Genomic DNA, 57,671 nt, shown 5'->3' on the forward strand with positions numbered 1-57,671 from the left:
ATCAAAGATTTCTGCCACCTTGAGAGAGGTTTCATGATAGTCCCAATTTTCATCGGTGTTGATTTGGTAACCAACAGTCGGTGCAATTTCAGACAGCTCCTCGTAGAGGTCTTCCTGCTCGCCTGTCATAAGGATTAAATCAGGTTTTAACTCAGCAATCTTATCCAAATCTGGATTACCCTGCCAACCAACTGAAACCACTTTAGCATCCTTGTATTGTTTCTTAAAGAGGGTTGAAAATTCTTGACTATCAGCTTGACCAGTTGTCGCTCCTACTGGAGTAATATCCAGAGGATCTAAGATTTCGCCATAGAGGTTGTCGAGGATAACGATATGTTTTGGAGCTTTTTTCAACTCTGTCGTACCAAAATCATGGACAATCGTTTTCTCCTTAAAAGTCTGACTTGCTTTATTTGACTCTGCATTATGTCTAGACGTCATGTCTGGCAAGTAATACAGTAAAAGACCAGAAATGATGGCCAGAATAGCTAATAAATAAAGAAGATTTATTTTTTTCATGGCAACTCCTCGGTAAAATCGGATTAAATCGTTACTTTAAAGTTATCTTAAAACTTCTTTAATGTCAATCACTTACTGATTTGTTCAAGCCTATATTTTTGATTCTTTTGTTTTAACCATTAAAACAATCCTTCATTAGGATTGTTCAGCCCTAATAACAACCTTTTAGTTATCTGAACTGTGTTATAATGATAGATAACATTGGAGGGAAATTATGTTAGATCAGCTTTCATTTAAGGGACAATGGCGACAGTACCAACAGCGTGTTCTCGATAAAGCCGAAAGCTTTATGGAGGATGGTAAGATTCACTTGGTGGCTGCTCCTGGTTCTGGAAAAACAACCTTGGGAATTGAATTTATTCGACGTTTTGGTAAGCCAACTTTAATTTTAGTTCCAACAGTTACCATCCGTCAACAATGGGTAGATCGGATTAAACAAGCTTTTTTAAGTGATGCTAACCAAGCAGAGCAGATTATTTCACAGGATTTAAAAAATCCAAAAGTAATTACGGTTGCGACCTATCAGGCACTGCACAGTGCTATGAACCAAGTCGTGGGCAATAGTCTTATTGAAGACACAGATGATGAGGCTCAACAAGAGCATTTCGATTTTCAAGATTTCGATATTCGAAAAACCTTTGAGGACCTAGATTTAGGGACTCTTTGTTTGGATGAGTGCCATCATTTAAGAAACGAATGGTGGAAGAGTTTAGAGATTTTTCGTAAATCCTTTCCTAAAATTAAGATGATTTCCTTGACAGCAACACCCCCATACGAGGGAGAACCTGCACTTTGGGAACGTTATATTAGCATGTGTGGTGAGATTGATGAAGAAATTACAGTGCCTGAACTGGTTAAGGAAGGGACGCTCTGTCCTCACCAAGACTATGTCTACTTCGCCTTTCCAACAAAGGAAGAACGTGCACAATTGGACCGGTTTGAAAAGCAGAAACTTAACTTTCTAACTAAACTGTCTTCAGATATAAACTTTTCGAACACTATTCAGTCTAGTCCAGCACTAAGTGGCCAAATTGACGATGATGACCTATTGGCTAATCCTAAATATCTTTCTGCTATCCTGATTTTCTTACGGTCTAAAGAATTGCCTTTTCCTCAACGTTTTCAAGAACTTCTCGCTGCAAAAGCCTTGCCAACTTTTACGCTTGATTGGTTTGAAATCTTGCTTAATGGCATTATTTTTCAGGTTCCAAATTGGTTTGGATTTACTGAGGAAGCCTTTAACCAATTGAAAAGTGATTTGAAAGCAAACGGTCTTATCGAAAGAAATCAAGTTAAACTTATCCGGAATAAGAAACAAGATGTCCTGCTTAATCAATCATTGGGAAAACTCAATGCTGTTAGAGATATTTTTAAGGCAGAATATCAAGCTCTAGGAAATAATCTCCGTCAACTTGTTTTGACAGACTTTATACGTAAGGATTTTCAAATTCATTTAGGTGATAACAATGCTCAATTTACCCAATTAGGTGTCCTCTCTTACTTTGAATCTATTCGTAGAGAATTGATTGAACAGTCTTGGACGGTGCCTGTGGCTGTATTGACAGGAAGTTTAGTGGTTATTCCAACTTCAGCTAAAGAACATCTAGAGCGACTCATTCCTAATTCTCGTTTATCCTATGATGTTATTGGACAGTTGAGCCAAGAGGACTATCTTAAGGTCAGTATTTCTGGTTCCTATCATGATTTGGTTACTGCCCTTACCCAGCTTTTCCAAGAAGGACATATCCAGGTGGTTATTGGGACAAAGTCCTTGTTAGGCGAAGGTTGGGATGCACCTTGTGTTAACTCACTTATTTTAGCTAGTTTTGTTGGAAGTTTCATGCTAAGCAATCAGATGCGAGGTCGTGCCATCCGTGTTTGGCCTGACAATCCTAATAAAACAAGTAATATCTGGCATTTGGTTTCTATTAATTTATCACCAAAGAAATGGATTGAGATTCAAAATGCCGAAGAAAAATATGACGAGACATTAGAGCTACAATTGTATGGACTTAGTCCTGACCTAGACTTGTTAGAAAGGCGTATGACACAGTTTCTAGGTCTCCATTATCAAGAGCCCACTATCGAATCAGGCATTGATCGCCTTGACCTCAATCAAATAACTTTTAGTCAAAAGGGTCTAGAAAAACTTAATCAAAATGCCATTACACTTTCTCAAAAACGTCAGGAGCTTAAGGACCGTTGGCAACAAGCTCTCCCACTATATGAAGATATGGAAGTGGTCAACCAAGTTGAGATCGACAAACAATTTCTACCGTTGGCATACCTTAATGATTGGATGAAGGCCTTTCTTATTTTCCAAGCCTTTGCTGCCACTTATTTTATCATTGATGTAACAAAATACTTTATTGTTGGAAAGCCGTTTGTTCATAGTCTACCGATACTTCTACTTGCTCTTCTTCTACTGGCTGTCTTCTGGGGAAGATATTTTATCTACAGGAGTCCTTATAAACGGTTAGAAACATTTGGTAAAGCTATCCATCAAGCCCTGCTGGATTCAGGTCAGATTGAGACTAAAGAATCTGCTCCTAGAGTGGTAAAAGTCAGTAAACAAGCGATTTATAACGCCATCTATCTCAAGGGTGCTAGCATGAGGGAAAAAGAAATCTTTGCTCAGACTATGACTGAATTTTTCGCTCCTATCGAAAATCAACGCTATATCTTAAAGGCTTGTCACAAAGTGAAGGACCAAACTGAATTTTTTGCCGTTCCAAGTATGTTTGAAAAGCGAAAGGCAGATGCAGAGTCTTTCCTCCGACATATACAAAAAAGCCTAGGAAAATATGATCTTATTTATACGCGAAGTGTTCAAGGACGTCCTATTCTCCTAGAAGCCCGCATCAAGGCACTTGGAAATAAGCAAGAACGAACAGTTACACATAAAAAAGTCATGTCAACTTTAGAATGATAAATAGCCCTAACCACTTTAACCGTTTTTATCATGATATAATAAACCAAGGACACTATATTGGAGAATTCTATGACACTCACACACATTTTTTTTCGACCTTGATGGGACTCTCGTTGATAGTTCTGAGGGAATCCACAATGGTTTTGTTCAAACCTTTGAAAGACTAGGCCTCCCTGTTCCTAGTGATCAGAAAATTCGTACCTTTATGGGACCACCTCTCGAAGTAACCTTTAAAGAAGAGATTAGTGAAGAAGGTGCTGACCAAGCTGTCAAAATTTATCGTGACTATTATGAGACTAAAGGGCAATTGGAGGCTCAGCTCTATGATGGCATAAAAGAAATCCTTCAACAACTTAGTCAAGCTTCTAGCAAGAGAATCTTTATTACAACTTCAAAAAATGAACCTATCGCTCTGGAGATGTGCCAACACCTTGGAATTACTGAATATTTTGATGGCATTTATGGATCTACTCCTAGTGCCTTTCATAAGGCTGATGTCTTGCAGCGTGCCATTACTGAAAATCAAGCACCTAAAGACCAGTCGGTCATTGTTGGTGATACCAAGTTCGACTTGATTGGTGGAAAAACGGTTGGCATCAAAACAATAGCGGTGACCTGGGGATTTGGGAAAAACGAAACCCTTTTGGCAGAAAATCCTGATTTTATAGCTGATACCACCCAAGAATTTTGTGATATTTTGAAATAATAATTTAAATCTAAAAAGAGCACGATTATATAGTCATGCTCTTTTTCTATTGAATTAGGATTACATCTGGACAATGATATCCAGACAAAGCTCTAAAGCCTTATCAAAAGCCTCTGAACCCCAATCTCGTTGATTGTAATTCTCTATATCTGCAAGGGAATCTGCAGTAAAGAGAAGTAAGCCCCAAATAGCTCCACGAAATTGAGCAACTGCTGCTAGTGCGGCACATTCCATCTCTACAACACTACAGCCCTCTTCAATACGATAGGAAATCTTGTCCGATGTCTCCCTATAAAAGCCATCTGTCGACCAGGTCATGACCTCTTCATAGGGGATTTTCTTTTGCTTTAAAGTTTTCTCAATGGCTACAAGAGCTTTTTCATTCATGTCTATATAGCGAGATGGCGCAACATAGTGGTAACTTGCACCTTCATCTCGCAAAGCTCTCGTCGGAATCAAAAAAACATTCTCTGGCATGTCTACCAAGACGCCACAAGTTCCAGTTGATATGATTTGCTTTACGCCATAACCAATTAGCCAATCAAGAAATTGTGCAGCTGCAGCTGATCCAACTGGAGCTTGAGCTAAGCAAATCTCCTCCCCGTTGTAAGTCATGACATAAACAGGATAGGTTTTGGTTGCAGAGACAAATTCACCAACTTTTTCAGCGCCAACAGAAGTCGCATAGCGATCGACTTCTTCCTCTAAAAAGCCGTAAACACACCTAGGCGGCAAGTCCAAACCTAAATCCTCATGGGTCGGCATAATCACAGCCTGAGGATTGTCATCAAACTCTAAAATTGGGATTTCATGTTTGTGTATCATCTGTTACCTCCTAAGTTTTAAGAATTATTATATCAAAAAATGCAAACTGATTATATGATTTCATAAAATCTTTTAGCTTATAATCAAGGAAAATAGATGATTAAATCATAACACCTAAAAAAAGGCATGAATCTGTTTTAGTCAGAAATATGTCTTTTTTGTGTTCTATTCAAGAAAGATTATTTCAATCAGCTTTTATTGTCTCACGAAAACCTCTGATGTTAAGTACCTATTCACGATACTCTGAAATAACCTCTCCTAGCTACTTTTTAAAAGGCTCGTGAGTAGGAGGATTCTTAAAAATAACAAGTAAATAGAATTTATAACTTGTTTTTATCTATTTCTATCTTTGATCTTCATCTTCTAATACTAGATTCTCATCCTCATAAAAAACGACTTTCCCATCTTTTACTTTAAAATTGTAATCGATTGAATCATGATCCCCATCCTTGGTATTAGAATAAAAGAAATTATATTTACCATTCGGAAGATCACTAGCATCTAACTTTTTAGCCACATCTTTCATATCTTGTTCTTTGACTGATGCATTACCATCAATAAAAATAGTCATATAAACCAACTCTTGATCTATCAAGGTTTGGTATGGAATTTGATAGTAACCTGCAAAGTCCTTCTTACCTTCCTTAAGATTTTCTGAAGCAATTGTATCTAGTATTTTCTCCTTTTCATCATGACTGAAGTTAGGTAGAAAACTAAAAAAGTTAATAGGAATACCGAGTTTTTGTTTCTTCAATTGTTTTTCAATATTCTTCTCAACTTTTTGGACAGATTTCTGCTCCAAAAAAGATTCCTTATAGTGTAAAAATTTAATACTTTCATAAGAATCAGGTGAGCTGTCTTCATGAATAGCCCGATTATTCTCTTCCAATTTTATCGTTTGGCCATCGTAGGTTTCCTCAGAATAGGTATAAGATACATGATAAGTTGGTATTTCTAAGGCTGTCCAATATAAGTCAGTGATGGTAACTTTACCATGAAGACCCACTTTATTACAATCTTCGATGATGATTCGCTTAATTTTTATGTAATCACTAGGCATCATCACCTTGCAACCCGTCAAAGCTAAAACTGATAATAGTAAGGGAACCAAGAGTAGAATGCGATAGATTTTCTTTTTCATAGTGCTACCTCCATTATGTAACCAACTAAAGAAAGATTAGTGACTGGTAAAATCCATTTTCTGAATATCTGTATAACATTACTAAATTAATGTAAACGATTACATTCTTCATCTTTATTTTAACACCCTTTTCAAGAAAAGTCAGGTAAAATAGGATTCCTACTTTCCCTTCTTTTTTCTGCCTATCCGACCATTGTCATCTCCATCGCAACTGTGATGACCATTAGCAATGGAAGTTTATTTTACGTATTTTTATATGACCCAAACCAAGAAATTTTCAAGTCCGGATTTGGATTTATATTAAAAAAATTCTAGTAGATGATTTCTACTAGAATTTTTGTTAGTCAAACACAATAATGGACTTAATAGACTTACGTTCATCCATATCTTTATAAGCCTGATTAATCTCATCCAAGCTGTAGCTATTAGTAAAGACACGACCCGGATTAATATCACCGTCAAGAACTGCTTTTAACAAAACTTGTTTATCATAAGTAGTAACTGAGGCTGCTCCACCCGCCACAGAAATATTTTGGGCAAAGGTTGAACCAAGGGCACGGTTATTGTAGTGAGGCACACCGACAAATCCCATGCGCCCGCCATTATGGAGAACACCGAGAGCTTGGTCGACGGCTGCTTCAGTACCCACACATTCGAGAGCTGCATCTGCTCCACCACCGAGAATTTCTCGCACCTTGGCAATGCCTTCTTCACCACGTTCAGCTACGACTGCTGTCGCGCCTGACTCCAAGGCCATTTGTTGACGGTCTTCGTGGCGACTCATAAGGACAATTTGAGAAGCTCCACGCATCTTAGCTGCAATCACGGCACATTGACCAACAGCACCATCCCCGATAACGACCACCTTATCACCCTTTTGCACATTAGCCACACGCGCTGCATGGTAACCGGTCGGCATGACATCAGCAAGTGTCAAAAGTGACTTAAGCATGCCTTCGCTGTAATCTGATGGTTGACCTGGAATTTTCACAAGTGCCCAATTGGCAAAGTGGAAACGGATATACTCAGCCTGGACACCACCTGACCAGTTGGTCCCGATATGGCGGTCACAAGTCCCATCATACCCTGCACGGCAGGCATCACACTCCCCACAACCATGAGTGAAAGGCGCGATAACAAAGTCACCTGGTTTTACAGTAGTGACATCCTCACCAACTTCTTCGACGATTCCGATAGCCTCATGACCGCTATTACTATGTCCTTCTTCGATTTCAGGATTACGGTAACTCCAGAGGTCGGAACCACAAACGCAGGTACGGACAATGCGGATAATAGCATCATCTGGAGCCTCAATTTGCGGTCGATCAATATCTGCTAGACCAACCTGGCCAGCTTTGGTGTAAACTGCTGATTTCATATGTTTACCTCTTTTTCTTTAGTTACTGTTAGTATACACTTTTAATTAAGCTCTGGCTCAAATCAAGCCCTCCAAATTACTTTCAAACAATAGCAACTAATGATATTTTTTCCCATACTTCTTTTCTAGCATTTTCTTGACCAGGAAAGGCATTTTGACATTTTCGCGGCCTTTCTTGGCAATTAACTTCTTCACAAAATCTGGCATTTGGATATCATTCTCTTCTTCCAAAATCTGACTCGTACTTGATGGAGCTTCTAACTCATCAAAGGTCTCCAGCTGAGGTTGATAGTCACTATAGTCACCGTCTATATGAGACTGAATTGTCGAAAGAAGTGCCTTGATTAAACGAGGATCGCTATTTGGCATAGGAGGTCTATGATAGGCTACACCTAGCTCTTGGCAAAGCTCCTTACATTCCACATCATTATCAAAAAGAACCTCAATATGCTCACTAATAAAGGCAATCGGAACAAAAATATAGTGGTTCGGGTGTTCACTCTCATCTCGCAGATATTCTAAAACATCTGGTTTAATCCAAGGAATACCTATATCACTCTCACTCTGCCAAGTATTGGTGTACTGCTCCTCTTCAAGCCCTAAAATCTCCGCAATCAAGCGACTATTGTCATAAATCTGATCGATATAAGGGTCACCAAAATCTAGTGCCAAAACTGGGACACTGTGGGCTGAAAAAATCACCTTATAACTGTCGTCTCCAATCTGATCTAAAATCTTTCGGATTTCATCAGCCCAATAGTGAAGTAGAGAAGGTTCGCGGTACCAGTCCTTGATAATTTGGAACTTAATTTGATCACTTTCTAAAAATTTTTCATAGCCCATGACTGAATAGTATGAATAATGGGGCTCTAGAATCAAACACAAACATTCTTCAATTCCGTCATTCTCCATCTCTTTAATCGCATCTATGATGAAAGGTCGGGAAAATTTATTGGCAAAGTAAACCGTCACTTGTTCTCCAAGAGCGGAAGCAACCAAGTCAACTTCTTTCTTTGTTATCCTTTGGAGCGGCGTTCCACCGATTCGTAGGTAATGGTCATATAAGGTCTGAATTTCATGTGGTTCGGGACGAACTCCACGTCGTATATTTGTGAAAAATTCTGCTACTCCTTCATAGGTAATCTCTTCTGGGGACCCAAAAGTCATCATCAATACAGCTCTTTTACTCATAATTACTCCTTGTTCCACGTTTGTTCTATTTTATCATGAAAAGGCTTACTTTAGTTAACTTAGTATCAAAAAAACTCCTAGAGACAAACTCTAAGAGTTTAAATAACGTTTCTTAATGATGGTGACCATGTCCTTGATTTTGACCCACTTCCAACTCCTCAATATTACGTTTATGGGCTCGGTGGGTTGCTAAGTCTTCATCAACCTCAATGGTAACGTTTTGAAAGCCACAATCTTTGAGCAAGGTACGAATCGCTTCTTTACAAACCTCCATGTGGTTGACATGCTCTAGACAAACATGGACAATGGCGTTCTTTTCCAAACCATCCATGGTCCAAAGATTGAGCTGATTGATACTAGCCACATGGTCCAACTGCTCCAAATCACTCTTAACTTGCTGGATATCCACTCCTTCTGGCACAGCATCGAGAAAAATCTTGAGCGTGCTCCAAAAACGTGGAATAGCTTTTGACAGAATAAAGATGGAAATAGCAAGAGATAAGAGCGGATCCAGAATATACCAATCGGTAAATCGGAGAACAATGGCCATTAAGATGACAGCCACCCAACCTAAGGTATCTTCCAGAAAGTGCAGGCTGAGAATAGATTCATTCTTGGTTTTCCCTTTGCGAACGACCAGACTCGCTAGCACATTGATGCTGACGGCTATGATTCCAAGCCAGAGAATGCCCTCATCGTTGACAGGTTGTGGGTGAAAGAGTTTCGTTATATTTTCCAAAATCACCAGAACGGACCCTGTCATGAGAATCACAGCTGTTACCATGGCCCCTAAAAGGCTAAAGCGCTTGTAGCCCAAGGTATAGTGGCTGTCTTCTTCACGATTGGAAATACTCTCCAAAAAGGCGGAGATCCCAATAGCAATCGCATCTCCCAAATCATGGACGGAATCAGCAAGAACTGCACTGGACCCAAAAATTCCTCCTGCAATAAACTCAAAAATGGCATATCCTAAATTCAAGAAAAAAGCCAGCCAGACCGCATGTTTTGTCTTCATAATCCTATTTCCTTTGTTATAATAGATTCATGAACATCATGTTCATTATCATTATCTAACATTCACAACAGAAAGGATAGGGGCAAACCGTTTAGGGTGTACGTTACTGAACAGTTTGTTCAAAGTGTCCATATGACTGCTCAGGATCGTCGTATTACTAAGACTCGAAAAGCCATCTATAATGCTTTTTTACAACTACTCAATCAAAAGGACTACGAGGCCATCACGGTTCAGGAAATCATAGACCTTGCTGATGTGGGGCGCTCGACCTTTTACAGCCATTACGAGAGTAAGGAGTTACTACTGGATGAACTCTGTCAAAAGCTCTTTCACCATCTCTTTGAGCGTGCTGAACACCTCTCACCACAAGACTATCTGGCTCATATCTTTCAGCATTTCAAGAAAAATCAAGATCATGTGACCAGTCTCTTGCTCTCTAAAAACGATTATTTTATACGGCAACTGCGAAAAGAACTAGAACACGATGTCTACCCAATGGTAGCCGACGAACTCATCCAATCGTACCCTAACATTCCTCACTCCTATCTCAAACACCTAGTCGTCAGCCATTTCATCGAAACCCTCAGCTGGTGGTTGAAAAAAGGCAAGTCCTACACCGAACAAGAAGTGATCCAATTTTATTTGGAGATTTTAAAAGTGGGGTCGAACTAGAAGGGAGTATTTTCAATGACCAGCGTGCAATTTTACTTTCTATTTCCATCACTCTTCATGCTTCACGAACTGGAAGAAATCGTTTGGACGCCATCCTTTATCAAAAAAATATCAATCCAGTATCCAAACAATCGAATCCTATCTTATTACACTCCTTTTGCTTTCAATGCCATTGTCTTGGAGCAATTTCTGATCCTAATGACGTCGCTATATCTTAGTTACCAGTTTAACAACTATAGCATTTACGCAAGCATCATAATCGCTTATATCTACCATGTCTTAGGACATTTGATTCAGACAGTCGTTATTCGAAAATATGTGCCTGGGTTGTTAACGGGCATTTTAACAAGTTTGTTTGCTCTTTGCAATCTCAAAAATGAATTTCCAATGAAACTTTATAGTTACTCTCTTTTTACCTTATTGGTTATTATTTTAAATCTTGTAGTATCATTTATGATTCTTCATAAAATCAGTCATAAAAAATAGTACTCAGGCAATCATATCATAGAAAGGAAACGTCTATGTCACTTTATCTCATCTTTAGCATCATCACAGTATTTTTAGCCCTTGCTTTTGTCCTGCTTCATCTTGTTGCTGCACTATCAGCTATTCTAAAAGGCAAAAAAAAGCTTAGGAATCGGATTTATTATAGTTGGTGCCATTGCTTGTATCTCAGCCCTTCTTCTTGTTATGGTTAATCGTACCTTGGCGTTTTATATATGGCTATTTGCTAGCTCGATAATTTGCGGGGGCGCTCTCATGAATGGTCTAAATAACCAAAAATTCAACAAATCACACCATCAAATACGTTTTATTATTGACTTAATCATCACTATTTTGCTATATGTTTGGCTGTATCTATTCCAATAATATGTGAGTCTCATTTCTACAGAGACTATACAAAAAGACTTAGAGTCCAAATCTAGGTCTTTTTAAGGATTTAGGTAAACGTACATTACTATCTTTATTCTAAATGTGATAAGCATCGTCACTAGCTTCTACATAAGAGAAATAAACTCAAAAAGAGGACCCTTCTGGATCCTCTTATTAATTGATAAACATAAGTACTAAGCTTTCTTAGCTGCCTTGCTCCATTGGTACCAACCAACCAAACTGTTGATGAGGTAAATGAAGTATTTCCCTTGAATTTGAAGGCTTTCTCCCCACCAGAGGTAGATAGAGAAAACATTAGTAGCTGCCCAGAAAATCCATTGCTCACGATAAACAGCTGTCATCAAGAGCTGACCGACTCCATTAGTCGCATCGGTAATAGAATCACGATAAGGACGATTAGCTCCAATTGACTGGTAAATAAGACCAAAGGCTAACCACCAAAGCACACTAATTGATAGGTACTTGGTCCATCCAACCGTATCCAATTTACGGGCAACAAATTCTTGTTGTTCTTTTTTGAATTGCGCTTGATAGATCCATACTAAAAGACCAATCGGCTGCATGGCTGTGAAGTAAAGTGTTGTCAAAACCTCACCGTAAAAGCCTTTTTGAAGGGCAAGCACCAAATAAATGACGGAATTGATCAAACCAAAGAGATAGTTACTGGCACGACCTTCAGATACGAAAATCACACAGATAATACCTGTTAGGCTACAGATCATCCCAGTCCAGTCCACTATGCGACCCTCGTAAAAGAGCTCCAACCACAGTGGGAAACTTCCTAAGAGTAGGAGGTAAATCCAGGCTCGAAGACTACGATTAGCAAAAAGGTCATCCCAGATAGCCTTTAGACTACCTGCTAACCCTAGCTTCTTCATCCCATTAACCATACGACGATAACCACCAGACATCTCATCAAGTGTCATTTGGATCTTAGCAAGTCTCTTTTGGATATAAGTATTCATTTTGTCTCCTTTTGTTTTTAAAGAGCCGTGTCAGGAATGACTTTCGGACGCAACGCTCTATAGAATAGTTATTAGAACCATATAGTCACTTTACCATACCATCCGTAGTCGACATGAGTTAATATAGTAAAATTACTATTTTTAAAAGTTCATAGTCTTATCATACGCTTATTTTCTAAATTGTCAAGTCTTTTCTGAAAATTCTTTAAAAAATGTTGTGAAATTTAAAATGCCTAGCTGAGCTAGACATCTTTCGACTGGGATTTTGTTTTCATTACTGTCACTAATACTTCTACGTTTTCGTAATCGACAGAAATTTAGTCCATGACATAAATTTCTCCACGACTATATAGGGCAGCCTTTCCTGCAAGGTAAATCCTATCACCCTCTATACGACAAAGGAGGATGCCACTCCTTTCAGAGGCTTGGTAAGCCCTAAATTCTGCTTGTGCCAACTTATTAGCCCACAAAGGAATGACATGACAGTGTCCTGATCCACAGACTGGATCTTCCTTGACTGATAATTTTGGAGCGAAACTTCGTGTCACAGTATCATACTTGCTTCCTTTGGCAGTGATATTCAGGAGAAGCCCATCTAAAGCTTTTACTTTATCAAAATCTGGATTTGCATTAATGACCTCATTTTCATGAGGTAAGACACATACTAGATCTCTTCCAAGCCATGCTTCAAGCGGACGGACACCGATTGCTTCTTCCATCTCACTTGTGACTGCAACCTGTTGCGTGGAGTATGCTGGAAAATTCAGCTCATAGTACTCACCTTTTTTGGTAACCAAAAGTTCCCCACTCTGTGTTGCAAAAGTTAGACTTTCAGCATTCTTTTCAAAAAATCTAAAAAGAACAAAAGCCGTTGCCAAGGTTGCATGGCCGCACAGATCGATTTCCCCACCTGGAGTAAACCAACGTAATTCGTAGTAATCATCATTTTTAACCGTAAAAGCTGTCTCAGAAAGATTATTTTCTTTAGCAATATTCTGTAAAGTATCATCTGACAACCATTTATCAAGAAGACAAACAGCCGCCGGGTTCCCTTTAAAAACAGTATCTGTAAAAGCATCGACGATAAATTGTGGGATGGTATATTGATTCATTGAAACGTTCAGCTCCTTAAATTGTTAACCTTGTTTTAAAACTACAAGTGAATGTAGAAAATTTAGTAAAAAATCAAATTAAATTATTTCTTGTCCATCTCCACCTTATCCCTTAAACCACTCCATTCCTGGAGAATCCAGTATAATTTTGGTCAATTGTTGGGGGCTTTCTTGAGTCCCATTGATAATCCAGTCGACGATAAGGCCTGTCAAACCAGAAACATACATGGTAATAGCATAGCGCTCTGGCATTTGATAAGCTGCCACAATGACTGGTCGAGAACGTGGCGTTGACTCAATCATACCCAAAATAAAAGAACGAATGTTATCTGCAAAACGAAAGCTTGGATTTTTTGCAATTTCAACAAAAAAAGCACTGTTCTCTTGAAAATGAGACAAGATGGCTTCTAAGGCTTCTTTGGGATAAAAGGTTTCTTTCCTTAAAATCATACGAACCGTCGTTATGGTTTCTTCTTTTAATTGCTCTAAAAAATCCTGTTTATCTAGGTAGTGCAGATAAAATGTCGAGCGGTTAACACCCGCTTTTTTGGTTAACTGACTAATCGTAATATCCTCTAAGTTTCTTGTCGCTAAAAGCTGAATGAAGGCTTCTTTAATATCTGACTTAGTTGTCGTTTGTCTCTGCTGCATACAAACCCCTTGTTTCTACATATTGTTGATTAAAGTATATCTTGATTTTTGTAATTGTCAACCATCATCAAGGATTTTCATTTATTAATACCATTTTCGTATCCTTATTTCAACACATTGTTGTTTTCTGTTGTAGCAATCGTATAAAAAAAATCATAAAATAACCTTCGTAATTATTCAACAGGTTGTCGTTTTAGCAGCTGATAATTTTTTAAAGGAGACAAATACACATGGCTTATATTGAAATGAAACATAGTTACAAACGTTATAAAACAGGTGATGTGGAAATCATCGCAAACAATGATATCACATTCGAGATTGAAAAAGGGGAGTTAGTGATTATACTCGGTTCTTCAGGCGCAGGAAAATCAACTGTTCTCAATATTCTTGGTGGTATGGATACCAACGATGAAGGAAAAGTCATTATCGATGGGAAAGACATCTCCAATTATAATGCGAAACAATTAACAGCTTATCGCAGAAACGATGTCGGATTCGTCTTTCAATTCTATAACTTGGTCTCAAACTTAACGGCCAAAGAAAATGTAGAGTTGGCTTCTGAAATTGTTGCGGATGCTAAAGATGCGGAACAAACTTTGATTGATGTTGGTCTTGGGAAACGCATCAACAACTTCCCTGCACAATTGTCTGGTGGTGAACAACAACGAGTAGCTATTGCTCGCGCCGTCGCAAAAAATCCTAAAATTCTCCTCTGTGACGAACCTACAGGAGCCCTGGATTACAATACTGGAAAACAGGTCTTGAAGATTCTCCAAGATAAGGCTCGCAATGAAGGAGCTACCGTTATCATTGTTACTCACAATGGGGCGCTTGCACCGATTGCAGATCGTGTGATTCGTATGCATGATGCGCGTGTTCAAAGTATTGAACTCAATGCAACTCCACAAGATATTGATAGCCTCGAGTACTAGAAAGGATGTCTCATGAATCGTAAAACTTATTGGAAAGATGTCAGAAAGTCTTTCTCTAGTTCTAAAGGACGGGTGGTTTCTATTGCTTCACTCATGGCCTTGGGTTCTTTCGCTCTTGTGGGTCTAAAGGTGACGACACCTGATATGCAACACACGGGAACAAGCTATTTCACTAAACACCAAACTGCTGACCTCACAGTTACTGGTAGCTATGGACTTAACCAGTCGGATCAAGACCTCCTAAATCAAGTCTCTTCAGAGGCAAACATTGAGTACGGTTACTTTAAAGATGTCGTTCTGAAAGACTCCACTGATGCCTTTCGACTATTTTCAAAACCAAAAGATATCTCAACTTATGAGGTTGTAAAAGGAAAACTTCCAAGTAAGCAAGGTGAAATTGCTCTTTCTTCAGTCTATCAAGACAAATATAAGATAGGTGACAAGATCTCGTTTTCTGAAAAAGAGGGTGACAATGGTAAGGATGTCTTAAAAGAACACACCTTTACCATCACTGGCTTTGTTCAGTCATCTGAAATCTTATCAAGTGTTGACCTCGGTTCATCGACAGCTGGTAGTGGGGAACTCAAAGGTTATGCGGTAGTTCCTGAATCTAGTTTTGATTCCGACGTCTACATGATTGCACGCTTAGCTTACAAAGACGTCCATAGTGCTAACCCCTATACCCAGGATTACACTGACAAGGTTTCCAAACACGAAAATGAGCTCGAAAAATTAGTAAAAAATCAACCTGCTAACCGTTTGAAAGAATTAAAAGCTGATCCACAGGCTAAGATTGACCAACAAACAAGTCAACTTCAAACGGCAGAGACTGAACTTAACAAGAAACTAGAACAAGCAAAAGCGAGCGGTCAGGATAAGAATCCTCTTGTCCAGGGACAATTGACACAAGCACAAGATGAAATCGCTGAAAAGAAGGAGCAAATAAAGGAAGCTCAAGAAAAAATCGATAGCATTACTGAACCAAGCTACGATGTCTACACACGTCGTGAAGCTCCTTGGTCAGAAGGGTACGTTTCCTACGAGACCAACGCTTCTGTTTTTCAGAACCTCAGTAATATCTTCCCTGTTATCCTCTACTTTATTGCTGCCTTGGTAACCTTCGTCACGATGGGACGCTTCGTCGAGGAAGAACGGATTAAGGCAGGGACATTCAAAGCTCTTGGTTACCAAAACAAGGACATCATCCGTAAATTTATTATTTATGGATTTGTAACCAGCATGATTGGTACTGCTATTGGGGTTGCTGCAGGTCACATTCTCCTTCCAACTATCATATACAATAGTTATAAAGAGCGGATCCTCCTCGCACCGATTGAGTTACACTTTTATCCATTTAAGACTCTTTTAGCTATTGTCCTTGGTCTTTTGTCCACAGTTCTTCCTGCCTTTATGGTAGCCAAGCGCGAATTAGGAGAAAAGCCAGCCCAACTTCTTCTTCCAAAACCTCCAACATCTGGTTCTAAGATTCTTCTGGAGCGCATCACCCCGCTTTGGAACCGGATGAACTTTACACAAAAAGTCACTGCCCGAAATATTTTCCGCTACAAGCAACGGATGTTCATGACTATTTTTGGTGTCTGCGGTTCCATCGCACTTCTCTTTGCTGGACTCGGTATTCGTTCTTCTATTGGAGACCTTAACACACGCCAATTCCCTAACATCATTCGCTATGATATGATTGTCGCAAACAAGGATCATCTGGATGAACAGGAAAAGGAAAATATCCAAAAATTAATTAACGATAGCAAGGTCAAGGAACATCTTTCTATTCATTACGAAATGCTTTCAAAAGAGGCAGGAACTAATAACGATCATCAAGATATCACAACCCTTGTGGTCAAAGACAAGGATCAAGAAACTCTACAAAATTACATCAAGCTCCATAATCGTGAAACTGGTCAAAAACTCGAATTGACCGACAAAGGGATTATTATTTCTGAGAAATTGGCAGACTTAGCTGGCGTTTCTGTAGGGGATGAGTTAACCGTTCAAAATAGTCAAGACAAGGATATCAAACTCAAAGTTGCTGGTATTTCTGAAATGTATATGGGCCACTTCATCTTTATGAATGAAACTACTTACAGAAATGCTTTTGGTAAAGAGGCGAGCCAAAACGCTACTATTCTAACACTGAAGAATCACTCAGACAAAAACGTTGAGCAAACAGCCAGTCAATTTATGGAGCTTGATGGTGTCAAAGGGGTTGTTCAAAATACTACTCTAAAGACACAAATCAAGACCATCGTCAACTCCCTTAGCCGTGTTATGGCAGTATTGATTGGGATTTCTGTTCTTCTTGCTTTAGTAGTTCTCTTTAATTTGACAAATATCAATGTGGCAGAACGTATCCGTGAGTTATCGACCATTAAGGTTCTAGGCTTCTTTAATAGAGAAGTGACACTCTACATCTATCGAGAAACCATTTATCTCTCTATCATTGGTATCTTGGTTGGATTCGGACTTGGTTGGGGATTGCATCAATACATGGTAGAGGTTATCCCTCCTGAAAATATCATGTTCAATCCAAGCCTGGGCTGGCTCATCTATGCCATTCCAACACTTGTTGTCATTGTCATTCTGACAGGTCTCGGTATCTTTGTGAACCAACACCTTAAGAAAGTCAATATGCTCGAAGCCCTAAAATCTGTTGAGTAACATACGATTTAAGCTAATAAGTAGAGCTAAAGTACAAGGATAACTTCCTTAATCTAGACAAACGTCATTGTGGGCGTTTGTCTTTTTTATTTTCGAAATGATTTACTTTATCATCTGGTATTTTCATCCAAAAATCAGATTTTGAGCAATATAAAAAGGGATATTCGCTATTTATTTCACCAATCTTTTGATATTGAACAAGGAGGCACATACTTTTGGATGACTCTTATACTCCAGTCATCTATGTCATGTAAATACAATAGCCCAGACAACGGCATGATGGAATCCTTCTTTGGCATTCTGAAGTCTGAGATGTTTTATGGTTATGAGAAGACGTTTAAGTCAATTGAGCATTTGGAACAAGCTATTGTAGACTATATTAATTATTACAACAACAAACGTATTAAGATAAAACTAAAAGGACTTAGTCCTGTGCAATACAGAACTAAATCCTTTGCTTAAAAATAAATTTTCTGACGTTTGGAATCAGTACAAAATCCGTTGCTTTTGTGGCGTCAGGGAACGACTGTCCCAGGCTCTTTTTTATCGTAACCAACTTTCGTCTAACTGGCCTTTACTTTTGCCAAAAGCTTTGCCATGTTCATCAATGACGGCATGAATCTCCTGACATTGTTTGAGAGTGAGGCCTTCCAAGACGTTACCTGTAACAGCATGCATTTCATTATAGGTATCAAAGTTTCCAAATCCTAAGCGTCGAAAAAGTCTTCTCGCATATTCATCAGAAATAAAAACTGGACGATCAAAAAGATAGAGTAAAAGTGCATCTGCAGTCTCTGGTCCAATCCCTTTTAACTCCAAAAGTTGCTTCCATAAATCTTCTGTTCCAATCTTGGACAGAACTTCAAAACCACCAACTTCTCTTAACCAGATCAGAAGTCCCCTAATCGTTTGAGATTTTTGCTTAAAAAATCCAGCAGGTCGAATACGTTCCTGTAACTCTTCTAGCGGTAAAGCCAGGATACCCTCTACTGTCATGACATCCATAAGACCAGCTAAAGCCAACTTAGCATTCTTCTCTGTTGTTCGCTGAATCAGAATAGTCGATACCAAATCTTCAATCTTGTTATCCGATTGCCACCAATTTTGCTCTCCATAGTGCTCACAAAGTCGCAAAAGAGTTTCTTGTATTTTTTCTTGCTTGATCATTTCTTCAATAGTCCCTGTTTGACCAAAAACTCACGTGCGACTTTAGCAGCAGGTTTTCCTTCTACTCCCACTTGGTAGTTCATCTGACTCATTTGGCTCTCTGTGATTTTACCAGATAACTTATTAAGAATACCTTCCAATTCTGGATGTTTCTTAAGAAGAGCTTCTTTCATGAGGGGTGCCCCTTGATAAGGTGGGAAGAGGTGTTGGTCATCCTCTAGAACAACTAAATTATATTGAGCAATTTCTGGGTCTGTTGAATAGGCATCTGTTATTTGGATATTGCCTTGTTGGATTGCCTCATAGCGAAGTGCCGGCTCCATGGTAGCCACATTAAGATTTAGTCCATAAACTGATTGAAGTCCTTTGTTTCCGTCCTCACGGTCGTTAAATTCCAACGTGAAACCAGCTTTGAGCTTGTCCTGAACTTTCTTGAGATCAGAAATCGTCTTCAGATTATACTCTTTCGCAATACTTTTCGGAACAGCAATCGCATAGGTGTTTTGATAAGCCATCGGTTTGAGTAAAGCTAGATTATCTTGTTTCTTTATACCATCACGCGCAACCTCGAAAACTTCTTTGGAGTCGTTGCTGACTTTAGGAGCTGGTTGCAAGAGAGAGCTTGTAATGGTACCTGTAAATTCTGGATAGATATCAATATCACCCTTTTTAAGCGCTTGATAAAGAAAATCTGTTTTCCCAAAGTTAGGCTTAACCGTCACCGTCATGTCACTATTTTCCTCAATGAGAAGCTTATACATATTCATGAGAATCTCTGGCTCAGGTCCCAATTTACCGGCTATGACTAAATTTTCTTTCTCTTTCTGAGGCATCATGCTTGGTGCGTAACTTGCTCCCAAACCAAGCACCATGATAGCGAAAGCTGCAAAAATCGTGCGTAACTTGGCCTTTTCCATCCATTTTAGAACAATATTGAATAAAATAGCAAGAACCGCTGAAGAAATGGCCCCAATCAGAATCAAGCTATAATTTCTTCGATCAATACCTAGAAGGATAAAAGAACCAAGTCCTCCAGCCCCAATCAAGGCTGCCAAGGTTGCTGTTCCTATAATCATTACCGCAGAAGTCCTTACCCCTGACATCACCACAGGCATGGCCAGTGGAATTTCAAACTTCTTGAGTCGCTCCCACTTGGTCATCCCAAAGGCGATCCCAGCTTCTTCCAAACTAGGGTCAATCCCACGCAATCCTGTAATAGTATTTTGCAAAATTGGGAATATCGCATAAATGACTAGAGCTGTTAAAGCAGGAAGCGTTCCAATTCCCATAATAGGGATAAAGAGTCCTAGAAGGGCCATGGAAGGAATGGTTTGAAAGACTCCAGCAATCTGTAAAATCCAGTTACTGGCACGTTCGCGCGTGCTAAGATAAATGGCCAAAGGAATTGAGAGGAAAATTGCAATAATTAAGGTCAAAAGAGACAATTGTAAGTGCTGTCCGAGGGCCGTTAACCAGTCCCCAAAACGTTCTTGAAAAGTTGAAATCAAATTAGACATGAAGGCTACCTCCAAACAAGTTCGCTACAAAGTCTGTCGCAGGCGCTTGTAAAATTGTTTCAGGTTCTGCGACCTGACGAATTTCCCCATCCTGCAAAACTGCAATTCGATCCCCTAATTTTAAGGCCTCATCCGTATCATGTGTTACGAAGATGGTCGTCATGCCGAATTCTTTATGTAAATCTTTTGTAAGAGCCTGCAACTGCTTGCGAGAGATGGCATCCAAGGCTGAAAAAGGTTCGTCCATCAATAGAATTTTTGGTTCTCCAATGATAGCGCGCACAATGCCAATCCGCTGTTGCTCCCCACCAGATAATTCACTAGGCATGCGATTTGCATACTCTGCAGCAGGGAGCCCCACCTTATCCAAGAGTTCTTCTGTTTTCAAAGTGATTTGCTCCTTGCTCCATCCCTTCATTTCAGGAATGAGAGCAATATTTTCAGCAACTGTCAAATTAGGAAATAGGGCAATGGCCTGAAGGACATAGCCGGTACTGAGACGTAGCTCCCGCTCATCATAGTCCTTAATACGTTTCCCATCCATATAGATATTGCCATCTGTCGGCTCCAAGAGACGATTGACCATCTTGAGCATGGTAGTCTTTCCAGATCCTGAAGGACCCACTAACACCATAAATTCTCCATTTTCAATGCGGAGATTGACATCTTTTAAAATATCCTTATCCGTGTAGCGCAAGGCTACATGTTTGTATTCAATCATAATTTTCCTCAATAAGTTTTCTGTCTCTAAGAATATCCAATAAGCTACTTGCTGGATGCCCTAGGACTTTTTCGACATCTGTAGAAACCCCAGCTTGTTCCCCAGCTTTAATCGCTGTATAGGTGCTGACCCAGGCATCGTACTCCCAAGTTTGTGCTGGCCATTTTTTCCGTGACTCATAGGCTTCTTCTACTGATTCATCCACATACGTGATGGTTTTACCGCTCTCTTTTGAGAGGAGCGCTACGATTTCTTCCATGGAAAGATCCTCTGGCCCTGTCAGATTCAAGCTTTGATTTTCCCACTCCTTAGGATTTAAAAGAATTTCTGCTGCAACCCTAGATGTGTCCTTGCGGGCAACAGCTGACACAAGACCACTTCCTGCCGGACCACGAATTTCTCCATTTTCAAGCGCAATATCAATCAAGAAGTCCAAGTAAAAATTATCTCTTAGAAAAGTATAGGTGAACCCTAACTCCTTGATATAGGCTTCCGTCTGGGCATGATCTCGAGACAAAGTGAACGTTGCCTTCTCATCTGCCCCATAAAAGGAGGTATAGACGATATGCTCTACCCCCGCTAGTTTTGCAGCATCTAAAAACTCCTTGTGCTCCTTGACACGCTCTGGATTTTCCCGAGCAGAGACCATCAACAAAGTATCGATCCCCTTTAAGGCCTCAACCACCTCTGGAGTATTGGCATACACCATTTTACGGATTTCCGCAGACGCGTAGACTGTTGCACGCTCTGGACTTCGTGCTAAGTGTACAGAAGCCATTCCTCTCTGATCTATAAGATCCGCCACATAGGAACCTAATTTCCCTGTTACACCTGTTATTCCAATCATAACAGTTACTCCCTTTCCCTAGATGTCATTTTCTTTATCTTTTAGATTTGTGATAATCCGCTCTTGATAAGCTTCAAATTCCTGGATTTCTTGATCCGAAAATCCTTGGTAGAAAATCTCTCCCAGTTCTTTGCTGACACGGTCACCGATTTCTTTTGCGCCCAACCGAGGTCTGTCAAAGAAATATATTTTTTCCTTTTATCCTGCGTGCAAGGTTGAATCGTAACCAAGCCTTGTTCTTCCAATTTCTTAACCATACTGGTCAATGTATTATTGGCTAGACCCGTCGCAAGAGCGATATCGGTCGCAGTAGCTCGACCATCTTCTTTTTGCCAAAGCACTGTTAAAATTTTTCCTTGTTCACTTCTATATTGAGCTTCTGGTTCTTTGCTCAAGAGTTTTTGAAAAATACGCCCGTTTAACAATCGAATCTGTAGAGCTTGGTAGCCCCCTAACATCTTGTCCATTATGTCTCCTTTTTGTTCGATATCGAAATATTAAAGTTATTGTATCACTGTCTGTTACATCCGTCAACTACTTCTATATAGAAACATTGTTTTTTAATAATGCTTGATAAATCGTATAATCAATATCTTTAAAAACATTGAATATAACTACCATATCAGGATGTTCTTTCTGGAACTGTAGAACCGTCTCTATCGCAATCTTAGCTGCCTCTTCATTTGGAAAACGAAATTCTCCTGTTGAGATACAACAAAAGGCCAAGCTTCTCAGACCTTTTTCATAAGCCAAGGTCAAACACGCTTCATAAGATGACGTTAACTGACGTTTTTCCAACTCCGTCACTTCTTCATAGATAATGGGTCCCACTGTATGAAGGACATAGCGAGAAGGTAGGTTGTAGGCCTTGGTGATTTTTGCCTGACCTGTAGTTTCATCCCTTCCTTGCTCCTGCATGAGCTCATGACAGGCTAGACGCAATTCAACCCCTGCAGCTGTGTGAATGGCATTGTCAATACACGAATGATTAGGTACAAAACAACCTAAAAGCTTACTGTTGGCCGCATTGACAATGGCATCAACCGCCAAACGAGTAGCCACAGGTAGAGATTGGGCAGAATGGGAGTCAAGTCTTTCAAGTCTACAACTCCTTTTTCTACTAGTTTTTCTTGTAAATAACGGTCTTGTTGGTAGAGAAAGTCGGCTGTCATTGGTGCCGGATAGCGGACATTTTGAAGAGCCCGATATAACACTTCTTGCTCCTCTACCTTTTCAGGAATCTCTAGTTCTGTCAATCCTTGCTCGCTTTTTAAAACATCAATCAAATATTCTAGTCTGCTAGCCATTGTCGGAGTACCTCCCTCATATCATCATTTATAGAAATTGTCTTTTCCTTTGTAGCAGCAAAACCTTCAAGATCATCACGATTGAGGCGAATCAAATGGGCCTTTGGAAATACTGCTGTCATTTTCTCAAAAGGATAGCGAATGATGGTCGGCGTATTGTATCCGACACCCAATTCTAAGAAGACAACCTTTTGATCTTCAATCCCTTCTATAAATCCTAGATAAGCTTCATAAGAAGCCTCCCAGGTCTCATCTTGGACAAAAGATTGATCAACACGTAAATGCATGGTCATTTGTGCCCCACAATTTGGACAATACGGTAGCAAGTCAGTTGGAATTTTTAAATCCTTTGTTTCTTTTAGCATCTCCATGACAGCCGCTTCATTATCAAAGACTTCCTGACGACAAGGAACTGAACACTGCCACTCTCCGTAATTGCCCTGAACTTCAAAGAAACGCTCCGGAGCAAATCCTGTCTTCATAAACTGCCCATCTACATTGGTCGTAATCACAAAATAATCCATGTCCTTAACCAAGTCGAAAAGATCTCTATAAAGCGAAAGTCCCTCTGGCTGGTAACGATTATGATAGATATGCTTAGCCCAATAACCCCAGCGCTCTTCAGCGGTCTCAAAAGGATAAAAAGCTGCAGAGTACATATCCTGCATGCCATAACGAACAATATAATCTTTAAAGAAAACCTCAAAACGTGAGCCTGAGTAGGTTAAGCCAGCTCCCGCTCCTATCACAATTTTATCTGCTTCTTCAATGATTTTCTTTGCATCTTGAATCTTTGTCATCTTATCATCCCTCAATTTCAAATCTTGCTTGATAGGGAGGCAATTGCGTCAAATAATAAAAATTGCCTACTGCATTTTTAAAACGAAAGACTTGTAGGTGACTACGTCCCTCCTCCGTCGGATAAATCTCATACATGTATGGATTGGCTTTTAACAACTCTTCTAAATGCTCTTTTCCAATCCATTCCACCTGACCGGTTAGGGAAATAGATTTACGATCCATAGTTCCGGCACCTTGAGTCATCCCTGTCACTGCTACACGTCCATCTTCCTTAAGCCGTTTGTAGAGGGGTTTAAAATCGGCAGTCAAAAAATAAACTGTTTTCCCGTCCTCCCACATCATGTCATAACAGCTGTATGCGGATGTCCCGTTTCATCAACCGTTGCCACTACAACTGAATGAATCTCTTCGACTAGCACTTTCAAATAATCCATTATAAAACACCATGTCTTTCTTTGAGTTTTAGTTCCATATCGAACTTTATAGCACGAATTGTAACACCTTTAATTACATCCGTCAACTACTTCGATATATAAGTACCTTAAAAAACAAAAAAACTTCCCTAATTATCTAGGAAAGTTCTTTCTATGATTTTTGATGTCTTAAAAAATTTTATTCAGCCTTAGTAATATCTTCACGCATCTCATCGACATTGAATTTAGCAAAGAGATACTGACGGTCTTGAACTGGGAAACGTTGATCGAGTTGGTCAACTGGTCCAACTTCGATAATACCATTTTCAATAACAAAGTCCATAACGTGACCACCGAATGTCAAGTCGTCTGAAATAAAATGAAGGTGATAACCAGCAACACTCACACCGTGAAACATTTCTGGCGTCCAAATACCAACGATGGTACCTGAAATATCATCTACCTCGTACTCAGGTTGGCGAGTGGCAACATCAGCAAACTTAATATCCGCATTTGATTTAGGAATCATGCGCACGTGCATGTGTTTAAAATGACCCTTAATTTTGATAGAACGGAAGAGATTAACCCCATCATAGTAAGATTCAATACGATCCTCAAGTTCTTTATCAGTCATTTCATAACGTTGACGGAAGATAACTTCAGCTTGGTGAGGTACGACTGCTGCATAGGGAACTTTTTCATCTGGAGAAACTTCTACCACTTCGACTTTACCTTCAGAGCCTTTAGCTTGATAGGCTTTACCATCAAGAACAATCAACTCCCCATCAATAGAATCTAATGTTCCAAGACCCAAGTCTCCATGCTCCAACAATTCACCAACTGTTAAAGTACCTCCATAAAGCCCAGCCATCAAGGCTCCCAAAGTATTATATTGAAATAATTTTATGGCTTCAGACATGTCTACACCCTCTTTTTAGTAAAATTCATCTGGCAAAATAGTTTCGCCGAGTTTAATATTATCTTTATAGTCGATTGGAACATCAATAAGGACTGGTCCATCTACAGTTTGAGCCAAGGCTTCTTGAAGCAAGCTAGCAAACTCTTCTTTACTTGTTGCACGATAACCTTTCGCTCCAAAGCTCTCAGCATATTTTACAAAATCTACAGGACCAAAGTCAACCCCTGATGAACGACCGTACTTCATTTCTTCCTGGAATTCCACCATATTGTAATGGCCATCGTTCCAGATAATATGAACAATTGGCAATTTCAATCGAACTGCTGTCTCCAATTCTTGTGCTGAGAAGAGGAAGCCACCGTCACCAGAAACAGAAATGACTTTTGTCTTAGGACGAACCAAAGCTGCAGAGATGGCCCACGGAAGAGCAACCCCTAAAGTTTGCATCCCATTTGAGAAAAGCAAATGACGTGGTTCATAAGATTTGAAATAACGAGCCATCCAGATATAGTGACTACCAACGTCAACGGTAACTGTCATATCATCATCCGTTTGTTCTTGTAAAACTTCAATTAAATCGAGTGGGTGTACGGTACCTTCTTCAGGCTGACGGTCAAATTTAACATCTTCGACGACTGTATTTTTTAACCCTTTAAGATACTCGACTGAACCTTCAGGTAATTTGTAGCCTTGAATAGCAGGCAAAAGCAAATCTAAAGTTGCTTCTACATTACCAATCAATTCACGTTCTGGCTGGAAGTAAGTATCCACCTCAGCAGGTTCAACATCAATTACGATAATACGTGCTGAAATTTCAGCATTCCAGTTACGTGCTTCATACTCAATTGGGTCATAACCAATGGCAATAATCAAGTCCGACTTCTTAAGCAACATGTCCCCCGGTTGGTTACGGAAAAGACCTACACGACCAAAGAAAGTATCCTCTTCAAGGTCACGTGACACGATACCAGCACCTTGGAAAGTTTCAACAACTGGTAATTTAACATGTTTCAAAATCTGGCGAATAGAGTAAGTTACAGCTTCTGATGAAGCACCGTTCCCTAAAAGTAAGACCGGCAATACGGCATTTTTAATCGCCTGTGCGAGATAGTTAATATCAGAAACAGATGCTGAACCAAGTTTTGGATCTGTCATAGGCTTGATAGCCTTAACACTGACCGGAGCATCGGTCACGTCTTGAGGAATTGAAATAAAGCTTGCACCCGGTTTCCCTGACTTAGCATGGCGATAGGCATTAGCAACCGTTTCAGAAAGGGTATTAGCATCATGTACTTCAGCAGCATACTTGGTAATCGGTTCAAGCATAGCAACGTTATTCATTGATTGATGGGCACGTTTCAAAAGATCTGCACGCTTAACCTGACCACCAATAGCAAGAACAGGATCTCCTTCATCTGTCGCTGTTACCAAACCAGTAGCCAAATTTGAGACACCTGGACCAGATGTTACCAATACTACACCGGGTTTCCCTGTGATACGTCCAACACCTTGAGCCATAAAAGCAGCATTTTGCTCATGACGGGCAACAATCAATTCAGGTCCCTTATCTTCCAAAGTATCAAAAACCCTATCGATTTTTGCACCTGGAATCCCAAAGACATAATCAACATCATGGTTAATCAAACTATCAACCACTAAATCCGCACCATACAATTGCTTTTCTTCTGACATGAACACAGTCCTTCTGGCCCTAAAATGATAGAGCCAATTTTCCTTTCAAGTATAAGTCACAAAGTGTCAAAGTCTGCTCATTTTTTCACAAACTTTTATCACTTCACAATTCTGTTATCATTATAACACAGTTTTCAGACAATCTTGTGAAAAAAAGATTGTGAAATTTTGAACTTCCATCACAAAAAGAAACACCTGATTACTATCAGATGTTCATGTATTTTTTACCTTAGCAAACTCTCGATTAAGATAATTTTGCAAGCCTTCAAAAATCTCTATTAACTGGAGATAATTAGACAAGCTTGAGCGACCAGGGATATCTACGACATCCAAAGAAATGCGTTCCAAGTCCTTTTCATAGAGAATGCGGAAGGATACCACTGCTTGATCAGAAAAATAATTCTCCCCTGCCAAAATGTAGCATTCATAGATGATGCCAACAGGATTAGCAACCTTCAATTCAATACGAACTGCGCCTAATCCCAAGGCCTCCACTTGCTGAAAACGCTCCAGAATAGCCTGTCGCTGACTGGGGATAAAACTCATGATATCCATAGTGGCCCTCCCAAGATTCCTTTTTGTCTATTATAGCCTAAAGCTGAGAAAAATGCTTGTGTAGGGTTTGTAGAAGACTCATTGGCATTCAAGAATACTTAGTCACCCCCTTTGTAGTCTCTAAAGTCTGACTTAATACTGGAATCATAATCATGTTTATCCACCCAATCCTTTATATCAGAAAAAGAATGAATATCTTTTTTAATACCTGCACTGTCCTCTACAGAAACCACAATCGCATTTTCTCCATTTGTTCCCAACCAATGTAAAATATCATTGGTCTGCTCTTCAGGAGAAAAATAGAGTTGTGATTGTTTGTCGTACTCTCTATCTCTATAGGACTCATATTGAGCCAATTTCTTTTTATAGGCATCATATTTCCTATCATAATCTTTTTGAGCTTTTTGACGTGCTTTTTCGTAAGCTCGATAGTCTTTCTGATAGTCTTGTTCTGCCTTTTGGTTAAGAAGCTCACTAAAACTTAAAGCTATAATAGGAAAAATAGAATCAGGAAAAACATTAAATTCTGGAACTTTCTTTGGCTCGCTTGGTTTATTAGGTAGGCTGCTTTTCACTGGCTCAGTTGGACCGACCGGAAAATCTCCCTCCTTACCTTGACGGGTCAATAGTTTAAATTTCTTTAAGGTATTACTGTTTGTTGTTGTCTGATTAACAGCTTCTTCGTAAATAGGCTTAACTTCAGAATTTTCATTAAATAGATTAATTTGATTCTCTTGTTTTGAAGTATCTACATTATCAATCTCTAGGATCACATTTAGATGAGCTGATAAATGGTTGTTTGTTTGAGCTGGTGACATTCTTAAAAGCTCATCCAAGTTTCCTTCTCTCTTTAAATATCCCCACATGTTGCTATCGTTCACCTGATTACGAGCAGAACTCTTATCACCAAAATAAAGCATTTCATCCTTACTGTAAGAATAATCTGGTAGGTCTCTAGTTAAAAATTGATTCGTATCTAAATTGTAAGCAAATTGCTTATCATTTTGAGAATTCTCCAAGAAAATATAATCATAACCATCAATCGATCTTAAAGACACAGCCAACTCCTTAATATCTTTAAAATCTTTTATTTTCTTCAAATATGGGGTCAAATTAATAATTTTCTTTTCAAAATTTTTGTTGATATCATAAACTACCAAATGAGCTTGATGGAGACTACTCATGGTGTCGTAATAGCGCACAAAATGATTTCTACCAATCATCTCAGTAGCTACGTTATCTTCAGAATTATAGTAAGTGGGTTCTTGATGACTAATGGCAACATACTGATGGCGACTGCCAAAAACCCCATTATTAGTGACCTTATCAGCTTTTAGAGCCATCTGTAACTCTTCTACAGCTTTTTCATGAAATTTGTGCTTTGTATATGTATTCCCTAAAAAGAAAAGCATTAGTATAGTCGCAGTATAAATCCTTCCACGCTTCAAGAAGGGAAACTTTAAAATCTTCTTTATCATAACTTTTTTACAAAAATAGCCAGAACATCACATTCTGACTATTACTCTTATTTCTCATCTTCGTCCATTGAAAGTACTGATAAGAAGGCTTCTTGTGGTACTTCAACCGAACCGATAGCTTTCATACGTTTCTTACCGGCTTTTTGTTTTTCGAGGAGTTTACGTTTACGTGAAACGTCACCACCGTAACATTTTGCCAAGACGTTTTTACGAAGGGCTTTGATGTCTGTACGGGCAACAATTTTTTGACCGATAGCCGCTTGGATAGGCACTTCGAATTGTTGACGTGGAATGATTTTCTTAAGTTTATCAACGATAAGTTTTCCACGCTCGTAGGCAAATTCCTTATGCACGATGAAGCTAAGGGCATCGACCTTGTCACCATTAAGGAGAATATCCATTTTCACCAATTGTGAGCGACGGTATTCTGACAATTCATAGTCAAAGCTTGCATAACCACGTGTTGATGATTTCAATTTATCAAAGAAATCAAAGACGATTTCAGCAAGTGGAATTTGATAGATAACATTCACACGATTATCATCAATGTATTCCATAGTTTCAAAATCACCACGTTTACGTTGTGCCAACTCCATAACCGCACCAACATATTCTTGAGGAACCATGATTTGAGCTTTAACATAAGGCTCTTCGATAGCATCAATGCGTGTAGGATCTGGGAACTCAGATGGGTTAGACACTTCAAGCATCTCACCGTCAGTAGTATTAACATGGTAAACTACCGATGGCGCTGTCATAATGAGGTCGATGTTAAACTCACGTTCCAAACGTTCTTGGATAACATCCATGTGAAGAAGACCCAAGAAACCACAGCGGAAACCAAAACCAAGGGCTTGAGACGTTTCAGGCTCAAATTGAAGACTGGCATCGTTCAACTGGAGTTTTTCAAGGGCTTCACGCAAGTCGTTATATTTATTTGACTCAATTGGGTAAAGACCTGCAAACACCATTGGGTTCATTTGCTTATAGCCATGGAGCGGCTCTGCAGCAGGATTGTCTGCAAGTGTTACGGTATCACCGACACGAGTATCCGCAACAGTCTTAATTGAGGCTGCGATATAACCAACATCACCTGTCGCAAGGTAATCACGTCCAACAGCTTTAGGTGTGAAGATACCAACCTCAGTAACATCAAAAGTCTTGCCATTAGACATCATTTGAATCTTATCACCTGGTTTAACCATTCCGTTAACCACACGCACTTGGAGGATAACCCCACGGTAAGCATCGTAAACGGAGTCAAAGATAAGGGCTTGGAGAGGCGCTTCAACATCACCTTGAGGTGCAGGAACTTTCTCAACGATTTGTTCGAGAATCTCTTCGATACCAATACCGGCCTTAGCTGACGCAAGCACAGCCTCAGAAGCATCTAGTCCGATAACATCTTCAACCTCTGTACGAACACGCTCAGGATCTGCAGCTGGAAGGTCGATTTTATTGATAACTGGTAAGATTTCCAAGTCATTATCTAGTGCCAAGTAAACATTGGCAAGTGTTTGCGCTTCAATTCCTTGAGCTGCATCTACCACCAAGATAGCACCCTCACAGGCAGCAAGAGAACGTGACACCTCATAAGTAAAGTCCACGTGTCCCGGGGTGTCGATAAGGTGGAAAATGTATGTTTCACCATCTTTAGCTGTATAGTTAAGCTCAATGGCATTTAGTTTAATAGTGATTCCACGTTCACGCTCAAGGTCCATGCTATCAAGGAGTTGCGCCTGCATCTCACGACTTGACACTGTTTCAGTCTTTTCCAAAATACGGTCAGCAAGGGTTGATTTCCCATGGTCAATATGGGCAATAATAGAGAAGTTACGAATCTTCTCCTGTCGTTGTTTTAATTCTTCAATATTTGGCATTTTTATCTTTCCTAGTTCTTACTTGTGATTATAAAAAAACTAATCGTTACCTTCTATTATACAAAAAAGACAGGCTTTTGCCTATCTCTAATATCTGCTTTCTGACTGCATTTAGTCCTTCTTATTTCTTAAAAGTATCGTTGTAGTGCTTATTAATAATTGCTGAGCGCTTGTTTTCTGTTGAACCACTTGAAAATGGCCCCAACCCACAGGCTAGTACAACAACTCCTAATAGAATAAGGCAATAAAATGGATGCTCAACAATATAGTGTAAAATGTCTGACATAGGAAGGCTCCTCTCAAATCATAATTAATTACGATTATATTATCAGAAATATTATGTTTTATCAAGCAAAAAAGAGAGCCTTTCGCTCTCCCTTTCAATCTTAATGGAATTGCATACCACCATCAACGATGATAGTTTGACCTGTGATGTAGTTTGAGTCAGGTCCAGCAAGGAAGCTAACTGCTGCTGCTACGTCTTCAGGTTCAGACAAACGTTTGAGGGTAATATCTTTAGCAAAAGTTTGCATACCCCATTCATCATCTTTACCAGCATTTTTACCAACTTCGTGGGCAATGTCAAACATCATTGGAGTCTTAACGATACCTGGTGCATAAGCATTGACAGTGATGCCTGAATCAGCCAAATCACGCGCCAAAGTTTGAGTAATACCACGCACTGCAAATTTAGTACCACCATATACAGTCAAGTTAGGGTTACCAACGACACCAGCCTGAGATGTTGCATTGATGATTTTACCACCATGACCGAGTGCTTTAAATTGTGCTTGTGCAGCTTGAGCACCCCAAATAACACCACCGACATTGATGTTAAATGTACGTTGGAACTGTTCTTCAGTAATTGTATCAAGAGGTGTTGTTGGAGCCACACCGGCATTATTAACAACAACATTCAAATCGCCAAAGTGATCAACAACTTTTTGGAAAGCAGCTGCTACTTCAGCTTGTTTAGATACATCAGCTACAACTGCAAATGCTTTATCTGCTGACAATTCAGCAACCGCTTTTTCTGCAGTTTCAGCATTGTAGTCCAATACTCCGACTTTAAAACCATCTTCAACCAAACGTTTTGCAATCGCAAAACCAATACCTTGACCTGCACCTGTAACAATAGCAACTTTTGACATACGAAATCCTCCTCTACCAATTAGAGTCACTAGCTTAATAAGAAGCCTTATCTCAATTGGAATACGCTAAGTTAGTCAAGTTCTGGCAAAGTCATTTTTCATAGGCTTTGTCTTAACTCAATTAAAATTCTACCCCTTTATGAAAACGTTGTCAAGTAATTATCAAACTTTTCTGAAAACAAATAAGACCACCTTGAGGTGACCTTATTTCTATTATTCTTCAAATTCAAAACCTATTGCTTCCATATCGTCCAAGCCACCTAGATTAGTCACCTTAGTATAGCCTCTCTCTTTAAGGACCGATGCAGCAAATTCTGCACGAGGCCCCATTTTACAATAGAGGTAAATGAAAGCGTCTTTTTCAGCTGGAATGTCAGCAGAGAAAAACTGGGTATGAGGTATTAAGAGGGCATCCTTAACATGTCCTTCTGCATACTCTTCTGGACTCCTGACATCAATTAACAGTCCACCCTTGGCTAGATCTGACTGAATTTGTGCTAAATCCATCCTACTCACCAAACCAAATCTTAATTTCTCGAGCCGCAGATTCTTCTGAATCAGAGCCATGAACGATATTTGGAATCATGTCACCATCTGGTGCGGTTGCAAAGTCTCCACGAATCGTTCCAGGAGCAGCATCGCCTGGATTGGTTGCTCCCATCATATCACGCCATGACTTGATAACACCTGGACCAGAAATAATACCAATCACTGATGGACCACTCATCATAAATTCTGCAATGCTAGGGAAAAAAGGTTTATCAACCAATTGAGCATAATGTTCTTTAAGACGTTCTTCGTCAAGTGTCAACATTTCCATTCGTTCAATAATGAAGCCACGACGTTCAATACGATCAATCACTTGTCCCATCAAGTGTCGTTTTACAGCATCTGGTTTAATAATAAAAAATGTTTTTTGCATGTTCCCAACCTTCATTGTTTTCTTTTCATTTTACCATAGGAAGTATCATTTTGCAGACCAAAACTTTATATAGTCTTAAACTATACCCAAAGAAAGAAAATAACTATTTTCAATCGAAATAAATAAAAAGTATCATAGATGTAAAATCTTATTTTGAGGTGAATCTTATGACAAAATCTAAATTTCAATTAGTTGGTTCTCTCCTTCGTCCTGCAGATCTCCGTAAATACAAGGACGAAATCGAGCACCGTGACGATATCCAGTATCCTTTCTACGATGCCCTCCCTGGTTATCAAGAAACTGAAACTGCAGATATTAAGCAAATCGTGGCTGACCAAAAGGCTAACGGTATTGATATTCTTACTGATGGTGAGTTCGGGCGTTCTATGTGGCACTTGGACTTTGTCTGGGGTCTCAAAGGTATCGAACGTTACATTGCTGAGCACGGTTATACATTTAAAGACCACGATGGCGGACAATATGAGACTCGTAAAGATATTGGGATTCGTATTACTGAACCACTCTCAGGTAAAAACCACCATTACCTAGATATCTATAAATTGGTTAAGGCTGAAGCTGGTGATGAAGATACCAAACAAACTATCTGGGGACCTGCTCATGCCTACACTGAACTTGCTATCTTTGACCGTTTGGCTGGTCCAGGACAAGTCTATGAAACAAATGAAGACCTCAAAAAAGGTTTGATTAATGCCTATAAAGAATTCTTGGAAGAATACAAGACAGTTGGTGGAAAAATCGTTCAATTTGACGACTGTCTCTGGGAACTCTTTGACCCATCAAACCCTGCAAGTTTCTTTGCGGAAGGTAATTCTGATTTGGCAGAATTGGCTGATGAGTTTGTATCAATCAATAATGAAGTTGTAGATTATGCTCATGAACTTGGTTTAACGGTTTGGACACACAACTGTCGTGGTAACTATGAAAGCCGTTCTGCTGCCGAAGGAACTTACGAAGCCATTGCTAAGAAGTTCTTGGCAGAGCAACACTATGATCGCTTCTTCCTTGAATGGGACAGCGATACAGCTGGTGATATCAAGGCTCTCGAAGCCCTCAAAGATAGCAAAGCTGAAGTTGTACTAGGACTTTTGTCATCTAAAACAACTGAACTTGACGACGAAGAACGTGTTCTTGACTTGCTTGAAAATGCTAGTCAAATCCTTCCTAAAGAGCGTCTCTTCCTTTCTCACCAATGTGGTTTCGCCTCATGTGACTCAGGTAATGAGTTGGCAACACCACAACAATGGGCTAAAATTAAACAAGGTCAAGATATCGCTAAGAAATTCTTTGGTTAATTGGATACTTTTAGATCTGAAAAATCCCTTACCGAATTCGGTAAGGGATTTTAATATTGTCTAAGCTTGAATAAAAGGTTGTAAATCTTTAAGAGCACGCTCAGCAATTTTTTCGTAACGCTCTTTCTTGTCACGAATACGTGGACCTTCCAACTCTTTGATAATACCAAAGTTAACATTCATTGGTTGGAAATGTTTGCTTTCAGCATGTGTCACATAATATGGGAGGCTTCCGATAGCTGTTGTATGAGGGAAGATAACTTCATCTTCACCTTTAAAGAGACGGGCTGCATTGATTCCAGCAACCAAACCTGAGGCAGCTGATTCAACATAACCTTCAACACCAGTCATTTGTCCCGCAAAGAACAAATTAGGGTTTGATTTTGATTGGAAGGTCTGTTTGAGTAAGTTTGGCGAATCCATGTACGAATTACGGTGCATAACCCCGTAACGCACAAATTCAGCATTTTCAAGACCTGGAATCATTTGGAAGACACGCTTTTGCTCGCCCCATTTGAGATGGGTTTGGAAACCAACGATGTTATAGAGACTACCAGCCGCATTGTCCTGACGAAGCTGAACAACCGCATAAGGTGTCTTGAAATCGCCGTCACGTGGTCCTTTATAATCCTCAGGATACTCCAAACCAACTGGTTTCATAGGGCCATAGAGCATTGTCTTAATGCCACGTTTAGCCATGACCTCGATAGGCATACACCCTTCGAAATACTTTTCTTTCTCAAAGGAATTCAAAGGAGCTTCTTCAGCTGTTGTCAAAGCCTCATGGAAAGCCATGAACTCTTCCTTGGTCATAGGACAGTTTAGATAAGCTGCTTCACCCTTGTCATAGCGTGACTTAAGGTAAACCTTGTTCATGTCGATAGTCGCTTTATCAACTATTGGTGCAGCGGCATCATAGAAATAGAAGCCATCTCCACCGTTAAGCTCATGAATTTTTTCAGCTAGAGCATCAGAAGTCAATGGTCCTGAGGCAATAACTGTAATGGCATCATCAGGAATTTCTGTGATTTCTTCACGGATAACTTCAATTAATGGATGATTTTCAATTTCCGCTGTAACAGCTTCTGCATAACCTTCACGGTCCACCGCCATGGCACCACCAGCTGGCACACGGTGAGCTTCTCCATTACGCATAATGATAGAGTCCAAGCGACGCATTTCTTCTTTAAGAAGCCCTACAGCATTGGTCAAGCTATCTCCACGGAAAGAGTTAGAACAAACCAATTCTGCAAAATTGGTTGTCTTATGCTGTGGTGTTGCTTTGACCCCACGCATTTCATAAAGTTTTACTGGAATACCACGTTTGGCAATCTGATAAGCCGCCTCTGATCCGGCCAAACCAGCTCCAATCACGTTAATATAATCTGCTTTTGATTGAGACATGACACTAATACCTCTTCGGGAACAAAATGAACTCCTGCTCCCACAAATCTTTCTTCATTTTTTCTCTTAGTAGTATAGCAAAAAACTCCTCATCTGGCGACTAGGAGTAATTTGTATTTAAAGGGGTAACATGATAGTCACTTTAGCACCCCCTGTGCCATTGTCATTTGAAAGAGAAAGACTACCATGGTGTAAGCGAATAATATCATTAGCAATAGTCAGACCAAGTCCACTATGATTGCGGCTCTGTCTACTTTTATCCTCTTGATAAAAGAGCTGAGTGGCCTTTTCAAGTGATTCAAGGGAAAATCCAGGGCCAGAATCAAGGCAGATAAACTTGAATTCATCATCTTCTACCCTAGCAGTTAAGAGCAACTGACTACCACTAGGCGTATGCTCTACCGCATTCGAAATGATATTCATAAAAGCTCGATTCAACAAAGACCTGTCCCAATTGCCTATGGTTTCTTTCTCAATTTCCTTCTTGTCAAATACCACATTGATTTGTTTCGTTTGAGCTAATGACAAGGTTTGATCGTAAATGTCTTCAACAAATTCCTTAACTGGAATTTCTTCAAGCGTCAAGGTTTTCTTCAAACTCATTTTATTGAGTTCGGACAACTCTTTCACATAAGCATCAACCTGTGCAATCCCTTTTTGAAAATGCTCTAACAAGTCCGTTTGATTTTCATCCAAGGACGTCATAGCTAAGAGTTCCGCATTCCCACGGGCGACTGTCAGTGGTGTCTTTAAATCATGTGTCAAAGCAGAAATCTGATTTTGTTTATCTTGCTCTGCCTTCCAATTTTCCATCAAAGACTCACGAAGTGCTACACGCATATGATCCAAACCACTTAAAACCTGGTTAAACTCAGTAATTCTAGATTTGGGCGTTTGAAAATCCAAGTCTTGCTCTGCTATTTTCTTTGTTGCCTTCAATATTGGTCTCAACTCTCGACTCAATTTACTAGCATAGTAAAAAGTTAAAGTAATAAATATGAGTAGGACAGTCACCATCATTGAGCCAATCATCAATAGATTAGCATTAGGAAAATGCTGGTTCAACCACTCATTACGATACCGAGGTGATAGTTGATAATTGACAATGACTATCCCATCTGATCGTTCAAATGACTGAAAATACCCATACTTGCCACCATGAGCATTCTTGAATTGGTAATTTAATAAGGATTCCTCTTGCAGATTAACAGGCATGTTAGACTTCTTAAGCTTAAATTCCCTAGTTAAAAAAACATAACTAGTACCATCGGGTAAGATATCGGGATTAAAGACCTTAGAAGTCTCAATATCATTTCTCACAGCAGATAAATCAATCTCTACCTGATTTGCTGGAATGACACCGAAGGTAGAAATATAAAAAATAAGAAGACTGCTGATTACAGAGAGAACTGTAAGACTGACGACATAAGATAACAAGATTGTTCTTAGAGAGTACTCTCGTTTTTTAATTAGTGCCACTTGTAACCAATCCCCCAGACTGTTTCAATAGGATTTTGCCCAACATCTTTGAGCTTTGCACGGATATTTTTAATATGTTCGGCCACTGCTGTCGGACTCCCTTTATCCTCATAGCCGTACAAATGCGTGTAGATTTGTTCTTTGGAAAAGACTTGGCCCTTATTTTCAGCCAGAAACTGACAAATACTATATTCTGACTTAGTCAAATCTAACAACTGATTCTCAACATAAAGCTCCTGAGCAGACAAATCAAACTGAATATTTCCAATTAATAACTTATGATGGCGCTCACGATGTTCACGTCTCAAGTGAGCAGCCACACGCGCTTGAAGTTCTTTAACCCCAAATGGCTTGCAAATATAATCATCAGCACCATAAGTCAAGCCTTGGACAATATCAGCCTCTTGCGTTTTGGCTGTAATAAAGAGGATGGGGCAATCCACCTGATTCCGAATCTCATGACAAAACTGGAGACCATCAACATCAGGCATCATGATATCCAGTAAAATCAAGTCAAACCGTGGCAACGAGTTCTTATCCAAATCTAAAACACTTGTAAGCCCCGTCACCTTATGATTTTGGAGCTCTAAAGCCTTTGCAACCAATTGAACAATATCTTCCTGATCATCAACAACAAGTATCTGAGCCATAACCTTTCCTTTCGTACAAAGTTACCCTTATCATATCATCTATAGAAGATAACTGACAAGGCGTAAAGTAGATAAATCTATTAATAAGATTTTGAATTTATTGGCAAAAAACAAATAAATAACAAAGTCACCCCAACAATCCATAAAGGAAGGGAATTGAGTTGGCTCCGATCATTAAGGATAAGGCTATTGATAGGTAAAGCAATAGGAAGCCAATGAGTAGACAAGAAAACTTTATTACTAGCAAAAATAATAAAAATAATTTCAACCATAGAGATAATAATATTACTAACACTGTTCAGACTCACTTGTATAAAGTAGTGAAAATGATTAAGAAAGACTATTAACATCCAACTTGATAGACTTACTACAAATCCATTCACACTATTCATAAGAAGGAGGTTTATGATAAGCCAACTAAATAAAGAAGGTAGGCTAAGGGTTAGGTCTACTATCAAAAGTTTAGCCAACCATAAACGTCTTTGCTTAGGGTAACTCGATATTTCTTGATAATGATTAGCGTGTTTTTCTTGTTCAATCCCTAAAATTGACAAAAATGATGTCAATAGTGGATAGCATAAAAAAGATAATATGGCTAAATTAGTTAGAGAAAAACCATTAGGAACGAAGCTCACATACATTGGAATTGTAATGATCTCTAAGACAGCAAAACTGAGAATAAGATAAAGACCGAAAGTATTCTTTAATTTAAGTAACTCACTCCTTAGCATTTAATTGTCTCCTTTGCAGTGAAAAAGATAAAAGCAATGTCACTACTATTGATAGCATCATCGTAAGTAACACCTGAAAAATGCTAGTATGATTCGTATTTACAATAATATCCCCCGATGGTTTAAGATTTAATAAAAATTGAGCTATTTTATAGTGATAAGTATAGGGGAAAACGAACCAAAGTGGACTCTGAGCAATAAAGGGTGCTATTAAAAGACAAACCAATGTATTAAGAGCTAATAGGATGAATTGGCTCATGTATTTAGACATCAGATAAAGTAAAGGAATGTTCCATAAAGTTGTCATCCAAATTAAGATTAAGGAAATAGCTGTTTTAGGAATATTCATCGGAATAAAACCTGTGTAAATAAATGCAACGAGACTAAGGAAAGCTAGTAAGAATAAACTAGCAATCAATGTCCTCATTCCTATAAGCACCATTTTTATCAAGCTAATTTTCCAAGTGAAATATCCATTTGTAACATTTTGAAAATGCCCAGCCTGGTCTTCTAATCGTCTATCGACTATAAACAAAAGACCATTTACAAGATATAAAAAGATAGCTTCCCACCAATAAACCGAGAAAGGAACAAAAATCTGTAACCCTCCCATTAAAAAGGCTATAAGAACAGTTAAAAATGGTATGATGATTAAGAATTTAGTCGTTCCTAAATGTCGTAATTTGAGCAATTCCGAATAGAATATCTTTTGCATATCATTAACCCCCATGAACAATTTTAAAGAAGAGTCTCTCAAGACTATCTACATTTTTGTTTTCACCATCATATTGAATCTTACCTTTATCGAGAATAAGAATATGATCAGCAACCTTACTAATTTCTAGAAGTTGATGACTGGAAACCAGAATTGTCATCCCTTTTGCTTTCAAGGAACGAATAAGGTCTAGCAATTCATTTATACCATCGGGATCAAGGCCATTAGTAGGCTCATCTAGAATTAAAAATTGGGGATCAGTTAAAATGGCCATACCAATCCCAAGTCGCTGCTTCATACCTAATGAAAATTTACCGGCTTTTTTCTTTCCAGTATTTGAAAGACCAATTATTTCCAAGGTTTCAAAAATTTTTGAATCAGGAATATCATATAACAACGCTTTTGTTTTTAGATTATCAAAAGCCGAAAGGTTGTGATAAATTGCAGGTGCTTCGATTAATGCACCTAATAAATGTTTGTTTTTGGATGATCCATCAAATCGAATTTCTCCACTACTTTTTTGGACTAAACCAAAAAGAATTTTCATCAGAGTTGACTTACCAGCCCCATTTACTCCTAATAGACCAGAAACCGTTCCAGATTCAATTGTAAATGTGATGTTGTCTAAGATAGTCTTATCTTTGTAGGATTTTGAAAGTTGTTTAACAGTTATTTGCATTTGTACACCTCTTTTAGAATAGTTCTGTTTTCAATATAAGCTTATATTTACCTAATATCAGAAAACCACTTACTCTCCTTTCTTTTCATGCTTAGTATAAAAAACAAATTTAAGGAAAGTATCAGTTTTTTTGATAAAATGCAAAAAAGCTATCTCAAGACTTAACTTGAGATAGCTTTCTTTTTATTTAACAATCGATTCTTTGTAGTCACACTCTTCGTTACTACAGATAACTTGCTTACCGCCACCACGAACTTTCTTCTCGACAAGATAATCGCCTGATTTAGGACAGTTACGTCCAACAGGGATATCCCAAGATGTAAATTCACAGTCAGGGTAGCGATCACAGCCATAAAAGACACGATTTCGTTTTGTCTTACGTTCGATGACCTGACCTTTACCACAAGTTGGACAAGTAACGCCAATTTCTTTGGTAATGGCTTTAGTATTGTGACAATCTGGGAAGTTGCTACATGCGTAGAACTTACCGTATCGACCAAGTTTGATGACCATTGGGTGACCACAGAGGTCACAATCAAAACCGGCAGGCTCATCCTTGATTTGGATTTTTTCAATACCTTCTTCAGCTTTTTCCAATTCTTTTTGGAAAGGTTTGAAGAACTCATCAATAACCTTTTGCCACTGTTCCTTACCGATTTCAACTTTATCGAGTTTCCCTTCCATCTCAGCTGTGAATTTAACATCCACGATGTCTGGGAAGAATTCGACGATTAAGCTATTAACGATTTCACCAAGTTCTGTTGGTTCAAAACGTTTAGCTACTAATTTGACATAGTAACGACGTTGAATAACATCAAGTGTCGGTGCATAAGTTGACGGACGACCAACACCATTTTCTTCCAGCGTCTTAATCAGAGTCGCTTCAGAATAGCGGGCTGGTGGTTGCGTGAAGTGTTGTTCAGGCGTTGTCACAACCTTCTTAACCGTATCACCTTCTGCCATATCAGGAAGCATTTTATTCTTATCAGAGTCGTTGTAAACGGCCATATAACCATCGAACTTGATTTGGCTACCATTTGCAGTGAAAATGACTCCGTTTTGAGACAAGGTCACCTTCATCGTATCAAATACAGCAGCTGTCATTTGACTCGCCACAAAACGATTCCAGATAAGAGTATAAAGCTTGAGCTGATCCTTATCCAAATACTTAGCAATGCTTTCGGGCGTTTGGAAAACATTTGAAGGACGGATAGCCTCATGGGCATCTTGTGCTCCCGAACTATTTTTCACCTTGCTGCCATGTTTTGAATACTTAGAACCAAAGCGTTCCGTAATAAATTCAGCAGCCTGGTTTTGTGCCACTGGACTGATACGTGTTGAGTCCGTACGCATATAAGTAATCAAACCTTGAGCGCCTGAACCCAGATTAATTCCTTCATACAACTGTTGGGCAACCATCATGGTCTTACGTGTACGGAAGTTAATCTTATTGGCAGCATCCTGTTGGAGAGATGATGTTGTATATGGCAATGGCGCATTACGACGGCGTTCTTTTTTCTCTACTTTATCTACGTTAAAGTCATCACTTGTGATACGAGAGAGAACGGCTTGAACATCGTCATTATTGTTGAGCTTAAGCTTTTTACCATCCAAACCATAGAAGCTAGCCTGAAACTTCTTAGCACCCTTCTTAAAAGCACCATCAATAGTCCAGTATTCTTCTGGTTTAAAGGCCTTAATTTCATTTTCACGGTCAATAATAAGCTTAAGCGCTACTGATTGTACACGACCTGCCGAAAGACCTTTCTTAACCTTCTTCCATAGAAGCGGTGAAATAGAGTAACCCACAATACGGTCTAAGACACGACGAGCTTGCTGGGCATCTACCAAGTCCATGTCAATGGCGCGTGGTTCTACAAAGGCATTTTTTACTGCGTCTTTAGTAATTTCGTTAAAAACAACACGATTCTTATCATCTGGCTCTAATCCAAGAATATGTGACAAATGCCATGAAATGGCTTCCCCTTCACGGTCCGGGTCACTTGCGAGAAAGACTTGCTTGGCTTTTTTAGCTTCTTTCTTCAATTCATTGATAAGAGGTCCCTTACCTCGAATATTAATGTACTGAGGTTCGTAGTTGTTTTCAAAATCAATAGACATACTTGATTTTTTCAAATCACGGATATGCCCAACAGAGGCTACAACTTTATAGTTGCGGCCAAGATACTTCTCAATCGTTTTCGCTTTAGCAGGAGACTCCACGATGACCAAATTTTTCTTTGGTGTCGCTCTCTTTTTAGTCGCCTTTTTGGCTGTCGTTTTCTTTGTTGTTTTAGTTTTCGTTTTTGTTGTCGTTGCTGTCGCCATAGACTATTTCCTTATATTGTTATAAACTGGCTGCGCCACTAATTTGTCTAAATTCTAGTCACAAGACATTAAAAAATGAAACATCTTGGACCGAGCAACTAACATGATACCGTCCTTTTCTTTAACTGTCAATAAAAAACTTTATCTCTATAGGAGAACTTTGATTTTCAAGAAAACTCTGAAAGAATGTCAAACCCTGTCGTGATGCACTTTGCACCCTCCTGAATTAGGTGATGACATCCATCTGACTTTCCATCTAAAATATTTCCTGGAATAGCAAAAACATCTCTACCTTCTTCCATGGCACGCTCACAAGTAATCAGACTTCCTGAGCGAAGCTTAGCTTCTACAACCATAACTCCTTGACACAATCCAGAAATAATCCGATTGCGTTCAGGAAAGTGGTACTTGAGAGGCTGCTCACCCGGTCCATATTCAGTAAGAACTAAATGATTTTTAGCCATATAGTCCTGCAAAGCTTTATTTTCTTTAGGATAATAAACATCAAGTCCAGTCCCGATAACTGCAATAGTGTTTCCCTTATTTTTCAAGGCCTCCATATGCGCACAAGTATCAATCCCACGCGCCAATCCACTCACAATAGTAAAGTGATTCCCAAGTTCACTAACAATTTTACGGACAGACTGTTTGCCTGTTTCAGAACACTTTCTTGCCCCAACAACTGCTAGCTTTGGTTTACTCAGTAAATCAAGATTCCCCTGATAATAAAGGAGAACAGGAGGATTATAGGCATGCTTCAGCTCAATGGGATATTCTTTATCAAAAATCGATAACGTAGGAAAACGTTCAAACTGTTCTTTGAGTTGCTTAATATCTAAACTCTTATACTTTTCCATAAAAAGAACGGCATTTTTAGACTTGGATACCACTGCCATATCACGTAAACTCAATTTTCTATCTTGAGTCTTTTGGTAGTCCAAAATATTTATGATATTCAAATTCGTCAACCCAGCGGCTTTAAGTTTAAAAAGTTCAAAATTATTCATATAGATACCTCCTTTTCATTATTCGTAACAGAAAAGAAAAAAGCTCCATTATGGAACTTTCCGTGATTACAAATCATTTTCAGAAGCAAAATAAGACGCCGCGCCTAGTAGGTTACTATCGTTATGGAAATGACAGGCTTGAATAGTTATGGGCTCAAAACCTAATTCAGGCTTATCCTTAAATAACTCCTCATAGGCATCACTTATTCCTTCTATTAAAGTACCTTGCCTACTGATACCACCACCGATAACAACTTTCTCCAGCCTAAAGAAGCTCTGCAAATTTAGCACAAGAACAGCAATTTTATGACAATAGTCTTTAAATAAAAGATTTAGCTCTTCCGATTGATTTCCCTCTATAGCTGAGAATACGGCTGGACCATCGTCTTGATCTAACCCAAGTAATTGACTGGCTTCATGAACAAAGCCTACTGCAGACCCCTTATTATCGACAAGGCTTGCTAAGCCATGCATAAACAATTCCCACTGAAAAGGTAGAGAGGTTTGACTCATGCTTTGGGAACTTGGAGCTCGCAGATATTGGGTGACTGACAGAGGTGAAAGCAAGTCCTTCTGTGAAACAAGTCCTAAACCAACACCCGTACCTAAAACCAAGGCTGCCCCACAATCTAAGTCTTGTAAGCTTCCATATCTGGCTTCTGCCAAGGCTGCTGCGTCAGCATCATTGATAACCTTTACAGGCAGTTGAAATGTTTTAGTCAATCGTGACCCAAGAGGAATAGCCGTTAAATATGGGATAAGACCGCCCTTGAACACAAAGCCGCGTTTACTATTTATTTCTCCTGGGCACGCAATGGCAATCCCAGAAATGATATCCTTGTGAGACGAGACAATATGCTCTAAAGTCAACCAAAAGTCGTCTAACGTTGGTGGTGTTGGAACTTTAGATTGATTGCTAATCTTAAAATCATCATCAACTAACCCAAACTTGATAAAGGTTCCTCCAATATCAATAGCTAAAATCACACCACTTCACCTACTTTTTATTATTGACTTTATTGGTTCGAAACTCCTTCTATGAATTGGAGTAACACCAAAATTATCTAGGCCAGACAGATGATCCTTGGTACCATAGCCTGCATTTTTGGCAAATGCGTAACCAGGAAACTCCTGATCATAATCAGCCATCATCTTATCCCGGGTTACCTTTGCTACGATAGATGCTGCCGCAATTGATAAAGAATTAGCATCCCCTTTTATAATTGATGTTTGTCCTATTGGTAAGTCCAAAGTCATGGCATCAATTAACAAATGTTCTGGTTTGGGACTAAGTTTTTCAATAGCTTCAACCATAGCAAGCTTGGTTGCTTCATAAATATTAACATCGTCAATCACATGATTGTCCTTTATACCAATCCCGACAGCTACCGCTTCCTTCATGACCTGCTTATAAATAGCTTCATGTTTTGATTTTGGTATTTTTTTACTATCATTAAGACCTTTTATTTTGCAAAGCTTTGGTAAAATAACCGCTGCAGCTACCACTGGCCCAGCCAAAGGGCCACGTCCAACTTCATCAACACCTGCAATGAGTTCAACTCCCTGAGCATAAAGCGATTTTTCATAACTGAGCATCATCTCTAAGCGTTCTTCCTCAGCAATCTCAGCTAGGATAGCTTTACGGCGTTGCTTAATGGCAGTCTGTACACCAGCTCGACTGTCTTCCTCAAAACTTGCCCATCGATGATCGTCAAGGTCTGTCAAAGTGGCCAATTGCTCTTTGACTTCTTTAATTGTCGCCATCAGTATCGACCCCAACAATATCAAGTGTGTAACGTCCTAGTTTTCCATCACGAACTTCTTTGACAAATAGATTATAGAAACGGTCATAATCTTCACGGAAGCCAAGTTTTCGAGTCATTTCCATAATGATTTCTGGTGCCTCTTCTTCAAGGTCAATCCCTTTAAAGCGTTCCTCTAAACGTTCAGGATAGTAAGTTTTAAAATAGTTGAGTCCAAAAATCGTGACTTCATCCATTGGCAAAAGCTGGTCCTTGATAGCTCCGGTCAAAGCAAGCTTCAAGCCGACTAATTCATCTTCAAACTTAGGCCACAAAATCCCAGGAGTATCCAGAATTTCCAAGTCCTTATTAGACTTCAACCACTGTTGACCTTTTGTCACACCAGGTTTATTTCCTACAACGGCAATTTTTTTACCAGCCAAACGATTCATCAAGGTAGATTTCCCTGCATTTGGAATCCCAATAATCATGGTTCGCAAGGTCTCTTTCTGAATACCACGTTCACGTAGTCGTTGAATCTTGTCAGCCATAAGACTCTTAGCAGCATCTGTCACCATTTTAACTGTAGATTGTTCCTTGGAATTGATGGCCAAGGTTTTAATCCCTTGACTCTCAAAATAGCTACGCCACTCTTTTGTACGATTACTATCAGCAAGGTCAGCCTTATTGAGAATTAAAAGTTTTGGTTTATCGCCAACAATTTTAGTTAGCATGGGATTTTGACTTGACAGTGGCAAACGTGCATCCACTAAAATTGTTACAAAATCAACATGCTTAAGATTCTCCTGAACTTGTCGACGAGCTTTGGACATGTGACCAGGAAACCATTGAATAGTAGCCATGTATATCTCTCCTCTTTATTTTCTTAGTAAAATATGATTTAAACTCTTTAAAAAAAGCCAAAGACTTGGCTTTACTTTACTTATATTATATCAGATTTAGTTTAAGATGCCCAATCGATAAAAGTTGACTAAGCCTCAACAGGCATAAAGTTACCGACAATTTTACCAATGATTCGGGGATCTTCGTCATAGGGTGCAAACTTGTCACCATAACGTTTATTAAGAGAAACTAAACGTAGACCATCTTCCTCACGATAAACTTTTTTAATATAGGTTTGACCATCCCAGTCTACAGCATAAACAGCTCCATCATAATCAAAACCTGTTTGTTTGATTAACACTACTTCACCATTTAGGTAGGTAGGTTCCATAGAGTCTCCAAATACCCATGATGCAAAATCATGATCCAATTCTTCATCATAGAAAACTTCATCATAATTGCCATCACCAAAGTAAGTGTAACCAGTTCCGGCTGATAAACGCTCGAAAACTTTGTAAGAGTAAAGCGGAACAACAGGTGCTTTTTGCTTTTCTGCTTCTTGCTCTTCTAGGAGAGCCTTAGTGAGTCGCAAAGCTTCTTGGCGATTTTCCTCATTTAATTCCAAGTAGACTTCTACAATCTCATGCTCAGAAAGAAAATAGGTCTCAGCTACACCAAAAAGTTCGGCCAAAACCGAAAGGTTCTTTTGATTAGGTTTCGTCTTACCATTTTCCCAATTAAAATAAGAGGAGCGTGAAATTCCTAGATGCTTAGCTACTGATGCTTGGCTCATTCCTTGTGCTTCTCGAATTTCCTTAAGTCTTTGTCCTGAAAACATGGCTACCTCCGTAAGTTAATAAACTAACATAAGTTTATCAAAAAAAGTAGTTGTTTTCAAGTGAAACTAACTACTTTTACATTTCTCTTTTATCTCATTCTTTAACTAAAAATCCTAGATGGTTAAGTGCCTCTTCAATATAATCTATATCTTGCTCACTATCTGCTTCGACAAGATGATAATGAACACCGTTTGTCAAATCAGATAAGGGGCGAAAGTCATTTGACGAGGCCTGGTCTAAAAAATGACTAACATCTCGACGACAAGTCAATTTCAACAAAGTCTGAATTTCTCCATAAACTGGATGATCTATCATGATATTTTGAATACGGCCTCCATTATCAACAATAGCCAAAAGCTCATCCTCCATATCGGACACTTTATGATTCACCTTAAATAGTCGATGTACATAAGAATTGTCATCGCTACTTTTATAGATATATCCCCTATTAGTTGAAATAATCTGGGCACCATCTGCACGCAAGAGGGCAATATCTTGAACAATGATTTGACGTGTCACACCAAAATGCTCCGCCAAACTCTGTCCATTCATTGACTCTTTAGCTCCCTTTAAGAGTGCCAATAATTCTTGTTTTCGATTTGAAGCCATAGACCAACCATCCCTCTTTCAATTAGCGTATTTTTCGAATACTTTTGAAAATCGTTAATGCTATAACATAGTCTATCATACTATGGACAATAGTGCCAAAACCAACTAAAACAAAGAGAACATAGAATAGTTTTTGGAAATCCTCTCCTGTTACGGAATAAAAAATCACGCAAGCAAGAACTTCACCTATGGCATGGATAAGACCTAAAACAAAGTTGAAAAGTAATGATGATTTATGGTTTTCTATCGTTTGTGGAAATTTTTTCAAATAGAGTGCGCCTAAAAAGCCAAATATAATATGTGAAAAGGCCCTAAAAACAACCACAATCGGATAGCCAGCCATAAAGTATCCCAAACTAGAGGCTAAGATAACAAAAGCAGTTACCCAGGGAGATATAAACATGGCTAGAAATATTGGAACATGACTCCCCAAAGTATACGAAGCCGGTGGGATAATCAGTTTAATTGGCATGATACTTGGGATAAGGATAGCAATTGCAGTTAATAAAGCTGCAAAGGTCATTTCTTGAATTCTCTTTTTAGGTTTCATAATCTACTCCTTTTTACTGTATATACATTAGTATATTACAGTGTATAGTTGTATAAGTCAATATTTTTCAGAAAAAAACACTAGAGCAAAATGTCCTAGCGTTCTATGTTTCTTATTTACGTTTTTTCTTAGCTTTTTTCATCTTATTAGCTTGACGCTTCATCGCATGTTTCATGGCAAATGAACCAACCTTACCTTTAAGGCCACCACCAAGCATTTGGCTAAGATCCATATTTCCAAGATCTGGCATACCAGCGCCACCCATCATGCCTTCAAGAGCAGACATGTCCATATTACCCATATCCGGCATATTTGGCATGTTTTTTGGCAAATTATTTGGGTTAAGACCCATTTGACGCATCATTTGCTCCATATCACCAGACATAACACCTTGCATCATTTGTTTTGCCTGGTTAAAGTCTTTAATAAACTTGTTTACTTCGATGAAGGTATTCCCTGAACCATTGGCAATCCGGCGACGACGACTTGGTGTCAAAAGATCTGGATTTTCACGTTCTTCAGGTGTCATAGATGATACGATAGCACGTTTGCGCGCAATTTGTTTTTCATCTACTTTAACATTAGCCAAGGCTGGATTGTTAGCCATACCTGGCAACATCTTGAGCAAATCCTCCATTGGACCCATATTTTGTACCTGGTCTAATTGGTCAATGAAGTCATTGAAGTCAAAGGTGTTTTCACGCATCTTTTCAGCCAACTCAAGAGATTTTTTCTCATCGTACTCTTGAGAAGCTTTTTCGATAAGGGTAAGAAGGTCACCCATACCCAAAATACGACTTGACATACGGTCTGGGTGGAAAGTCTCGATATCCGTAATTTTCTCACCAGTACCCGTAAATTTGATTGGCTTGCCGGTAATCTCACGAATAGAAAGAGCCGCACCACCACGTGTGTCCCCATCAATTTTAGTAAGAACAACACCAGTGATATCTAGCTGTTCGTTGAACTCCTTGGCAACGTTAGCAGCTTCCTGACCAATCATGCTATCCACAACCAAGAGAATTTCGTTTGGATGAGCAAAATCCTTAATATCATGCAATTCTTGCATGAGAGTCTCGTCAATCTGCAAACGACCAGCCGTATCAATCAAGACATAGTCATTCTTGTTGGCACGCGCTTGTTCCAAACCATTTTTGACAATCTCAACTGCTGGTGTCTCTGTTCCCATATCAAAAACAGGAACATTGATTTGTTGCCCCAAAGTCTTCAACTGATCAATGGCTGCTGGACGATAGATGTCCGCCGCAATCATCATTGGACGGGCCTCTTGTTCCTTAATCAACTTATTAGCCAATTTACCAGCAAAGGTTGTCTTACCAGCCCCTTGGAGACCAACCATCATAATGATTGTTGGAATCTTTGGAGATTTTTCAATTTCAGATGTTTCAGACCCAAGAATCTCTGTCAATTCTTCATTAACAATCTTGATAATTTGTTGTGAAGCATCAAGAGTATCAATGATTTCGTGACCTACAGCACGTTCACGAACACGTTTAATAAATGTCTTAACGACTGGTAGCGCTACGTCTGCTTCAAGAAGTGCCAAACGAATCTCTTTAGTGACTTCTTGAACTTCTTTCTCTGAAAGTTTTCCTTTACGTCTTAAATTTTTGAAAACGCCTTGCAAGCGTTCCGTTAAGCTTTCAAAAGCCATATATCATTTCCTCTCTTACTTTCTGCTTGAATCTAATCTCTATTATCAATGCTGCTGAGCACAGCAATTTGTTCCTGAAGATAGCTATCGTCTGGATATTTTTCCATGATATCATCAAAAATTTGGCTACGGACGATGTAATCTGAATACATATGTAATTTCATCTCGTAAGCTTCTAAAATCTTCTCAGTACGCTTGATGTTATCATATACTGCCTGACGACTCACACCAAATTCCTCGGCAATTTCTGCCAAACTGTAATCATCCGCATAATAGAGCTCAATATAGTTCATCTGCTTATCTGTTAACAGTGCAGCATAGAACTCAAAAAGGGCATTCATGCGATTGGTTTTTTCAATTTCCATAAGCTCCATTTTACCATAAAATCATGGTGTTAGCACGATTCTTGTGCAGAAAAAAGCAGTGACTTCTAATTATTCTCCAAATAAAATTCAAAACGGTCACCAACATAGTAACTTCGTACATATTCGAAAGCCTGACCGTCTTGGAGGAAGGAAATTTGTGTCAGACTCAGGAGAGCATCACCAGTCTTAACCTTGAGGTGCTTGGCTAGACTACTATTGGCCAAACTAGCTGATATGGTCTGCTGACTTTTCCCTATTTCATAGCCGTTATCAGTTAAGGTCTTGAAGAAATGTTCGGTAATTTCTGATTCCTTAAAACCTCGGATAATTTTCTCAGGGATACTGGCAATCTCATAGGCAACTGGAAGATCATCCGCAAAACGAACACGTTCCATACGAATGACATTAGACTGTGGTAAGACACCTAAATTCTTGATTTCAAATTCATTGGGATGCACACGTTTATATGAAATAAGCTCACTAGACGGTTTCTTGCCTTGGGATTTAACAATCTCTGTGAAACTCGTGGTTCCACGCATCTTTTCCTTAACTCGACTGCTGGCCACAAAAGTACCACTGCCTGGTTTACGTTCTAAAATACCCTCGTCTACTAAAAGCGTTATGGCCTGACGCACAGTCATACGACTCACGTCAAAAGTTTCGCAAAGATCTCGCTCGCTAGGGAGACGTTGCCCGATTTTCCAAGTACCGTCATCAACATCTGCCTTAATCTTATCATGTATGCGAATATATGCTGGTAGCATCTAATACCCCCTTCTTTACCCCTATTTTACAAAAAAACTAATAGAATTGTAAAGGTGACGACAAGACTTACAGTTTATCGTATAAATCTAGGTGCTAAGTCCTTAAAATTGTGATACAATGATTGCATAAGAGTCCATGTGTGACGTAAAAAGAAAGGGTAATAATGACTGACATTTCTACTTTGAATGATGTGCAGAAAATCATTGTTCTAGACTATGGTAGCCAATACAATCAGCTGATTGCACGTCGTATTCGTGAATTTGGCGTTTTCTCTGAATTGAAAAGCCATAAAATTACCGCTGATGAAGTCCGTGCCATCGATCCTATCGGTATCGTACTTTCAGGTGGTCCTAACTCTGTTTATGCCGAAGATGCATTTGGTATTGACGAAGAAATTTTTGAACTTGGTATTCCAATTCTTGGTATCTGTTACGGAATGCAACTATTGACCCACAAACTTGGTGGTAAAGTTGTTCCTGCTGGTGAAGCCGGTAACCGTGAGTATGGCCAATCAACACTTCGCCTTCGTGCCCAATCAGAACTCTTTGCAGGGACTCCTGAAGAACAAGTCGTTCTTATGAGCCACGGTGATGCTGTTACAGAAATTCCAGAAGGTTTCCATCTTGTTGGTGACTCAGTAGATTGCCCATTCGCCGCAATGGAAAATACTGAGAAAAACTTCTACGGTATCCAATTCCACCCAGAAGTTCGTCACTCTGTATATGGTAACGATATCTTGAAAAACTTCGCTTTCGGTATCTGTGGTGCCAAAGGTGACTGGTCAATGGCTAACTTCGTAGATATGCAAATTGCACAAATTCGTGAAACAGTCGGTGACCGTAAAGTCCTTCTTGGACTCTCAGGTGGGGTTGATTCATCTGTTGTTGGTGTCCTTTTGCAAAAAGCTATCGGAGATCAATTGACATGTATCTTCGTTGACCACGGTCTTCTCCGTAAAGGTGAAGGTGACCAAGTTATGGAGATGCTCGGAGGTAAATTTGGCCTTAACATTATCCGTGTTGACGCTTCTAAACGCTTCCTAGATCTCTTGGCTGGTGTTGATGATCCTGAGAAAAAACGTAAAATCATTGGTAACGAGTTTGTTTACGTCTTTGATGACGAAGCAAGTAAACTTAAAGGTGTAGACTTCCTAGCTCAAGGAACGCTTTATACTGATATTATTGAATCAGGTACTGAGACAGCGCAAACAATCAAATCTCACCACAACGTTGGTGGTCTTCCAGAAGATATGCAGTTTGAATTGATTGAACCACTTAATACCCTCTTTAAAGATGAAGTACGTGCCCTTGGTACTGAGATGGGAATGCCTGATGAAGTCGTTTGGCGTCAACCTTTCCCAGGACCAGGACTTGCCATCCGTGTTATGGGTGAGATTACTGAAGAGAAACTTGAAACCGTTCGTGAGTCTGATGCTATTCTTCGTGAAGAAATTGCCAAAGCTGGTCTTGATCGTGATGTATGGCAATACTTCACTGTTAACACAGGCGTACGTTCTGTCGGTGTTATGGGTGATGGCCGTACTTATGACTACACTATCGCTATCCGTGCTATCACTTCAATTGATGGTATGACAGCCGACTTTGCGAAACTTCCATGGGAAGTTCTTCAAAAGATTTCTGTACGTATCGTTAACGAAGTTGACCACGTTAACCGTATCGTCTACGATATTACAAGTAAACCACCTGCAACTGTTGAGTGGGAGTAAAATATAAACCTAATTTAAAGTGACTTGATTGATTTAACAGCATTTTGAATTGTTTTAAAGCGCTAAAATCTAATTAATTATATTTGGTTCCCCACCAAATACCCCACCAGAATTTCTTTCTGGTGGGGATTTTTTATATCTTATTTAAAAAATAAACCAATAAGCAATGATATGGGGTCAGAAAAATTTTTCCTTTTCTGATGTTCAGTATTAACTCTTACAACATACTTAGACAATGGGGAAAAATCAAAACACTCAGATAGTTCTTTATTTATAAAAATTTCACTTTAACCATTTGCTATATTGCTTTCATTGACATTTAACCCATAAATTTCAAAATCATGATAGAATCCATTATAGAACTCTAATTGGGAAATTTCACTTTCCTTTTTAAAACCTAAACTGATTGGTATAAACTTACTTTTAACATTATCAACATCTATATAAATCAAAAGCTTATCAATTTTAAATTTGGATGGAATGATTTTTATTAATTTTTTTAACCCCTGCTTTACAAAACCTTGATTTTCATATTTTTCTGATATCCAATACACAATTTCGGCTTGATGTTTTTGTAAATCAATATTATGTATATCTATCATCCCTACTGGTTTCTGATTGACACAAATTGTTAACATAAATAACTCATTGCGCTCCATTTTTTCACGTGCATACTTTATAAACGCTCTTTCATTTTCAATACTTTTCATATCTTCCACCCAAGGAAGCCACATAGCAAGACGTTCTCGTTCAGTAGAAACAATCTCATATAACCCTTCACTATGTCTATCGGATATATAAAAAAGTTGGCATCGTTTCCCACGTGATTTAAACTCTATGAATAGTTCCGAGTCCAAGTTGGTAGAATCCACTTCATTCTCCTTGTTATAAATGATAATATTCTTTAACTTCTTTATTTACGAAATCATTATATAACTTTTTTACTACTTTTCAAATGACTAAAATTTTGTCTATCTTTTTGAGTACAGTACATATTACAACTACAAACGAATTAAGGTAAAACTAAAAGGACCTAGTCCTATATAGTAGAGAACTAAATCCTTCACTTAAATTATTTGTCTAACTTTCTAGTATCAGTTCAAGTTTACACCACTAGACTCTTCACATAGTCAGGGTAGCACAGAAAGATGTTTGCTTACTTAGTGAAATCCAATACTTTACGTCCTTGAATTTCACCTTTTTCCATTTGGTCAAAGACCTCTACCGCTGTATCAACAGGAACAGTTTCAACAACTGGCACTACCAAGCCTTGTGCACCGAAGTCGAAGGCTTCTTCCAAATCCTTACGTGTACCTACAAGAGATCCAACAACACGGATACCATCTAGAACTGTTTTGACAATTGAAAGCTCCATATATTCAGATGGGAGACCAACCGCAACGACTGTTCCACCAGCACGTACACTATCGACAGCTTGATTGAAGGCAACTTTAGAAACAGCGGTTACAACAGCACTGTGTGTACCACCAGTTTTTTCTTGGATATAACCCGCTACATCTTCAACTTCTTTACCGTTCACAACTAAGTCAGCACCAGATTCTTTAGCCAAATCAAGTTTATCTTGGTTGATATCAACGGCCACTACTCGTGCATTGAAAACTTTCTTAGCATATTGAATAGCCAAATTACCTAGTCCTCCAGCACCATAAATAGCTACCCATTGACCAGGTTCAACTTTAGCTTCTTTAATAGCTTTATAGGTTGTAACTCCCGCACAAGTAATAGATGAAGCTTGAGCTGGATTAAGTCCTTCTGGAACTTTCACAGCATAGTCTGCAGTAACTAAAGCATAGTCACTCATACCACCGTCAACACTATAACCAGCATTTTTTACAGAACGGCAGAGTGTTTCGCGACCAGTCGTACAATATTCACAATGGCCACACCCTTCGAAGAACCAAGCAATTGATACACGGTCACCTTTTTTAAGTGTTTCAACACCTTCACCAACTTCTTCGACAATACCAATACCTTCGTGACCTAGTATACGACCTGGTACTTGACCAAAGTCTCCATGAGCTACGTGAAGGTCAGTATGGCAGACACCGCAATATTCAACTTTAACCAAAGCTTGACCATGACCAACTACAGATGGTTTTTCATGATCAACAACTTCAACACCTGTACTTGCTTGATTAACAACAACTGCTCTCATCTTAATTACCTCCATATGATAACTTTAACACCTTCATTATAGCACTCACACAGACAATGTCAACGCTTACATAAAGCTTTTCTTAGCTTGCGAAAACTTTCTTGAAAACTCTCTATACAAGTGGAATTGCTACTATTTCTGCTGCTGATATTGCTTTGTTTCAATCATTTCCAAGATACCTATACTGTCTCACAAGTGTCTTGGAATCCGGTAGACTGACTTCAAAATGGAAATAATGATTGCGTCCATCTCTGGCATTCTCTTTATTTAATAGAAAATAATTCTTTTGACTGATAGCCATCTCCCTCATAATATCATCCGTCAAAAAGGTTAAGGGAATATCCATGGCAGAATAGCGATAAAAGTCTTCTTCAAATTTTAAATAGCTATCAGAAAAATAGTCAATTTGAAGTTTATCATCATAAATTTTTCTCTTCCTCATCTATGTTTTCAACCCCCAAACTAATTTCTAATATATCCTTTGTTCGAATACATTTATGTCGCTTGCAAGATTTTATAGTAACTTGATTAAAATCCAAGTCAACCACATAGCCACTACATCTACAGCGCCTACCTTGATCCTTTATCTGGAAACTTCCCAATAATTGACCTGAATAAAGCTGGTTTAATAAAGTAAACTTCTCTAAATCATCCAAATGACTCCTAAGATTTTCTTTAGTCTTATCTTCATGTAGGGAGCTTGTATGTTCTGATAAGAAAAAGCCCATCCACTTCATCATTCCCCTGTCTTGATGTTCCCTAGCTGATTGAAAGGGAAGGTAACTACGGTCTATCATTTTAAGCCATCTAATCCTCCAGCAGAGTGCCCACCAATAAGCTTACTTCGAGCAAGACTCCTAGATGCCTCCTGTAAAGCAGTTGCTTTTTGAATGGTCGTAAAGCCAAATTCCTGTCGAATACTATCTATAACTGCCTGAAGTCTTTCTTCTTTATCAATGTCATCTGGATTATCAAATAAAGAAAGAATCTGAAGCCTTTCATCTACAAAATTTGCATAAGAGACACTGACACTTCGAACAGCCCCTCCTTGATATTTCTTCCTAAAGAGTTCAATGACATGGCTTATTAGTACTCTTGTATTATTAGCGGGTTCAATCTTCATCTGTGCTTGTAGCGAACGCTTGCCCTCTAACTTTGAAAATCCAATGCTGATGGAAACTTGACAAGCTTTCTTATGGGCTCGTCTTAACCTAATAGCTACCTGTTCTGCCATCTCTCTTAGAATCAATTCAATATCAGCTTGACGCTCATAGTCTCGTGGCAAGATTTGGGAATTCCCTAAGCCATGTGACTTTGGTTTATAAGGTTTATGAACATTACTCTCATCGATACCGTTGGCATGAAAAAAAAGATCTAAACCCACAATACCTAACTCCTTTTTAAGAGTATCAGGATTGCTATTAGCAAGTTCTCGAATAGAGAAAATCCCCAACTTGTTTAAACGCTTCTCCATCCGCTTTCCAATCCCCCAAAAATCGGTCATATGGGGAATATTCCAAACCTTAGTCTCGACATCTTCATAGGACCAGTTGGCTCTCATAGTAGCCGTATGTTTGGCCTCATTATCAAGAGCTAACTTGGCCAATAAGGGATTGCTGTTAGACATCCCAACTGTCGAGTAAATGCCTGTCTCCCTCCAAATATCTCTTTGAATACGCCCTGAAATCATATCTAACTTATCTTTTCTTGTAACTGTTCTATCGGGAATAAAGTAATTCAGTGACGACGTGAGATCAATGAAACCCTCATCAATGGAATAAGGAAGAATGTCTTCAACACTGGCATAATTCTGGAAAATGTGTTGAATTTGGATATTCTTTTTTATATAGAGGTCCATTCTAGGAGGAACGATAAAGGTAACCTTAGCCCAAGATTCGATGTAATCTACAAAAGCTCTATCCGTTGGAAGTCCCTGCTTTTTGGCATTATAATAATGAAACTTACGAGAATGAATGTCAAAAGGTAAGTCATAAGAACGACTAACATTTGACTTGCCAAAAACCTGCTTAAATATGGGGGAGGAGGCTAATATCAAACCATTAGCATTTTCAGCCCTGCTCATCACACATAGAGAAGTCTTAAGAGGGTGCAGCCCACGTTCAACACACTCTACACTCGCATAGAAAGATTTCATATCTACAAAAGCAATATCACTTTGCGGTTCTCTTGAATAATCAAAATATCCCATGCTCACCCTTTCGTTAGTTTATAAACTAACACTAGTATAAAATATAACTTGTTTTATTTCAAGTATTTTCCACAAAAAAATAACAACATCCCTTCTAGAATGTTGTTATCCTTCTATTTTTTCCCTTTAACTTGGTCGGTGGCAACATCTTCACCAAACCATTTGTCAGAAATCTTTTGGAATTCTCCATTTTTATAAAGGGTTCTAAATCCTTGATTGATTTTTTTGATCAGTGTCTTATCTGCCTTACGAGCACCTACAGCAAAGCTTTCACCCTCGTAACCAGCAGGCATAACGTTATACTGATTCAGAACTCCTGATTTTTCTAAGTAGTAATTAGCATATACACGGTCAATCAATAGACCATCAATACGTCCACTATCAAGGTCAATCAAGGCCTGAGTAAAGGTCGAATATTGGACTGCTTTTTGGTTGGCGACGATATCCTTCAAAATCTTCGGAGAAGCATTGAAAGCATCATAACCAGAAGAACCCGCTTGAGCACCTAAGGTCTTACCTGCCATTCCTGCAACAGAATCAATTCCCGAAGACTTTTTGGTTACCAGTACTTGTTCATTGACCATATAAGGCACTGTAAAGTCTGCAGACTGCTTACGCTCATCCGTGACCGAGTAACCATTCCAAATGAGGTCAATTGTCCCATTCTTCAGTTCTGTTTCTTTCATATCCCAGTCAATAGCCTGCCATTCGACATCAATACCATACAATTTAAAAACTGCAGTGGCAAGATCAATATCAAAACCAACATAGCTACCATCCTTTTCCTCATATCCCATAGGAACAAAGGTCGCATCAAAACCAATTTTGATTTTCTTTTCTTTGGTATAGGTTTGCCACTGATCTTTCTGAGTTGCAAAATGTGAGCG

General features: G+C 39.0%; 53 protein-coding genes and 5 pseudogenes (2 of these 58 cut by a window edge). 9 read left to right on the forward strand and 49 right to left on the reverse strand.

The genetic code is table 11. From position 1 onward, the window contains the following. Positions 1-519, reverse strand: partial view of an ABC transporter substrate-binding protein gene (locus SSAL8618_RS05610; RefSeq protein WP_038676071.1) — the 5' portion only. It extends 450 nt beyond the left edge of the window; the window shows 519 of its 969 coding nt (coding positions 1-519); its start codon is at positions 517-519; its stop codon lies beyond the left edge, outside the window. Between the two features lie 214 nt (positions 520-733). Between SSAL8618_RS05610 and SSAL8618_RS05615 the strand changes: the two genes are divergently transcribed. After that, entirely contained in the window at positions 734-3,448 is a 2,715-nt protein-coding gene (locus tag SSAL8618_RS05615) for a DEAD/DEAH box helicase family protein (RefSeq protein ID WP_038676073.1), read from the forward strand. Between the two features lie 72 nt (positions 3,449-3,520). Beyond that, positions 3,521-4,157, forward strand: a pseudogene (locus tag SSAL8618_RS05620) (HAD hydrolase-like protein). A gap of 60 nt (positions 4,158-4,217) precedes the next feature. Here SSAL8618_RS05620 and SSAL8618_RS05625 read toward each other — a convergent pair. The 5 genes from SSAL8618_RS05625 to SSAL8618_RS05645 all read right to left on the reverse strand — a co-directional run bounded on the left by SSAL8618_RS05625 (position 4,218) and on the right by SSAL8618_RS05645 (position 9,707). Continuing rightward, positions 4,218-4,982, reverse strand: a complete 765-nt coding sequence (locus tag SSAL8618_RS05625) for a nucleoside phosphorylase (RefSeq protein WP_038676074.1) — start codon at positions 4,980-4,982, stop codon at positions 4,218-4,220. 343 nt (positions 4,983-5,325) lie between these two features. Continuing rightward, positions 5,326-6,123: a hypothetical protein gene (locus SSAL8618_RS10825; protein WP_223896429.1), complete on the reverse strand. Its 798-nt coding sequence runs from the start codon at positions 6,121-6,123 to the stop codon at positions 5,326-5,328. Between the two features lie 340 nt (positions 6,124-6,463). Continuing rightward, positions 6,464-7,501, reverse strand: a complete 1,038-nt coding sequence (locus SSAL8618_RS05635; RefSeq protein WP_038676077.1) for a zinc-binding dehydrogenase — start codon at positions 7,499-7,501, stop codon at positions 6,464-6,466. Between the two features lie 96 nt (positions 7,502-7,597). Then, positions 7,598-8,692: a ferrochelatase gene (gene hemH / locus SSAL8618_RS05640; protein WP_038676080.1), complete on the reverse strand. Its 1,095-nt coding sequence runs from the start codon at positions 8,690-8,692 to the stop codon at positions 7,598-7,600. Positions 8,693-8,804: 112 nt separating this feature from the next. After that, positions 8,805-9,707, reverse strand: coding sequence for a cation diffusion facilitator family transporter (locus SSAL8618_RS05645; RefSeq protein WP_038676082.1), 903 nt, complete (start codon positions 9,705-9,707; stop codon positions 8,805-8,807). A 132-nt stretch (positions 9,708-9,839) separates the two neighbouring features. On the opposite strand from SSAL8618_RS05645, the gene SSAL8618_RS05650 reads away from it, so the two are divergent. Both SSAL8618_RS05650 and SSAL8618_RS05655 read left to right on the forward strand, forming a co-directional pair. After that, a complete protein-coding gene (locus tag SSAL8618_RS05650; protein WP_049497948.1) occupies positions 9,840-10,379 on the forward strand; it encodes a TetR/AcrR family transcriptional regulator in 540 nt (179 codons plus the stop codon). A 15-nt stretch (positions 10,380-10,394) separates the two neighbouring features. Beyond that, positions 10,395-10,865 (forward strand): HXXEE domain-containing protein, encoded by a 471-nt coding sequence (locus tag SSAL8618_RS05655; protein WP_038676086.1) that lies wholly within the window; start codon positions 10,395-10,397, stop codon positions 10,863-10,865. Positions 10,866-11,446: 581 nt separating this feature from the next. Here the strand turns inward: SSAL8618_RS05655 and pnuC are convergent. The 3 genes from pnuC to SSAL8618_RS05670 all read right to left on the reverse strand — a co-directional run bounded on the left by pnuC (position 11,447) and on the right by SSAL8618_RS05670 (position 14,001). Next, positions 11,447-12,238: a nicotinamide riboside transporter PnuC gene (pnuC, locus tag SSAL8618_RS05660; RefSeq protein WP_038676088.1), complete on the reverse strand. Its 792-nt coding sequence runs from the start codon at positions 12,236-12,238 to the stop codon at positions 11,447-11,449. A gap of 317 nt (positions 12,239-12,555) precedes the next feature. Beyond that, positions 12,556-13,350 (reverse strand): PhzF family phenazine biosynthesis protein, encoded by a 795-nt coding sequence (locus SSAL8618_RS05665; RefSeq protein WP_038676090.1) that lies wholly within the window; start codon positions 13,348-13,350, stop codon positions 12,556-12,558. A gap of 105 nt (positions 13,351-13,455) precedes the next feature. Next, positions 13,456-14,001: a TetR/AcrR family transcriptional regulator gene (locus SSAL8618_RS05670; RefSeq protein ID WP_038676092.1), complete on the reverse strand. Its 546-nt coding sequence runs from the start codon at positions 13,999-14,001 to the stop codon at positions 13,456-13,458. Between the two features lie 230 nt (positions 14,002-14,231). Here SSAL8618_RS05670 and SSAL8618_RS05675 point away from each other — a divergent pair, with 230 nt between their 5' ends. From SSAL8618_RS05675 to SSAL8618_RS05685, 3 genes and pseudogenes are all read left to right on the forward strand, one after another. Next, positions 14,232-14,933, forward strand: a complete 702-nt coding sequence (locus SSAL8618_RS05675; RefSeq protein WP_038676094.1) for an ABC transporter ATP-binding protein — start codon at positions 14,232-14,234, stop codon at positions 14,931-14,933. A 12-nt stretch (positions 14,934-14,945) separates the two neighbouring features. Next, on the forward strand, positions 14,946-17,609 hold the full coding sequence (locus tag SSAL8618_RS05680) for an FtsX-like permease family protein (RefSeq protein WP_038676096.1): 2,664 nt from the start codon (positions 14,946-14,948) through the stop codon (positions 17,607-17,609). A 231-nt stretch (positions 17,610-17,840) separates the two neighbouring features. Continuing rightward, positions 17,841-18,071, forward strand: a pseudogene (locus SSAL8618_RS05685) (IS3 family transposase); the annotation flags it as partial. 81 nt (positions 18,072-18,152) lie between these two features. Here SSAL8618_RS05685 and SSAL8618_RS05690 read toward each other — a convergent pair. The 17 genes and pseudogenes from SSAL8618_RS05690 to ndk all read right to left on the reverse strand — a co-directional run bounded on the left by SSAL8618_RS05690 (position 18,153) and on the right by ndk (position 32,979). Beyond that, a complete protein-coding gene (locus SSAL8618_RS05690) occupies positions 18,153-18,776 on the reverse strand; it encodes an endonuclease III domain-containing protein (protein WP_038676099.1) in 624 nt (207 codons plus the stop codon). Continuing rightward, positions 18,773-20,293, reverse strand: coding sequence for an ABC transporter permease/substrate-binding protein (locus SSAL8618_RS05695; protein ID WP_038676101.1), 1,521 nt, complete (start codon positions 20,291-20,293; stop codon positions 18,773-18,775). The genes SSAL8618_RS05690 and SSAL8618_RS05695 overlap by 4 nt, the downstream gene beginning before the upstream one ends. Next, entirely contained in the window at positions 20,286-21,014 is a 729-nt protein-coding gene (locus SSAL8618_RS05700) for an ATP-binding cassette domain-containing protein (RefSeq protein WP_038676102.1), read from the reverse strand. The genes SSAL8618_RS05695 and SSAL8618_RS05700 overlap by 8 nt, the downstream gene beginning before the upstream one ends. Beyond that, positions 21,007-21,861: an SDR family oxidoreductase gene (locus SSAL8618_RS05705; RefSeq protein WP_038676105.1), complete on the reverse strand. Its 855-nt coding sequence runs from the start codon at positions 21,859-21,861 to the stop codon at positions 21,007-21,009. The genes SSAL8618_RS05700 and SSAL8618_RS05705 overlap by 8 nt, the downstream gene beginning before the upstream one ends. A gap of 18 nt (positions 21,862-21,879) precedes the next feature. Next, a pseudogene (locus SSAL8618_RS05710) lies at positions 21,880-22,328 on the reverse strand (MarR family winged helix-turn-helix transcriptional regulator). Positions 22,329-22,401: 73 nt separating this feature from the next. Beyond that, positions 22,402-23,168: pseudogene (locus SSAL8618_RS05715) on the reverse strand (protein-ADP-ribose hydrolase). Continuing rightward, positions 23,153-23,968 carry an SIR2 family NAD-dependent protein deacylase gene (locus SSAL8618_RS05720; protein WP_038676107.1) on the reverse strand — a complete coding sequence of 272 codons (816 nt, stop codon included), beginning with the start codon at positions 23,966-23,968 and terminating at the stop codon, positions 23,153-23,155. The pseudogene SSAL8618_RS05715 and the gene SSAL8618_RS05720 overlap by 16 nt, the downstream one beginning before the upstream one ends. Before the next feature lie 4 nt (positions 23,969-23,972). Further along, a pseudogene (locus SSAL8618_RS05725) lies at positions 23,973-24,403 on the reverse strand (pyridoxamine 5'-phosphate oxidase family protein). A gap of 178 nt (positions 24,404-24,581) precedes the next feature. Beyond that, positions 24,582-25,301 (reverse strand): acetolactate decarboxylase, encoded by a 720-nt coding sequence (gene budA, locus SSAL8618_RS05730; RefSeq protein WP_002891043.1) that lies wholly within the window; start codon positions 25,299-25,301, stop codon positions 24,582-24,584. 15 nt (positions 25,302-25,316) lie between these two features. Beyond that, the gene (gene alsS / locus SSAL8618_RS05735; RefSeq protein WP_038676109.1) at positions 25,317-26,993 is read right to left on the reverse strand and encodes an acetolactate synthase AlsS; all 1,677 of its coding nucleotides are present in this window, start codon (positions 26,991-26,993) and stop codon (positions 25,317-25,319) included. A gap of 213 nt (positions 26,994-27,206) precedes the next feature. Further along, on the reverse strand, positions 27,207-27,548 hold the full coding sequence (locus tag SSAL8618_RS05740) for a hypothetical protein (protein ID WP_038676111.1): 342 nt from the start codon (positions 27,546-27,548) through the stop codon (positions 27,207-27,209). Between the two features lie 98 nt (positions 27,549-27,646). Then, positions 27,647-29,026 carry a hypothetical protein gene (locus SSAL8618_RS05745; RefSeq protein WP_038676113.1) on the reverse strand — a complete coding sequence of 460 codons (1,380 nt, stop codon included), beginning with the start codon at positions 29,024-29,026 and terminating at the stop codon, positions 27,647-27,649. A 47-nt stretch (positions 29,027-29,073) separates the two neighbouring features. Next, positions 29,074-30,906, reverse strand: coding sequence for a translation elongation factor 4 (gene lepA / locus SSAL8618_RS05750; RefSeq protein ID WP_003092624.1), 1,833 nt, complete (start codon positions 30,904-30,906; stop codon positions 29,074-29,076). A gap of 121 nt (positions 30,907-31,027) precedes the next feature. Next, on the reverse strand, positions 31,028-31,192 hold the full coding sequence (locus SSAL8618_RS10625) for a hypothetical protein (RefSeq protein WP_164712007.1): 165 nt from the start codon (positions 31,190-31,192) through the stop codon (positions 31,028-31,030). A 100-nt stretch (positions 31,193-31,292) separates the two neighbouring features. Beyond that, positions 31,293-32,057: a (S)-acetoin forming diacetyl reductase gene (locus SSAL8618_RS05755; protein ID WP_002883902.1), complete on the reverse strand. Its 765-nt coding sequence runs from the start codon at positions 32,055-32,057 to the stop codon at positions 31,293-31,295. A gap of 213 nt (positions 32,058-32,270) precedes the next feature. Continuing rightward, positions 32,271-32,564, reverse strand: a complete 294-nt coding sequence (locus tag SSAL8618_RS05760) for a rhodanese-like domain-containing protein (protein WP_038676115.1) — start codon at positions 32,562-32,564, stop codon at positions 32,271-32,273. Between the two features lies 1 nt (position 32,565). Next, on the reverse strand, positions 32,566-32,979 hold the full coding sequence (ndk, locus tag SSAL8618_RS05765) for a nucleoside-diphosphate kinase (protein WP_158084842.1): 414 nt from the start codon (positions 32,977-32,979) through the stop codon (positions 32,566-32,568). Between the two features lie 167 nt (positions 32,980-33,146). Here ndk and SSAL8618_RS05770 point away from each other — a divergent pair, with 167 nt between their 5' ends. Beyond that, positions 33,147-34,292, forward strand: coding sequence for a cobalamin-independent methionine synthase II family protein (locus SSAL8618_RS05770; protein ID WP_038676117.1), 1,146 nt, complete (start codon positions 33,147-33,149; stop codon positions 34,290-34,292). 60 nt (positions 34,293-34,352) lie between these two features. On the opposite strand, the gene trmFO is transcribed toward SSAL8618_RS05770, so the two are convergent. The 17 genes from trmFO to SSAL8618_RS05855 form a co-directional block, all read right to left on the reverse strand. Then, positions 34,353-35,696 carry a methylenetetrahydrofolate--tRNA-(uracil(54)-C(5))-methyltransferase (FADH(2)-oxidizing) TrmFO gene (gene trmFO, locus SSAL8618_RS05775; protein WP_038676120.1) on the reverse strand — a complete coding sequence of 448 codons (1,344 nt, stop codon included), beginning with the start codon at positions 35,694-35,696 and terminating at the stop codon, positions 34,353-34,355. A 117-nt stretch (positions 35,697-35,813) separates the two neighbouring features. Continuing rightward, positions 35,814-37,175: a sensor histidine kinase gene (locus SSAL8618_RS05780; RefSeq protein WP_038676121.1), complete on the reverse strand. Its 1,362-nt coding sequence runs from the start codon at positions 37,173-37,175 to the stop codon at positions 35,814-35,816. Then, positions 37,166-37,825 (reverse strand): response regulator transcription factor, encoded by a 660-nt coding sequence (locus SSAL8618_RS05785; RefSeq protein WP_038676123.1) that lies wholly within the window; start codon positions 37,823-37,825, stop codon positions 37,166-37,168. Before SSAL8618_RS05785 ends, SSAL8618_RS05780 begins: the two co-directional genes overlap by 10 nt. 80 nt (positions 37,826-37,905) lie before the next feature. Then, entirely contained in the window at positions 37,906-38,556 is a 651-nt protein-coding gene (locus tag SSAL8618_RS05790; RefSeq protein ID WP_038676126.1) for an ABC-2 family transporter permease, read from the reverse strand. Further along, positions 38,543-39,271 carry a lantibiotic immunity ABC transporter MutE/EpiE family permease subunit gene (locus tag SSAL8618_RS05795; RefSeq protein WP_038676128.1) on the reverse strand — a complete coding sequence of 243 codons (729 nt, stop codon included), beginning with the start codon at positions 39,269-39,271 and terminating at the stop codon, positions 38,543-38,545. Before SSAL8618_RS05795 ends, SSAL8618_RS05790 begins: the two co-directional genes overlap by 14 nt. A 4-nt stretch (positions 39,272-39,275) precedes the next feature. Continuing rightward, positions 39,276-39,950 carry an ABC transporter ATP-binding protein gene (locus SSAL8618_RS05800; RefSeq protein ID WP_038676130.1) on the reverse strand — a complete coding sequence of 225 codons (675 nt, stop codon included), beginning with the start codon at positions 39,948-39,950 and terminating at the stop codon, positions 39,276-39,278. Between the two features lie 183 nt (positions 39,951-40,133). Continuing rightward, positions 40,134-42,278, reverse strand: a complete 2,145-nt coding sequence (topA, locus tag SSAL8618_RS05805) for a type I DNA topoisomerase (RefSeq protein ID WP_014633069.1) — start codon at positions 42,276-42,278, stop codon at positions 40,134-40,136. Positions 42,279-42,445: 167 nt separating this feature from the next. Continuing rightward, entirely contained in the window at positions 42,446-43,285 is an 840-nt protein-coding gene (gene dprA, locus SSAL8618_RS05810; protein ID WP_038676132.1) for a DNA-processing protein DprA, read from the reverse strand. A 66-nt stretch (positions 43,286-43,351) separates the two neighbouring features. Next, a complete protein-coding gene (locus SSAL8618_RS05815) occupies positions 43,352-44,272 on the reverse strand; it encodes an ROK family protein (protein WP_038676134.1) in 921 nt (306 codons plus the stop codon). Between the two features lie 6 nt (positions 44,273-44,278). After that, positions 44,279-45,049 (reverse strand): ribonuclease HII, encoded by a 771-nt coding sequence (rnhB, locus tag SSAL8618_RS05820; RefSeq protein ID WP_038676136.1) that lies wholly within the window; start codon positions 45,047-45,049, stop codon positions 44,279-44,281. Beyond that, the gene (gene ylqF, locus SSAL8618_RS05825) at positions 45,036-45,890 is read right to left on the reverse strand and encodes a ribosome biogenesis GTPase YlqF (protein ID WP_038676138.1); all 855 of its coding nucleotides are present in this window, start codon (positions 45,888-45,890) and stop codon (positions 45,036-45,038) included. The genes rnhB and ylqF overlap by 14 nt, the downstream gene beginning before the upstream one ends. Before the next feature lie 128 nt (positions 45,891-46,018). After that, the gene (locus tag SSAL8618_RS05830) at positions 46,019-46,708 is read right to left on the reverse strand and encodes an XRE family transcriptional regulator (protein ID WP_013990509.1); all 690 of its coding nucleotides are present in this window, start codon (positions 46,706-46,708) and stop codon (positions 46,019-46,021) included. Positions 46,709-46,802: 94 nt separating this feature from the next. After that, complete coding sequence (locus tag SSAL8618_RS05835; protein WP_013990508.1) at positions 46,803-47,318, reverse strand: transcription repressor NadR; 516 nt, start codon at positions 47,316-47,318, stop codon at positions 46,803-46,805. 22 nt (positions 47,319-47,340) lie between these two features. Continuing rightward, positions 47,341-47,868 (reverse strand): ECF transporter S component, encoded by a 528-nt coding sequence (locus tag SSAL8618_RS05840; RefSeq protein ID WP_002883896.1) that lies wholly within the window; start codon positions 47,866-47,868, stop codon positions 47,341-47,343. Between the two features lie 112 nt (positions 47,869-47,980). Then, positions 47,981-49,543, reverse strand: coding sequence for a signal recognition particle protein (gene ffh / locus SSAL8618_RS05845; protein ID WP_002883924.1), 1,563 nt, complete (start codon positions 49,541-49,543; stop codon positions 47,981-47,983). Positions 49,544-49,575: 32 nt separating this feature from the next. Then, positions 49,576-49,908 carry a putative DNA-binding protein gene (locus SSAL8618_RS05850; RefSeq protein ID WP_002883908.1) on the reverse strand — a complete coding sequence of 111 codons (333 nt, stop codon included), beginning with the start codon at positions 49,906-49,908 and terminating at the stop codon, positions 49,576-49,578. Positions 49,909-49,973: 65 nt separating this feature from the next. Beyond that, on the reverse strand, positions 49,974-50,672 hold the full coding sequence (locus SSAL8618_RS05855) for a GntR family transcriptional regulator (protein WP_038676141.1): 699 nt from the start codon (positions 50,670-50,672) through the stop codon (positions 49,974-49,976). Positions 50,673-50,836: 164 nt separating this feature from the next. Between SSAL8618_RS05855 and guaA the strand changes: the two genes are divergently transcribed. Further along, a complete protein-coding gene (gene guaA, locus SSAL8618_RS05860; RefSeq protein WP_002883901.1) occupies positions 50,837-52,399 on the forward strand; it encodes a glutamine-hydrolyzing GMP synthase in 1,563 nt (520 codons plus the stop codon). Positions 52,400-52,686: 287 nt separating this feature from the next. Here the strand turns inward: guaA and SSAL8618_RS05865 are convergent, their stop codons facing one another. From SSAL8618_RS05865 to SSAL8618_RS05890, 6 genes are all read right to left on the reverse strand, one after another. Next, positions 52,687-53,271 (reverse strand): GNAT family N-acetyltransferase, encoded by a 585-nt coding sequence (locus SSAL8618_RS05865; RefSeq protein ID WP_038676144.1) that lies wholly within the window; start codon positions 53,269-53,271, stop codon positions 52,687-52,689. A 284-nt stretch (positions 53,272-53,555) separates the two neighbouring features. Further along, entirely contained in the window at positions 53,556-54,575 is a 1,020-nt protein-coding gene (gene adhP, locus SSAL8618_RS05870; RefSeq protein ID WP_037611373.1) for an alcohol dehydrogenase AdhP, read from the reverse strand. 160 nt (positions 54,576-54,735) lie between these two features. Continuing rightward, entirely contained in the window at positions 54,736-55,017 is a 282-nt protein-coding gene (locus SSAL8618_RS05875) for a DUF5960 family protein (protein WP_037611375.1), read from the reverse strand. Next, complete coding sequence (locus tag SSAL8618_RS05880; RefSeq protein WP_037604998.1) at positions 54,995-55,372, reverse strand: hypothetical protein; 378 nt, start codon at positions 55,370-55,372, stop codon at positions 54,995-54,997. Before SSAL8618_RS05880 ends, SSAL8618_RS05875 begins: the two co-directional genes overlap by 23 nt. After that, positions 55,369-56,784: a Y-family DNA polymerase gene (locus SSAL8618_RS05885; RefSeq protein WP_038676147.1), complete on the reverse strand. Its 1,416-nt coding sequence runs from the start codon at positions 56,782-56,784 to the stop codon at positions 55,369-55,371. Before SSAL8618_RS05885 ends, SSAL8618_RS05880 begins: the two co-directional genes overlap by 4 nt. Before the next feature lie 113 nt (positions 56,785-56,897). Continuing rightward, positions 56,898-57,671, reverse strand: partial view of an amino acid ABC transporter substrate-binding protein gene (locus SSAL8618_RS05890; protein WP_004182025.1) — the 3' portion only. It continues 78 nt past the right edge of the window; 774 of the gene's 852 nt are visible here — the last part of the coding sequence; the start codon falls outside the window, past its right edge; the stop codon is at positions 56,898-56,900.

Origin of the sequence: Streptococcus salivarius (genome assembly GCF_000785515.1) — a bacterium.
Taxonomy (GTDB): domain Bacteria; phylum Bacillota; class Bacilli; order Lactobacillales; family Streptococcaceae; genus Streptococcus; species Streptococcus salivarius.

Excerpts from the sequence above, each read along its gene's own strand:
- SSAL8618_RS05615 (WP_038676073.1), top strand. The coding sequence starts at position 734 with ATGTTAGATCAGCTTTCATTTAAGGGACAATGGCGACAGTACCAACAG.
- SSAL8618_RS05625 (WP_038676074.1), bottom strand. The coding sequence starts at position 4,982 with ATGATACACAAACATGAAATCCCAATTTTAGAGTTTGATGACAATCCT.
- SSAL8618_RS10825 (WP_223896429.1), bottom strand. The coding sequence starts at position 6,123 with ATGAAAAAGAAAATCTATCGCATTCTACTCTTGGTTCCCTTACTATTA.
- SSAL8618_RS05635 (WP_038676077.1), bottom strand. The coding sequence starts at position 7,501 with ATGAAATCAGCAGTTTACACCAAAGCTGGCCAGGTTGGTCTAGCAGAT.
- hemH (WP_038676080.1), bottom strand. The coding sequence starts at position 8,692 with ATGAGTAAAAGAGCTGTATTGATGATGACTTTTGGGTCCCCAGAAGAG.
- SSAL8618_RS05645 (WP_038676082.1), bottom strand. The coding sequence starts at position 9,707 with ATGAAGACAAAACATGCGGTCTGGCTGGCTTTTTTCTTGAATTTAGGA.
- SSAL8618_RS05650 (WP_049497948.1), top strand. The coding sequence starts at position 9,840 with ATGACTGCTCAGGATCGTCGTATTACTAAGACTCGAAAAGCCATCTAT.
- SSAL8618_RS05655 (WP_038676086.1), top strand. The coding sequence starts at position 10,395 with ATGACCAGCGTGCAATTTTACTTTCTATTTCCATCACTCTTCATGCTT.
- pnuC (WP_038676088.1), bottom strand. The coding sequence starts at position 12,238 with ATGAATACTTATATCCAAAAGAGACTTGCTAAGATCCAAATGACACTT.
- SSAL8618_RS05665 (WP_038676090.1), bottom strand. The coding sequence starts at position 13,350 with ATGAATCAATATACCATCCCACAATTTATCGTCGATGCTTTTACAGAT.
- SSAL8618_RS05670 (WP_038676092.1), bottom strand. The coding sequence starts at position 14,001 with ATGCAGCAGAGACAAACGACAACTAAGTCAGATATTAAAGAAGCCTTC.
- SSAL8618_RS05675 (WP_038676094.1), top strand. The coding sequence starts at position 14,232 with ATGGCTTATATTGAAATGAAACATAGTTACAAACGTTATAAAACAGGT.
- SSAL8618_RS05680 (WP_038676096.1), top strand. The coding sequence starts at position 14,946 with ATGAATCGTAAAACTTATTGGAAAGATGTCAGAAAGTCTTTCTCTAGT.
- SSAL8618_RS05690 (WP_038676099.1), bottom strand. The coding sequence starts at position 18,776 with ATGATCAAGCAAGAAAAAATACAAGAAACTCTTTTGCGACTTTGTGAG.
- SSAL8618_RS05695 (WP_038676101.1), bottom strand. The coding sequence starts at position 20,293 with ATGTCTAATTTGATTTCAACTTTTCAAGAACGTTTTGGGGACTGGTTA.
- SSAL8618_RS05700 (WP_038676102.1), bottom strand. The coding sequence starts at position 21,014 with ATGATTGAATACAAACATGTAGCCTTGCGCTACACGGATAAGGATATT.
- SSAL8618_RS05705 (WP_038676105.1), bottom strand. The coding sequence starts at position 21,861 with ATGATTGGAATAACAGGTGTAACAGGGAAATTAGGTTCCTATGTGGCG.
- SSAL8618_RS05720 (WP_038676107.1), bottom strand. The coding sequence starts at position 23,968 with ATGACAAAGATTCAAGATGCAAAGAAAATCATTGAAGAAGCAGATAAA.
- budA (WP_002891043.1), bottom strand. The coding sequence starts at position 25,301 with ATGTCTGAAGCCATAAAATTATTTCAATATAATACTTTGGGAGCCTTG.
- alsS (WP_038676109.1), bottom strand. The coding sequence starts at position 26,993 with ATGTCAGAAGAAAAGCAATTGTATGGTGCGGATTTAGTGGTTGATAGT.
- SSAL8618_RS05740 (WP_038676111.1), bottom strand. The coding sequence starts at position 27,548 with ATGGATATCATGAGTTTTATCCCCAGTCAGCGACAGGCTATTCTGGAG.
- SSAL8618_RS05745 (WP_038676113.1), bottom strand. The coding sequence starts at position 29,026 with ATGATAAAGAAGATTTTAAAGTTTCCCTTCTTGAAGCGTGGAAGGATT.
- lepA (WP_003092624.1), bottom strand. The coding sequence starts at position 30,906 with ATGCCAAATATTGAAGAATTAAAACAACGACAGGAGAAGATTCGTAAC.
- SSAL8618_RS10625 (WP_164712007.1), bottom strand. The coding sequence starts at position 31,192 with ATGTCAGACATTTTACACTATATTGTTGAGCATCCATTTTATTGCCTT.
- SSAL8618_RS05755 (WP_002883902.1), bottom strand. The coding sequence starts at position 32,057 with ATGTCAAAAGTTGCTATTGTTACAGGTGCAGGTCAAGGTATTGGTTTT.
- SSAL8618_RS05760 (WP_038676115.1), bottom strand. The coding sequence starts at position 32,564 with ATGGATTTAGCACAAATTCAGTCAGATCTAGCCAAGGGTGGACTGTTA.
- ndk (WP_158084842.1), bottom strand. The coding sequence starts at position 32,979 with ATGCAAAAAACATTTTTTATTATTAAACCAGATGCTGTAAAACGACAC.
- SSAL8618_RS05770 (WP_038676117.1), top strand. The coding sequence starts at position 33,147 with ATGACAAAATCTAAATTTCAATTAGTTGGTTCTCTCCTTCGTCCTGCA.
- trmFO (WP_038676120.1), bottom strand. The coding sequence starts at position 35,696 with ATGTCTCAATCAAAAGCAGATTATATTAACGTGATTGGAGCTGGTTTG.
- SSAL8618_RS05785 (WP_038676123.1), bottom strand. The coding sequence starts at position 37,825 with ATGGCTCAGATACTTGTTGTTGATGATCAGGAAGATATTGTTCAATTG.
- SSAL8618_RS05790 (WP_038676126.1), bottom strand. The coding sequence starts at position 38,556 with ATGCTAAGGAGTGAGTTACTTAAATTAAAGAATACTTTCGGTCTTTAT.
- SSAL8618_RS05795 (WP_038676128.1), bottom strand. The coding sequence starts at position 39,271 with ATGCAAAAGATATTCTATTCGGAATTGCTCAAATTACGACATTTAGGA.
- SSAL8618_RS05800 (WP_038676130.1), bottom strand. The coding sequence starts at position 39,950 with ATGCAAATAACTGTTAAACAACTTTCAAAATCCTACAAAGATAAGACT.
- topA (WP_014633069.1), bottom strand. The coding sequence starts at position 42,278 with ATGGCGACAGCAACGACAACAAAAACGAAAACTAAAACAACAAAGAAA.
- dprA (WP_038676132.1), bottom strand. The coding sequence starts at position 43,285 with ATGAATAATTTTGAACTTTTTAAACTTAAAGCCGCTGGGTTGACGAAT.
- rnhB (WP_038676136.1), bottom strand. The coding sequence starts at position 45,049 with ATGGCGACAATTAAAGAAGTCAAAGAGCAATTGGCCACTTTGACAGAC.
- ylqF (WP_038676138.1), bottom strand. The coding sequence starts at position 45,890 with ATGGCTACTATTCAATGGTTTCCTGGTCACATGTCCAAAGCTCGTCGA.
- SSAL8618_RS05830 (WP_013990509.1), bottom strand. The coding sequence starts at position 46,708 with ATGTTTTCAGGACAAAGACTTAAGGAAATTCGAGAAGCACAAGGAATG.
- SSAL8618_RS05835 (WP_013990508.1), bottom strand. The coding sequence starts at position 47,318 with ATGGCTTCAAATCGAAAACAAGAATTATTGGCACTCTTAAAGGGAGCT.
- SSAL8618_RS05840 (WP_002883896.1), bottom strand. The coding sequence starts at position 47,868 with ATGAAACCTAAAAAGAGAATTCAAGAAATGACCTTTGCAGCTTTATTA.
- ffh (WP_002883924.1), bottom strand. The coding sequence starts at position 49,543 with ATGGCTTTTGAAAGCTTAACGGAACGCTTGCAAGGCGTTTTCAAAAAT.
- SSAL8618_RS05850 (WP_002883908.1), bottom strand. The coding sequence starts at position 49,908 with ATGGAAATTGAAAAAACCAATCGCATGAATGCCCTTTTTGAGTTCTAT.
- SSAL8618_RS05855 (WP_038676141.1), bottom strand. The coding sequence starts at position 50,672 with ATGCTACCAGCATATATTCGCATACATGATAAGATTAAGGCAGATGTT.
- guaA (WP_002883901.1), top strand. The coding sequence starts at position 50,837 with ATGACTGACATTTCTACTTTGAATGATGTGCAGAAAATCATTGTTCTA.
- adhP (WP_037611373.1), bottom strand. The coding sequence starts at position 54,575 with ATGAGAGCAGTTGTTGTTAATCAAGCAAGTACAGGTGTTGAAGTTGTT.
- SSAL8618_RS05875 (WP_037611375.1), bottom strand. The coding sequence starts at position 55,017 with ATGAGGAAGAGAAAAATTTATGATGATAAACTTCAAATTGACTATTTT.
- SSAL8618_RS05880 (WP_037604998.1), bottom strand. The coding sequence starts at position 55,372 with ATGATAGACCGTAGTTACCTTCCCTTTCAATCAGCTAGGGAACATCAA.
- SSAL8618_RS05885 (WP_038676147.1), bottom strand. The coding sequence starts at position 56,784 with ATGGGATATTTTGATTATTCAAGAGAACCGCAAAGTGATATTGCTTTT.